The sequence below is a fragment of the Anaerosacchariphilus hominis genome (assembly GCF_014290175.1).
In the GTDB taxonomy this organism is placed as follows: Bacteria; Bacillota; Clostridia; order Lachnospirales; family Lachnospiraceae; genus Laedolimicola; species Laedolimicola hominis.
Genome location: NZ_JACOOR010000007.1, coordinates 115,344 through 172,158 on the forward strand (window position 1 = coordinate 115,344; position 56,815 = coordinate 172,158).

56 protein-coding genes, 1 tRNA gene, 1 pseudogene, 1 riboswitch and 1 other annotated feature (2 of these 60 only partly in view) are annotated in these 56,815 nt (G+C 52.1%); of the genes and pseudogenes, 46 read left to right on the forward strand and 12 right to left on the reverse strand.

Annotation, left to right across the window (positions count from 1 at the left end; all coding sequences use genetic code 11):
- The 5 genes from cytX to H8S44_RS12515 form a co-directional block, all read left to right on the forward strand.
- Positions 1-901 carry the 3' portion of a putative hydroxymethylpyrimidine transporter CytX gene (gene cytX / locus H8S44_RS12495; RefSeq protein ID WP_186873756.1) on the forward strand. It extends 269 nt beyond the left edge of the window, so only the last 901 of its 1,170 coding nucleotides appear in the window; the start codon falls outside the window, past its left edge; the stop codon is at positions 899-901.
- A gap of 156 nt (positions 902-1,057) precedes the next feature.
- The gene (locus H8S44_RS12500) at positions 1,058-1,528 is read left to right on the forward strand and encodes a YbaK/EbsC family protein (RefSeq protein ID WP_186873757.1); all 471 of its coding nucleotides are present in this window, start codon (positions 1,058-1,060) and stop codon (positions 1,526-1,528) included.
- 118 nt (positions 1,529-1,646) lie between these two features.
- Entirely contained in the window at positions 1,647-2,354 is a 708-nt protein-coding gene (locus H8S44_RS12505) for a hypothetical protein (protein WP_186873758.1), read from the forward strand.
- 127 nt (positions 2,355-2,481) lie between these two features.
- Positions 2,482-2,763, forward strand: coding sequence for a nucleotidyltransferase family protein (locus H8S44_RS12510; RefSeq protein WP_186873759.1), 282 nt, complete (start codon positions 2,482-2,484; stop codon positions 2,761-2,763).
- Positions 2,744-3,151, forward strand: a complete 408-nt coding sequence (locus tag H8S44_RS12515) for an HI0074 family nucleotidyltransferase substrate-binding subunit (protein ID WP_186873760.1) — start codon at positions 2,744-2,746, stop codon at positions 3,149-3,151. The genes H8S44_RS12510 and H8S44_RS12515 overlap by 20 nt, the downstream gene beginning before the upstream one ends.
- Positions 3,152-3,253: 102 nt before the next feature.
- On the opposite strand, the gene H8S44_RS12520 is transcribed toward H8S44_RS12515, so the two are convergent.
- The 3 genes from H8S44_RS12520 to H8S44_RS12530 are packed head-to-tail and all read right to left on the reverse strand — an operon-like array spanning position 3,254 to position 7,128.
- Complete coding sequence (locus H8S44_RS12520) at positions 3,254-4,963, reverse strand: ABC transporter ATP-binding protein (RefSeq protein ID WP_186873761.1); 1,710 nt, start codon at positions 4,961-4,963, stop codon at positions 3,254-3,256.
- Positions 4,947-6,653, reverse strand: coding sequence for an ABC transporter ATP-binding protein (locus H8S44_RS12525; RefSeq protein ID WP_186873762.1), 1,707 nt, complete (start codon positions 6,651-6,653; stop codon positions 4,947-4,949). Before H8S44_RS12525 ends, H8S44_RS12520 begins: the two co-directional genes overlap by 17 nt.
- Positions 6,625-7,128 carry a MarR family winged helix-turn-helix transcriptional regulator gene (locus tag H8S44_RS12530; RefSeq protein ID WP_186873763.1) on the reverse strand — a complete coding sequence of 168 codons (504 nt, stop codon included), beginning with the start codon at positions 7,126-7,128 and terminating at the stop codon, positions 6,625-6,627. The genes H8S44_RS12525 and H8S44_RS12530 overlap by 29 nt, the downstream gene beginning before the upstream one ends.
- A 182-nt stretch (positions 7,129-7,310) precedes the next feature.
- On the opposite strand from H8S44_RS12530, the gene spoVT reads away from it, so the two are divergent.
- The 10 genes from spoVT to malQ all read left to right on the forward strand — a co-directional run bounded on the left by spoVT (position 7,311) and on the right by malQ (position 17,245).
- Positions 7,311-7,859 carry a stage V sporulation protein T gene (gene spoVT, locus H8S44_RS12535; protein ID WP_207724164.1) on the forward strand — a complete coding sequence of 183 codons (549 nt, stop codon included), beginning with the start codon at positions 7,311-7,313 and terminating at the stop codon, positions 7,857-7,859.
- Positions 7,860-8,055: 196 nt separating this feature from the next.
- Entirely contained in the window at positions 8,056-9,621 is a 1,566-nt protein-coding gene (hcp, locus tag H8S44_RS12540; RefSeq protein ID WP_186873764.1) for a hydroxylamine reductase, read from the forward strand.
- A gap of 81 nt (positions 9,622-9,702) precedes the next feature.
- Entirely contained in the window at positions 9,703-9,972 is a 270-nt protein-coding gene (locus H8S44_RS12545) for a hypothetical protein (RefSeq protein WP_186873765.1), read from the forward strand.
- 191 nt (positions 9,973-10,163) lie between these two features.
- Complete coding sequence (locus H8S44_RS12550; RefSeq protein WP_186873766.1) at positions 10,164-11,510, forward strand: ABC transporter substrate-binding protein; 1,347 nt, start codon at positions 10,164-10,166, stop codon at positions 11,508-11,510.
- Between the two features lie 87 nt (positions 11,511-11,597).
- Positions 11,598-12,449: a carbohydrate ABC transporter permease gene (locus H8S44_RS12555; RefSeq protein WP_158362550.1), complete on the forward strand. Its 852-nt coding sequence runs from the start codon at positions 11,598-11,600 to the stop codon at positions 12,447-12,449.
- A gap of 1 nt (position 12,450) precedes the next feature.
- Positions 12,451-13,293: a carbohydrate ABC transporter permease gene (locus H8S44_RS12560; RefSeq protein WP_186873767.1), complete on the forward strand. Its 843-nt coding sequence runs from the start codon at positions 12,451-12,453 to the stop codon at positions 13,291-13,293.
- A gap of 8 nt (positions 13,294-13,301) precedes the next feature.
- Positions 13,302-14,312: a LacI family DNA-binding transcriptional regulator gene (locus tag H8S44_RS12565; protein WP_186873768.1), complete on the forward strand. Its 1,011-nt coding sequence runs from the start codon at positions 13,302-13,304 to the stop codon at positions 14,310-14,312.
- A gap of 88 nt (positions 14,313-14,400) precedes the next feature.
- Positions 14,401-15,498 carry an ABC transporter ATP-binding protein gene (locus H8S44_RS12570; RefSeq protein WP_186873769.1) on the forward strand — a complete coding sequence of 366 codons (1,098 nt, stop codon included), beginning with the start codon at positions 14,401-14,403 and terminating at the stop codon, positions 15,496-15,498.
- A 34-nt stretch (positions 15,499-15,532) separates the two neighbouring features.
- Entirely contained in the window at positions 15,533-15,772 is a 240-nt protein-coding gene (locus H8S44_RS12575) for an HPr family phosphocarrier protein (protein ID WP_186873770.1), read from the forward strand.
- 6 nt (positions 15,773-15,778) lie between these two features.
- Positions 15,779-17,245 carry a 4-alpha-glucanotransferase gene (gene malQ / locus H8S44_RS12580; protein WP_186873771.1) on the forward strand — a complete coding sequence of 489 codons (1,467 nt, stop codon included), beginning with the start codon at positions 15,779-15,781 and terminating at the stop codon, positions 17,243-17,245.
- Between the two features lie 156 nt (positions 17,246-17,401).
- Here the strand turns inward: malQ and H8S44_RS12585 are convergent, their stop codons facing one another.
- Positions 17,402-18,775 carry a sodium-dependent transporter gene (locus tag H8S44_RS12585; RefSeq protein WP_186873772.1) on the reverse strand — a complete coding sequence of 458 codons (1,374 nt, stop codon included), beginning with the start codon at positions 18,773-18,775 and terminating at the stop codon, positions 17,402-17,404.
- A gap of 141 nt (positions 18,776-18,916) precedes the next feature.
- The gene (locus H8S44_RS12590) at positions 18,917-20,344 is read right to left on the reverse strand and encodes an aspartate ammonia-lyase (RefSeq protein WP_186873773.1); all 1,428 of its coding nucleotides are present in this window, start codon (positions 20,342-20,344) and stop codon (positions 18,917-18,919) included.
- Positions 20,345-20,495: 151 nt separating this feature from the next.
- On the opposite strand from H8S44_RS12590, the gene H8S44_RS12595 reads away from it, so the two are divergent.
- Positions 20,496-21,431 carry a LysR family transcriptional regulator gene (locus tag H8S44_RS12595; protein WP_186873774.1) on the forward strand — a complete coding sequence of 312 codons (936 nt, stop codon included), beginning with the start codon at positions 20,496-20,498 and terminating at the stop codon, positions 21,429-21,431.
- Positions 21,432-21,541: 110 nt separating this feature from the next.
- Here H8S44_RS12595 and H8S44_RS12600 read toward each other — a convergent pair whose 3' ends face one another.
- Entirely contained in the window at positions 21,542-22,996 is a 1,455-nt protein-coding gene (locus H8S44_RS12600; RefSeq protein WP_186873775.1) for a nicotinate phosphoribosyltransferase, read from the reverse strand.
- Between the two features lie 278 nt (positions 22,997-23,274).
- Between H8S44_RS12600 and H8S44_RS12605 the strand changes: the two genes are divergently transcribed.
- Both H8S44_RS12605 and H8S44_RS12610 read left to right on the forward strand, forming a co-directional pair.
- On the forward strand, positions 23,275-24,453 hold the full coding sequence (locus H8S44_RS12605; RefSeq protein WP_186873776.1) for a cation diffusion facilitator family transporter: 1,179 nt from the start codon (positions 23,275-23,277) through the stop codon (positions 24,451-24,453).
- Between the two features lie 155 nt (positions 24,454-24,608).
- Positions 24,609-24,680, forward strand: a tRNA-Gln gene (locus tag H8S44_RS12610).
- A 157-nt stretch (positions 24,681-24,837) separates the two neighbouring features.
- Here the strand turns inward: H8S44_RS12610 and H8S44_RS12615 are convergent.
- The gene (locus tag H8S44_RS12615) at positions 24,838-25,035 is read right to left on the reverse strand and encodes a hypothetical protein (RefSeq protein ID WP_186873777.1); all 198 of its coding nucleotides are present in this window, start codon (positions 25,033-25,035) and stop codon (positions 24,838-24,840) included.
- Positions 25,036-25,128: 93 nt separating this feature from the next.
- Positions 25,129-26,295 (reverse strand): flagellin lysine-N-methylase, encoded by a 1,167-nt coding sequence (gene fliB / locus H8S44_RS12620; RefSeq protein WP_186873778.1) that lies wholly within the window; start codon positions 26,293-26,295, stop codon positions 25,129-25,131.
- 158 nt (positions 26,296-26,453) lie between these two features.
- Between fliB and H8S44_RS16895 the strand changes: the two are divergent.
- Positions 26,454-26,660, forward strand: a pseudogene (locus H8S44_RS16895) (beta-aspartyl-peptidase); the annotation flags it as partial.
- A gap of 25 nt (positions 26,661-26,685) precedes the next feature.
- On the opposite strand, the gene H8S44_RS12625 reads toward H8S44_RS16895, so the two are convergent.
- The gene (locus tag H8S44_RS12625) at positions 26,686-27,027 is read right to left on the reverse strand and encodes a DegT/DnrJ/EryC1/StrS family aminotransferase (RefSeq protein ID WP_243167605.1); all 342 of its coding nucleotides are present in this window, start codon (positions 27,025-27,027) and stop codon (positions 26,686-26,688) included.
- Positions 27,028-27,033: 6 nt separating this feature from the next.
- On the opposite strand from H8S44_RS12625, the gene H8S44_RS12630 reads away from it, so the two are divergent.
- The 7 genes from H8S44_RS12630 (at position 27,034) to H8S44_RS12660 (ending at position 34,248) form a co-directional block, all read left to right on the forward strand.
- On the forward strand, positions 27,034-27,735 hold the full coding sequence (locus tag H8S44_RS12630) for a sodium:solute symporter family transporter (protein WP_243167606.1): 702 nt from the start codon (positions 27,034-27,036) through the stop codon (positions 27,733-27,735).
- Between the two features lie 21 nt (positions 27,736-27,756).
- Positions 27,757-28,071 carry a creatininase family protein gene (locus tag H8S44_RS12635; protein WP_186873780.1) on the forward strand — a complete coding sequence of 105 codons (315 nt, stop codon included), beginning with the start codon at positions 27,757-27,759 and terminating at the stop codon, positions 28,069-28,071.
- 105 nt (positions 28,072-28,176) lie between these two features.
- Entirely contained in the window at positions 28,177-28,422 is a 246-nt protein-coding gene (locus tag H8S44_RS12640; RefSeq protein WP_186873781.1) for a hypothetical protein, read from the forward strand.
- 192 nt (positions 28,423-28,614) lie between these two features.
- A complete protein-coding gene (gene mgtE / locus H8S44_RS12645; RefSeq protein WP_186873782.1) occupies positions 28,615-29,988 on the forward strand; it encodes a magnesium transporter in 1,374 nt (457 codons plus the stop codon).
- A gap of 51 nt (positions 29,989-30,039) precedes the next feature.
- A complete protein-coding gene (locus H8S44_RS12650) occupies positions 30,040-31,038 on the forward strand; it encodes an asparaginase (RefSeq protein ID WP_186873783.1) in 999 nt (332 codons plus the stop codon).
- A gap of 125 nt (positions 31,039-31,163) precedes the next feature.
- Positions 31,164-31,335, forward strand: a riboswitch (Lysine riboswitch).
- 90 nt (positions 31,336-31,425) lie between these two features.
- Positions 31,426-32,937: a Na+/H+ antiporter NhaC family protein gene (locus H8S44_RS12655; protein ID WP_186873784.1), complete on the forward strand. Its 1,512-nt coding sequence runs from the start codon at positions 31,426-31,428 to the stop codon at positions 32,935-32,937.
- Positions 32,938-32,946: 9 nt separating this feature from the next.
- Entirely contained in the window at positions 32,947-34,248 is a 1,302-nt protein-coding gene (locus tag H8S44_RS12660; RefSeq protein ID WP_186873785.1) for a type II restriction enzyme, read from the forward strand.
- A 22-nt stretch (positions 34,249-34,270) separates the two neighbouring features.
- On the opposite strand, the gene H8S44_RS12665 is transcribed toward H8S44_RS12660, so the two are convergent.
- The gene (locus H8S44_RS12665) at positions 34,271-34,990 is read right to left on the reverse strand and encodes a potassium channel family protein (protein ID WP_334297574.1); all 720 of its coding nucleotides are present in this window, start codon (positions 34,988-34,990) and stop codon (positions 34,271-34,273) included.
- An 8-nt stretch (positions 34,991-34,998) separates the two neighbouring features.
- On the reverse strand, positions 34,999-36,303 hold the full coding sequence (locus H8S44_RS12670) for a TrkH family potassium uptake protein (RefSeq protein ID WP_186873787.1): 1,305 nt from the start codon (positions 36,301-36,303) through the stop codon (positions 34,999-35,001).
- 212 nt (positions 36,304-36,515) lie between these two features.
- Between H8S44_RS12670 and H8S44_RS12675 the strand changes: the two genes are divergently transcribed.
- The 12 genes from H8S44_RS12675 to H8S44_RS12730 all read left to right on the forward strand — a co-directional run bounded on the left by H8S44_RS12675 (position 36,516) and on the right by H8S44_RS12730 (position 48,518).
- The gene (locus H8S44_RS12675; RefSeq protein WP_186873788.1) at positions 36,516-37,202 is read left to right on the forward strand and encodes an MBL fold metallo-hydrolase; all 687 of its coding nucleotides are present in this window, start codon (positions 36,516-36,518) and stop codon (positions 37,200-37,202) included.
- Complete coding sequence (locus H8S44_RS12680) at positions 37,199-37,555, forward strand: VOC family protein (protein ID WP_186873789.1); 357 nt, start codon at positions 37,199-37,201, stop codon at positions 37,553-37,555. Before H8S44_RS12675 ends, H8S44_RS12680 begins: the two co-directional genes overlap by 4 nt.
- A gap of 198 nt (positions 37,556-37,753) precedes the next feature.
- Complete coding sequence (gene galE / locus H8S44_RS12685; protein WP_186873790.1) at positions 37,754-38,776, forward strand: UDP-glucose 4-epimerase GalE; 1,023 nt, start codon at positions 37,754-37,756, stop codon at positions 38,774-38,776.
- 306 nt (positions 38,777-39,082) lie between these two features.
- The gene (locus H8S44_RS12690; RefSeq protein WP_186873791.1) at positions 39,083-40,537 is read left to right on the forward strand and encodes a DUF1846 domain-containing protein; all 1,455 of its coding nucleotides are present in this window, start codon (positions 39,083-39,085) and stop codon (positions 40,535-40,537) included.
- A gap of 40 nt (positions 40,538-40,577) precedes the next feature.
- Complete coding sequence (gene rsmH, locus H8S44_RS12695) at positions 40,578-41,636, forward strand: 16S rRNA (cytosine(1402)-N(4))-methyltransferase RsmH (RefSeq protein WP_186873856.1); 1,059 nt, start codon at positions 40,578-40,580, stop codon at positions 41,634-41,636.
- Positions 41,637-41,787: 151 nt separating this feature from the next.
- Positions 41,788-42,633, forward strand: coding sequence for a NifB/NifX family molybdenum-iron cluster-binding protein (locus H8S44_RS12700; RefSeq protein WP_186873792.1), 846 nt, complete (start codon positions 41,788-41,790; stop codon positions 42,631-42,633).
- 120 nt (positions 42,634-42,753) lie between these two features.
- Positions 42,754-43,494 carry a nucleoside phosphorylase gene (locus H8S44_RS12705; RefSeq protein ID WP_186873793.1) on the forward strand — a complete coding sequence of 247 codons (741 nt, stop codon included), beginning with the start codon at positions 42,754-42,756 and terminating at the stop codon, positions 43,492-43,494.
- Positions 43,495-43,531: 37 nt separating this feature from the next.
- The gene (locus tag H8S44_RS12710) at positions 43,532-44,134 is read left to right on the forward strand and encodes an ECF transporter S component (protein ID WP_186873794.1); all 603 of its coding nucleotides are present in this window, start codon (positions 43,532-43,534) and stop codon (positions 44,132-44,134) included.
- 36 nt (positions 44,135-44,170) lie between these two features.
- Complete coding sequence (locus tag H8S44_RS12715; protein WP_186873795.1) at positions 44,171-44,938, forward strand: energy-coupling factor transporter transmembrane component T family protein; 768 nt, start codon at positions 44,171-44,173, stop codon at positions 44,936-44,938.
- Positions 44,935-46,626 carry an ABC transporter ATP-binding protein gene (locus tag H8S44_RS12720; protein WP_186873796.1) on the forward strand — a complete coding sequence of 564 codons (1,692 nt, stop codon included), beginning with the start codon at positions 44,935-44,937 and terminating at the stop codon, positions 46,624-46,626. Before H8S44_RS12715 ends, H8S44_RS12720 begins: the two co-directional genes overlap by 4 nt.
- Positions 46,623-47,144, forward strand: coding sequence for a cysteine hydrolase family protein (locus H8S44_RS12725; protein ID WP_186873797.1), 522 nt, complete (start codon positions 46,623-46,625; stop codon positions 47,142-47,144). The genes H8S44_RS12720 and H8S44_RS12725 overlap by 4 nt, the downstream gene beginning before the upstream one ends.
- Positions 47,145-47,288: 144 nt before the next feature.
- The gene (locus tag H8S44_RS12730) at positions 47,289-48,518 is read left to right on the forward strand and encodes a DUF2130 domain-containing protein (protein WP_186873798.1); all 1,230 of its coding nucleotides are present in this window, start codon (positions 47,289-47,291) and stop codon (positions 48,516-48,518) included.
- An 82-nt stretch (positions 48,519-48,600) separates the two neighbouring features.
- On the opposite strand, the gene H8S44_RS12735 is transcribed toward H8S44_RS12730, so the two are convergent.
- Positions 48,601-49,002 (reverse strand): metal-dependent transcriptional regulator, encoded by a 402-nt coding sequence (locus tag H8S44_RS12735; RefSeq protein ID WP_186873799.1) that lies wholly within the window; start codon positions 49,000-49,002, stop codon positions 48,601-48,603.
- A gap of 262 nt (positions 49,003-49,264) precedes the next feature.
- On the opposite strand from H8S44_RS12735, the gene rpmG reads away from it, so the two are divergent.
- The 8 genes from rpmG to rpoB all read left to right on the forward strand — a co-directional run.
- Entirely contained in the window at positions 49,265-49,414 is a 150-nt protein-coding gene (rpmG, locus tag H8S44_RS12740) for a 50S ribosomal protein L33 (protein ID WP_158361839.1), read from the forward strand.
- Positions 49,415-49,438: 24 nt separating this feature from the next.
- Positions 49,439-49,663, forward strand: coding sequence for a preprotein translocase subunit SecE (secE, locus tag H8S44_RS12745; protein ID WP_186873800.1), 225 nt, complete (start codon positions 49,439-49,441; stop codon positions 49,661-49,663).
- Between the two features lie 10 nt (positions 49,664-49,673).
- The gene (gene nusG / locus H8S44_RS12750; protein WP_186873801.1) at positions 49,674-50,189 is read left to right on the forward strand and encodes a transcription termination/antitermination protein NusG; all 516 of its coding nucleotides are present in this window, start codon (positions 49,674-49,676) and stop codon (positions 50,187-50,189) included.
- A gap of 96 nt (positions 50,190-50,285) precedes the next feature.
- The gene (rplK, locus tag H8S44_RS12755; protein WP_186873802.1) at positions 50,286-50,711 is read left to right on the forward strand and encodes a 50S ribosomal protein L11; all 426 of its coding nucleotides are present in this window, start codon (positions 50,286-50,288) and stop codon (positions 50,709-50,711) included.
- Between the two features lie 78 nt (positions 50,712-50,789).
- Positions 50,790-51,482 (forward strand): 50S ribosomal protein L1, encoded by a 693-nt coding sequence (rplA, locus tag H8S44_RS12760; protein WP_178039323.1) that lies wholly within the window; start codon positions 50,790-50,792, stop codon positions 51,480-51,482.
- Positions 51,483-51,526: 44 nt separating this feature from the next.
- Positions 51,527-51,668, forward strand: a sequence feature (ribosomal protein L10 leader region).
- 162 nt (positions 51,669-51,830) lie between these two features.
- Positions 51,831-52,322, forward strand: a complete 492-nt coding sequence (gene rplJ / locus H8S44_RS12765; protein WP_186873803.1) for a 50S ribosomal protein L10 — start codon at positions 51,831-51,833, stop codon at positions 52,320-52,322.
- Between the two features lie 86 nt (positions 52,323-52,408).
- Positions 52,409-52,783: a 50S ribosomal protein L7/L12 gene (rplL, locus tag H8S44_RS12770; RefSeq protein ID WP_186873804.1), complete on the forward strand. Its 375-nt coding sequence runs from the start codon at positions 52,409-52,411 to the stop codon at positions 52,781-52,783.
- Between the two features lie 291 nt (positions 52,784-53,074).
- Positions 53,075-56,815: the 5' portion of a DNA-directed RNA polymerase subunit beta gene (rpoB, locus tag H8S44_RS12775; RefSeq protein WP_186873805.1), read on the forward strand. It continues 183 nt past the right edge of the window; only the first 3,741 of its 3,924 coding nucleotides appear in the window; its start codon is at positions 53,075-53,077; its stop codon lies off the right edge, out of view.

A 56,815-nucleotide genomic window follows, 5' to 3' on the forward strand; every position in this document is an offset into this window, starting at 1 on the left:
TCAGCTGGTGGGCTGGACGGCTATTATGATTTATGACGGAGCCCTGGCGGCGGACGGTATCCTGGGCGTGGGCAACTGGGTCTGGTGTCTGCTGATTGGCGGCCTGATTATCGTGTGGATTCTCATCGGCATTGAGAACCTGGGCAAGGTAAATACGGTGGCCATGGCGGCGCTCTTTATTCTGACCATTCTGTTAAGCTTTGTAATCTTCGGCCACGGCGGCGCGGCCGTCACAGGAGGAGAAGGCATGACCTTTGGCGCAGCCGTAGAGCTTTCCGTAGCCATGCCGCTGTCCTGGCTGCCTCTGATCAGCGATTATACCAGAGAGGCGGAAAAACCGGTGCAGGCGACAGCGGTCAGCGCAGTCGTTTACGGCCTGGTAAGCTGCTGGATGTATGTGATTGGTATGGGAGCCGCGATTTTTACCGGAGAGTCGGATATTGCGCAGATTATGGTAAAGGCCGGGCTGGGGATCGCAGGCCTTCTGATCATTGTATTCTCCACCGTGACCACCACCTTCCTGGATGCGTACTCCGCAGGCATTTCCAGCGAGTCTCTGGGAGAGAAGATCCATGGAAAATGGGTAGCAGTTGTGGTGACTGTGATCGGTATTGCAGGAGCCATCCTGTTCCCCATGGACGATATCACGGACTTCCTGTATTTCATCGGATCTGTTTTTGCGCCGATGATTGCCATTCAGATTGCGGATTTCTTTATCCTGAAAAAGTCAGAGAGCAAAAGAGCCTTCGAGTGGAAGACGCTGGTAGTGTGGCTTCTGGGCTTTGTCATTTACCGGTGGCTGATGAATGTGGACATGGTCGTAGGCAATACTCTGCCGGATATGGTGGTTACCATTGCGCTCTACGTGGTTGCAGAGAAGCTGGCGGGAGAGAAGAGGTAGGCGTTACATAAAAGAATGGAAAGAGGGGCAACACCTGATAAAAAGCGGAATCGGAGAAAGGAATCTTCGATTCCGCTTTTTATTTGCCTGTCAGCATGGTAGAATAAAACAAAATGCGCGAAGGAAGCAAAAGAGAAGACAGGAGGAAGAAACATCATGTCGCAGAAAAAAGCAGAAAATTACTTGGAGCAGAAAGGGTTCTTAGATCACGTAATCCGTCTGGAGGCATCTACGGCCACCGTGGCGGAGGCAGCGGACGCATTGGGTGTGGAGCCGGGCATGATAGCCAAGACCATGTCCTTTCTGCTGGATGACCAGCCGATACTGATACTGACGGAAGGAACGGCCAGAGTAGAGAATCGAAAATACAAGGATACTTTTCATATAAAAGCGAAAATGATTCCCTTTGAAGAGGTGGAGCAATGGATCGGCCATGCGCCGGGCGGGGTCTGTCCCTTCGGCATCAACGATGGTGTGAAGGTCTATCTGGATGAGAGCCTGCGCCGCTTCGAGACCGTGTATCCGGCAGCAGGGGACGCTCACAGCGCGGTGAGGCTTACCATTCCGGAACTGGAAGAGGTGGCGGGAGCCGTTGGGTGGGTAGACGTCTGCAAGGAACTTCAGTAACGATATTTGTCCCTATTATCATGAACTGTAAATCTGCGGGATAAAATTCTGCTTTTCTGTAGTAAACCTGAAAAAGAAGCGTTTATATAAGTAAAGGGAAGAGAAGGAGGATTATCCTATGAAAAAAAGACTTAGTCTGTTACTGATAACAGCCGCCGCAGCCACATTTCTGACAGCCTGCGCCAGAAGCGCGCAGACTCAGGACACCGTCGGAGCCGAGCCCCAGGTACAGACCGGCGATGCAGTGTCTGAGGAGGAGAGCACAGATGGTTCCGGTGACGCAGCCACACTGCCCGATCTCACGGAATCCCGCCCGGTGGCTTATGCGCCCTGTGTCCGGGTGAACGGCGTCATTTACCAGGATACCGGGTTCTTAAGCAGCATGGTTGGCTGCGGTAATATGGACGGAAAGATTACCACTTCAGTGGAAAGCACCCAGCTGCCTGTCAAAGACGATGAAGCCAATTTCGGAAAAGGGTATGGCTACCAGTTCGGCGCGGACGACACCCTGCTTGTGTACTGGGACGACGAACCCCATATCTTCCGGAATGTGGATTCTGTGGACACGTCGATCCCGGCGGAGGTACTGCATTTTACGGCTGAGGTAAAGGAAGTAAACGAGGGGAATCTTCTGGTGACCTACATCGCTGTGGCCGACGGCTTTCAGGAAATGTCCGCAGGCGACTATGTGGTTTCCGCAGATAATCTGATGGACGAGGTACAGACCGGCGACACCGTGGAGATCTGGTTTAGCGGTTACATCCAGGAGACCGACCCGGCTCAGATCGGACTGGCATACCGGATTGAAAAAGTGAATGAAAAATAGAAAAGTCGTCAAAATGTCGATGATACACAAAGAAAAGTCGTCAAACAGAAATAGAAAATGTAGTGAAACTTGCGGAAACAGGGTAAGCGTGATAAACTGGTAAAAACGATACAAGGTGAGATAGAAAATGAATGTAATGTCCATTGATACGTTAATTGAACAGGTATCAGCCATTTGCAAAAAGAATCATGTGCAGCATCTGGAGCTTTTCGGTTCCTTTGCGACGGGGACGGCGACGCCGACCAGCGATATTGATTTTGTGGTATATGGCTGCAAAGATATTTCCCGGCTGGAAGCGGATCTGGAGCAGATAGAAACCCTTCGGAAAATCGATGTGTTTGATTATGACAGCATTCGAAATCCTTACTTGCTGGAGGATATAAAAAAATATGGAAAACAAATATATTAACCGGTATCATACGTTTTGTAAAAGTCTGGAGAACCTAAAGAAGAGCCAGACTGCAGATCCCCATGCAGATTTTGTTCTGGAGGGTACGGTGTTGAATTTCAGCCTGACCTTTGATATCGCCTGGAAGGTTCTGAAGGACATTCTGGTGAAGAAGCTGGAGATTCTGGATTTTGCCATCGGTTCCCCCAGAGAAACCCTGCAGCAGGCATTTACCAATGGCCTGATAGATGATGATCGGTGGATGCAGATGCTAAAGACCCGGAACTATCTGGCCCATGATTACGACGGAACCTTTGCGGAAAAGAAATTTCAGGATATCATAGAGATTTACTGCCCTTTGTTTGAAAAGATGAAGCAGCAGGTAAAAAAATATTATGATGAAATGTAGAATTTAGAAGGTAATGTATAGAAAAAGTCAGCCATTCTCAGGCTGACTTTTTCTATAGGAAATCTATTTTTATGGAATTTCTGCGCATCGCGAAGTGCGTTTCTATGAACGAAGTGAATAGGAACGGCCGAATTCCGCGGAAGTCCGGTGGGAAATGGAAAGCACGGTACGGTTCTTGGAAACGCGGCGCAGGGCCCGCAGCACATGCTGCTCGGTTTCCGCATCCAGATTGGCTGTGATCTCATCAAGCAGCAGAAGCTCCGGATCGGAGGCGGCCGCCCGGGCGATGGACAGGAGCTGCCACTGGCCCTGGGAGAAAAGCTCCGGAGAGCAGGGAGTGTCATATCCCAGATCCAGCCGGGATATGGTATCGGCCAGCTCCGTCAGTTCCGCGACCTTTTGAACGGCATCGTCTGAGATGGACGGGTCGAACAGCGTAATCTGCTCACGCACGGTTCCGGGAACCGGATGGAAGGACTGCTCCACGTAGCCGAAGAGCTTTCGTCTGGCATCCTCGGGAATGGAATCCGCCGGGACGCCGTGGATCAGCATCTGCCCGGAATCGGGACGGTACAGGCCCAGAAGAAGTTTGAAAACGGTACTTTTTCCGACTCCAGTGCGGCCAAGCAGGGTGAGCTGGTCGCCGGATTCCACAGTCAAATTCAGATGGCTCAGAACCAGCTTGTCATCGTCGTAAGAGAAGGTGACGTCGCGGAATTCCACGAAGGGGGCGTCCGAAGGAGTCTGCGTGCCAGCACAGGAATCCATTGTTCCGGACTCAGCAAAAGCGCCAGAATCGGGAGTAGTCGATGGGGACGGTTCTTTCTCCTGCAGCCCGAAAAACTCCTGAATCCGGTGAATGCCCGCCACCGCCGACTGAATAGTCTGAATCTCCATGCCCAGACTCTCCACCGGAGAGAAGATCTGGGAAATATAGTTCATGACTGCCACAGCCGTTCCGGCGGACATGCCGAACAAGGTCAGCGCCCGGGGATTTCCTGAAGCAGACAGGAGCATGACCAGAGCCACCACCACGGCGTTCAGAATCAGAATCACCGGCGAATAGACCGCATCGTAAAAGTTCGTCCGTTCCATGGCCCGGTAGCTGTCGCCGATATAGCGGTCGTATTGCTGCTCCATGTAGCGCTCCTTGCCCAGAGTATGGATGGTGCGGATGTTGTGCAGGGTCTCCGGTACGTGGGCGGAGGCACGGCTCACAGCCTTCCGGTTCTCGATCTGGGCGGAGAGCATGTTTTTCTGTACATGGCGTGTAAAGAAAAATAACAGGGGCAGCAGGAGCAGGAAAATCAGCGCCAGGCCCTTGTTCCGAAACCAGATGAGCGTCAGGATACTTAAGATTTTGCAGGCGTCCGCGAACATACTGATGATGCCGGAAGTGAACAGATTCTCCACCGTATCCACATCGCCCACAAAGCGGGACACCACGGCGCCGGGCTCCTGGCGGTTCAGTTCTTCCGCGGAAAGCCGCACGAATTTGGCCATCAGGCGGCTCCGGAGTGAGTGGGTGATCTGCTGTCCGCAGATGGTTAGCAGCCCCTCGCGGGCGGATTCCAGCAGTCCGGTCAGGGCCAGCATGGCAAAATAGAGCAGAACCAGGAACAAAGAAGGCATGGTTCCCAGAGTCAGGGTATCGATAATGCGTCCCAGCACCAGGGGCGGCACCAGGGCCGTCAGTACGGCTCCACAGACCGAGAGCAGGATGCAAAAGACAAGAAGCCGGTGCTGTGCCAGGGTGGAGGGGATGATCTGGCGGACGGAGGTGGTTTCGTTAGGGTTATTTGTATGTCGCATACTCCGGCACCGTTTCTTTCACTTCTTCGTGGCTTCCCATGACCGCCTGCCCATCCTTCAGCCAGATCACCTGCTCCATTTCCGGAAAAAGATACAGACGATGGAAAATCAGCAGCACCACCGAATCCGCTGCGTAAGTCTTCAGATTTTCAAAAATTTTCCGCTCGGTGTTTCGGTCCAGCGCGGAAAAGGGGTCGTCCAGAATCAGCAGAGGCTTTTTATGGCAGAGAGTACGCGCCAGCGCCAGCCGCTGGGCCTGGCCGCCTGACAGTCGGACGCCGCCATTTCCCACAAGAGTATGGATGCCCTCCGGCATTTTCTTAATTTCCTCATCCAGGCATACCAGCCGCAGGTACTTCCAGGCGTCACCTTTATCGCCCATGAGTACATTATGTTCAATGGTATCGTTAAAAAGCTCCGGATCGTGTCCCAGGTAGCCGATCTCCCCGAGCCGCGTCCGCTCATCCATTTCCGAAAGCTCCCGGTCTCCCAGACGGATACAGCCCTCATAGGGATATTCGCAGAGAAAGGCCCTGCCGAGAGAAGACTTTCCACAGGCCACCGGGCCGGTGACGCCGATGAACTGTCCCGGTTTGGCATCAAATGAGACCTGAGAAAAGAGCGTTTCATTTCCCGGATAGGCGAAGCCAAGTCCCTGCACGGTAAGGCTGGCAGGTGCGCCCGTCTCCGGTGTGCCCGGAGTCTCCGGCGCGTACATGAGGGGTCTGATCCGCTGCCAGGAGACCTGGGCCTTATGTACGGCGTTGAAGAGCTTGGCTGCGCTGGAGGACTTCACCGCAAGCCTGGTAAAGCAGGAGACAAAGGTGGTGAAGGCCGCGATATCCCAGGCCGTCCAGCCCTGGCCCAGTACATTGCGCCCGCCGAAATACAGGATGAAGACCAATGCCGCCATGGAAATAATCCGGTAAATGGGTGGCAGGGAGGCGTTCCATATATTGGCCCGGACAGCGGAGCGCTCGTAGGCGGATAGGTTCTCTTCGTAGGCGGCGGAGCGTTCCTGTTCACAGCCGAAGACCCGGTAGGTGACGGCGTTGGTGGCCCGGTCAAGGGTGGCGGCGCTTAGAACTCCCGACTGTTCCTTGAAAGCTGCACCGGTCCGCTGCACGATGCCTTTCATTTTCTCGGCGATTGCATAAGAAACCGGCGGGAAAATCATGCTGATGAGAGCCAGCCGCCAGTCGTAGAAGAGCAGCATGGCCGCATAGGCCAGCAAGGCCACGCCCGTATCGAAGATTTCCGTGGTAAACTTCCGCATGCACTCGGCGCAGTCATCCACGTCCAGGATGGCCTTGGTCATTACATTTCCGGCTCCCTCCTCTGAGAGCGTCCGGCGGCTCTTCTGGACCAGACTGCCGTAGAGGATATGCTTCATCCGCCGGTTCACATTGTTGGCGAAGCGGCGCACGTAAAATCGTTTGATATATCGGGAGAACTGCACCACGCCGATGGCGCACACATAGGCTAGCACCAGGGCCAGCATATCGGAAAAGAACCGGTCCCCGTTCAGAATATCGATGAGACAGGCCGCCATTTCGCCCTCAAACCAGGGTCCGGCCAGCAGTCCCAGATTGTAAATGAGGCCCGACAGGGTGACGGCCAGCAGAACCTTCCATTCCGTCTGAAAGTAACACAGCACCCGGTCAGAGCGGAAACGTTTTTTCATATTCATGGCTTTCCGCCCCTTTCTCTGCATGAATCCTCCGGGTTAGGTTTTCGAAATCCGCCTGCCGTTCCCGTTTGGATTTCCGGTAGAGCATATCTAAAGTAGAGCAGAAGGCCGTTCGTTCTGCCTCCGGCAGATCCTCAAGGAGCCATTCATAAAAAAAGGTCTCGATCTCCGCCTTGGAGTTCTTTAGATGCTCCGCCTTTTCCGTGGCGTACAGCAGCCGGCTGCGCCCATCCGCAGGGTTGGGCCTGCGAACCAGATAGCCCTTTTCTTCCAGCCGGGCCGCCCGTCTGGCCGCCGCGCCCTTGTCGATCTGCAGCGCCTCCCGCACCGCCGTCTGGGTAATCCCCGGTCGATGCCGCACCAGATGGATAAAGTCAAACTCGGCCGTGCCGATGCCCTCCTCCTTCATGGTCTGTACGGTGAACTTGCTGACCTCTCTGGCGATCTTTGTGATTTTTCTCTGGGTATGGTCCATGGGTAAATCCTCTCCGGTATCTGAAAATAAAAACCTGATTTTAAAATAGTTGTAGATACATCTAAATGGATGGTAGTACAACTAAATTATGAAGTCAAGGGAAAATTTGGAATAGTATAAAATCCCTCCATTTACAGATACTACTTCCAGAAACGGATAGTGCAGTAAATGGAGGAATATTTATGAAAGCTACAGGAATCGTGCGGCGGATCGATGATCTGGGGAGAGTGGTGATTCCCAAGGAGATACGCAGGACTCTCCGCATCCGCGAGGGAGATCCGCTGGAGATTTTTACGGACCGGGAGGGAGAAATTATTCTGAAGAAATATTCCCTTATCGGAGAACTGGGAACCTTTGCGAAGGAGTATGCGGACAGTCTGGGACAGGTATCGGGTATGATGGTGTGTATCGCTGACCGGGACGCGGTCATCGCGGCTGCAGGCGGCGCGAAGAAGGAGTATATGGGGAAGCCCATCAGTCCGGGGCTGGAGCGGCTGATTCAGGAGCGTGAAAATCAGCAGGCAGATACGGACGGGAAAAACTATGTGCAGATCATCGCGGATGAGACGGAGGAAATTTACAGTGAAACCATCTGTCCCATCATTGCCCAGGGGGACGCCATCGGCGCCGTGGTGCTCTTTGCCCGGGAACCCGGAGTGAAGATGGGGGAGACGGAGATGAAGCTGGCTTTGGCAGCGGCTAACTTTCTGGGTCGTCAAATGGAGCAGTAGGAGGTAAAAACTTCCGGAAGAAAAAGAAGATTTCGTGGTTATAACCACATACAGAAACGAAAAGAAGATTTATACTGACCCTGGGCTTAAGAAAAAAGCGAAAAGCGATTTCCGGCGGCCCGGGGTTCTATTTTTACTCAGACCATTTTATGAATGAAACTTCATGTTTTACAGAAAATAAAAGGAGGAGCTTTTTATGGATACGAAAATGTTTTGCTTTCAATGTGAACAGACCGCCGGATGCAGAGGTTGTACCGGAAATGCGGGAGTCTGCGGCAAGACCGCAGATGTGGCGGATCTGCAGGATAAGCTGACGGGAGCCCTGATCGGGATGGCCCGGGCTGCAAAGGGAAAGCGGACAGAAAACTCGGATCAGCTGATTCTCGAGGGCCTGTTTACCGCCGTGACCAATGTAAACTTTTATGATAAGACGGTTCAGGAACTGACAGATCGGGTTCACGGGGAGACTGCCCGGCTGGGAAGCGCCGTGCAGGACTATAATATGAAACATCTCTGGGACGCCCAGGAAGATATTCGTTCCCTGAAAGCCCTGCTTCTCTTCGGCATCCGCGGCATGGCGGCCTACACTTACCACGCGGCTGTGCTGGGCTACCGCAGCGAGGAGGTCCAGAGCTTTTTCTACCGGGCTCTGATCGCCCTGGGAAATGATAGTCTGGACAGGAACGACCTGCTTCCACTGGTCATGGAAACCGGAAAGGTGAACCTGACCTGTATGGAGCTGCTGGATAAGGCAAATACAGAGACTTTCGGCACACCGGTTCCCACGGAGGTTTCCCTGACTGTGGAAAAAGGCCCCTTTATCGTAATTACCGGTCATGAGCTCTATGACCTGAAGCTGTTGCTGGAACAGACGGCGGGAAAGGGCATCAACATCTATACCCATGGCGAGATGCTTCCGGCCCATGCTTATCCGGAGCTGAAGAAATATCCCCACCTGAAGGGCAATTTTGGAACCGCATGGCAGAACCAGCAAAAGGAATTCGCGGACATTCCCGCGCCAATCCTCTACACCACAAACTGTCTGATGCCGGTGAAAGACAGCTACCGGGATCGGGTATTTACCACGGAAGTGGTTTCCTATCCGGAAATGGTGCATATCGGCGGGGACAAGGACTTTACGCCGGTCATTGAGAAGGCCCTGGAGCTGGGAGGCTATGAGAGCGATCAGCACTTCACGGGAATCAACGGCGGCCATCAGGTGATGACAGGTTTTGGCCATGGTACGGTGCTTGGCGTGGCGGATAAGATCATCGATGGCGTGAAGAGCGGAGCCATCCGCCATTTTTTCCTGGTGGGCGGCTGCGACGGCGCGCGTCCGGGCCGGAACTACTACACGGATTTCGTGAAGCAGACGCCGAAGGATACCCTGATTCTGACCCTGGCCTGCGGAAAATACCGGTTCAACGATCTGGATCTGGGCACCATTGACGGCCTGCCCCGGATTCTGGACATGGGTCAGTGCAATGATGCCTACAGTGCCATCCGTGTGGCGGTGGCCCTGGCAGATGCCTTCGGCTGTGGCGTCAACGACCTGCCCCTGTCCATGGTTCTGTCCTGGTACGAGCAGAAGGCGGTCTGCATCCTGCTGACCCTTCTGCATCTGGGTATCAGAGACATCCGCCTGGGCCCGACCCTGCCGGCCTTCGTATCCCCGAATGTGCTGCAGTATCTGGTAGAACAATTCGGAATCAAGCCCATTACCACACCGGAAGAGGATTTAAAGGCGATTCTGGGAGAGTAAAAGGATTCCTTCGGAAATAAATTGACGGAAAGAAGCTTCCCGATTAAAATAGAAGCAGTAAAAGAAAGGGAGGCGGATACCATGTACTATGTACCCGAAGGAACCCGGGAGTGCGGCTTCTATGAATGTAAAAAATGCGGCAACCGTTTTTTATCCCTGCAGACCATGCAGCGGATCCCATGCCCGGACTGCGCGATGGATATCGATTATGAGATCGGGCCGGACGAATCCATGGAGGATGTGACGGATACGGCGGAGCTCATCGAGAAGCTGGAGGGCGAGGAAGAGATCGAAAAAATGGACGGACTCTTAAGCCTAGCAGTCATCGGCGGCGATTGCGAGTGGATCTAGTGAAAAATTGCACAAAAAATAGAATTGAAAATTTGCAAAACTGACGAAAAAAGCAAGGAGCGACAAAAACTCCTTGCTTTTCTTTGTCAGAAGGACTATGATAGAAACATAAGAACTGGAAACGTTTCCAATGAAACGTTTCCAAAACGGATTCCAACAAGGAATTCAACCATGAACGGGAGGAAATCATTATGAACAAGAAACTCTTAGCCCTGACACTGAGCGGCGCTCTGGCAGCTTCCATGCTGGCAGGCTGCGGCGGATCTTCCAACGGAGGAGACACGTCTACATCTACAGACACGAAGGCAGATACCACAGAAGCAAGCGGAGCAGAAGGCTCTGTATACTATCTGAATTTTAAACCGGAGCAGGATCAGCAGTGGCAGGATCTGGCAAAGGCTTATACCGAGGAGACCGGCGTACCGGTAACCGTTGTGACAGCGGCATCCGGTAACTATGAGACCACTTTGATGAGTGAGATGGGCAAGAGCGGCGCTCCGACCCTGTTCCAGGTAAACGGACCGGTGGGTCTGGCGAACTGGAAGGATTACTGCTATGACCTGGCAGGATCCGATATCTACGGACAGCTGACCAGCGATAACTACGCGCTGAAGGAAGATGACACCGTATACGGCATCGCATATGTAATCGAGTCCTACGGACTGATTGTAAATAAGACACTGCTGGAGAAGGCAGGTTACACTATCGACGATATCCAGTCCTTCGCGGATCTGAAAAATGTAGCCGAGGATATCACAGCACGCTCCTCTGAGCTTGGCTTTGCGGCATTTACCTCTGCAGGTATGGACGGCTCCTCTGACTGGAGATTCAAGACCCATCTGGCAAACCTGCCGATTTACTTTGAGTATCAGACCGATGGTATCAGCAGCACAGACGCCATCAAGGGAACCTACCTGGACAACTACCGCGATATGTGGGATCTGTACATCAACAACAGCACCTGCGATCCGAAGGAGCTTTCCGCTAAGACCGGCGACGACTCCAGAAACGAGTTCCTGGCAGGCGACGCAGTCTTCTTCCAGAATGGTTCCTGGGAGTACGCGAACCTGACAGGCGACGGCGGTTATACCGATGACGACCTGGCTATGATTCCGATTTATATCGGCGTTGGCGACGAGGCAAATCAGGGTCTCTGCACCGGTACAGAGAACTATTGGTGTGTGAACAACCAGGCAGACGAGGCAGATATCCAGGCAACTCTGGACTTCATGAACTGGTGTGTAACCTCTGAGCTGGGAACCAAGACTATGGCTGATGAGATGGGCTTCGTTATTCCGTTCAAGGGCGCGCAGGAATCCAAGAACCTGTTTGTAAAGCAGGACGCAGAGTACACCGCAGAAGGCAAGACTCCGGTATCCTGGAACTTCACCACCATGCCCTCTGAGGAGTGGAAGAACGGCGTAGGCCAGGCTCTGACCGCATACGCAGCAGACCAGACCGACGCAAACTGGGCAGGCGTTGTATCCGCATTCGTTGACGGATGGGCAACTGAGTACCAGATGGCAAACGGCCAGTAAAAGAAAGAGACTATTTTAAGGGGCGGGCAGTTCATACTTGCCTGCCCCTTTTCTACTCAATTTTAACTCAGAAAGGAGTGCAGAATCATGGAAAAAGCGATCAAACGTTGGTCGCCCCTTTTTGTACTGCCCACGCTTCTGGCTTTTACGATTGGATTTATCATTCCCTTCTTTGAGGGACTGTATCTGTCCTTCTGCCAGTTCACGACAGTAAAAAACGCGAAATTTACAGGCTTTGGAAATTATAAAAAAATCTTTTCCGACCTTACATTTTTAAGCTCCTTTAAGTTTACGGTGCTCTTCGCGGTGGCCTCCATTGTGCTGATTAACGTCATTGCCTTTGCACTGGCGCTGCTTCTGACACGGAAGCTTAAGGGTACCAATATTTTCCGTACGATCTTCTTTATGCCGAACCTGATCGGCGGTATCGTGCTGGGATATATCTGGCAGATTCTGATCAACTGTGTGCTTTCCATCGTAGGACAGCCGCTTTTGGCATTGAACAGCTCCGCAGGCTACTGGGGACTGATTATTCTCATGTGCTGGCAGCAGATTGGTTACATGATGATCATCTATATCGCGGGACTGCAGAATGTCTCCGATGACCTGCTGGAGGCAGCTCAGATCGACGGAGCGACGCCCTGGCAGACTTTATGGAAGGTGAAGCTTCCTATGGTTATGCCGTCCATTACCATCTGTGTATTCCTGACACTGACCAACTCCTTCAAGCTCTTTGACCAGAACCTGGCACTGACCGGAGGAGATCCGAACCATATGACAGAGATGCTGGCGCTGAATATCTATCAGACCTTCTACGCAAGGGCAGGCGCCCAGTGGAAGGGTCTCGGCCAGGCCAAGGCCGTACTGTTCTGCCTGCTGGTTATCGTAATTTCCGTGCTCCAGCTGCGGGCTACACGTAAGAGGGAGGTGCAGCAGTAAGATGAGAAAGAAAAAACAGATACAGGATACCGTCATGGTAGTGTTCCTGAGCATTCTGGCGCTGTTGTACGTCTATCCGATCGTCATGATTCTCTTTAACTCTGTAAAGAGGGAGACGGCGATTACCACCTCCGGCGCGTTCACCCTGCCGACGGCGGACACCTTCGCAGGTCTGGCGAACTACGCCAACGCGATTGCCTCCAAGGGCTTTTTACAGAGCTTAGGCTACAGCCTTCTGATTACCATCACCTCTGTGGCGGCGATTCTTATCTGCTGCTCCATGTGCGCCTGGTACATCACTCGGGTAAAGGGAAAGCTGTCAAAGATTCTGTATTACCTGTTTGTATTTTCCATGGTCGTACCCTTCCAGATGGTGATGTTCACCCTGTCCCAGACAGCGGATTCCTTAAACCTTAACAAGCCCTGGAATATCTGGATTATCTACCTGGGCTTCGGAGCGGGCCTGGCAGTTTTCATGTTCGCGGGCTTTATGAAATCCATTCCCCTGGAAGTAGAGGAAGCGTCCATGATCGACGGCTGCAATCCGCTGCAGACCTTCTTCCTGATTGTACTTCCCATGCTGAAGCCGACCCTGGTATCCGTAGGAATCCTGGAGGCCATGTGGGTATGGAACGATTACCTTCTGCCGACCCTGGTACTGGATATTAAGAATTATAAGACCATTCCTATGTTGATCCAGTATTTCCGCGGAAGTTATGGTAAAGTAGAGATGGGCCCCATGATGGCAAGTATTATGTTAACTGTAATACCCATTGTTATCGTATATCTGCTGGGCCAGAAACACATTATCAAAGGAGTGGCTGCGGGAGCAGTTAAGGGATAAACATACAGATGACAATCAAAGACATTGCGAAGGAGTCCGGATACGCGGTGGGTACGGTGTCCCGTGTGCTCAATAATCATCCGGATGTATCGGAAAAAGCGCGAAAGACCATTATGGCGGTGGTGGAAAAGCACCATTTTAAATTAAACAGCAACGCCAAGCACCTGAAGCAGCAGGCCAGCAGCGGAATCGCGATTATCGTAAAGGGTTCCCAGAATATGCTGTTTGCTTCCATCGTGGAGCGGCTGCAGCGGCTTATGAGCGAGAAAAAGTATGCTTCCTTCATCTACTATATCGGTGAGGAGGAAAACGAGGTGGAGCGGGCCGAAAGGGTATGTCTGGAGCGGCATCCCTTGGGGATTCTCTTTCTGGGAAGCGACCTGGAGTTCTTTAAAGAGCGGTTTGACCGGCTGGAGATTCCCTGCGTGCTGGTTACCAACTCGGCGGCGGAGCTGGGCTTTGACAATCTCTCCAGTGTCAGTACAGACGACGAGTCAGGCGCGCAGGCAGCGGTGGAACATCTTTTGAAGCTGGGCCACCGGAACATCGGTATCCTGGGCGGTTATATGGAAAAGTCCCATGCGGCCCATACTCGATATAAGGGCTGCGAAAAGGCCTTCGCGGAGCAGGGCATGAAGCTGGAGCCCGGTCGGCAGTATCGGTCGGCGTTCTTTTCCATGGAGGAGGGCTATCACGCCATGGAGCAGCTGTTTGAGCAGATGCCGGATCTGACGGCGGTATTTGCCATGGCAGACGTGCTGGCAGTGGGCGCTATCCGCGCCGTCCGGGACCGGGGACTGCGGGTTCCGGAGGACGTTTCCGTGATGGGCTTTGATGGAATTGAACTGGGAAATTATCTTTCTCCGCGGCTCACTACGGTGCGCCAGGCCAGAGAAAGGATAGCTGACCGGAGCCTGGAAATTCTGCTCTCGGATATTGCGGGAGAGCGTCCGGCGGTGCATGAGCTTCTTCCCTTTGATATCGTGGAGGGAGAGAGCGCGGCGAAAATCGCCCGTTAAGACGGAACAGAAGATAAGATGGGTAACGGTGAAGATATGGAATAATTACGGTGTACGCTTCAGGCGGACACGGTAAGGAGGAAGAAAAATGGCAGATATTACATTTAAGCATGTGGTGAAAACCTATGACAATAAAAATACAGTGGTTCCGGATTTGAATCTGGAAATTCATGACAAGGAATTTATCGTGCTGGTCGGTCCGTCTGGCTGCGGAAAGTCCACGACTCTCCGCATGATTGCGGGTCTGGAGGAGATCAGTGAAGGCGACCTGTACATCGGCGATAGAAGAGTGAACGATGTGGCGCCCAAGGATCGGGATATCGCGATGGTATTCCAGAGCTATGCCCTGTATCCCCATATGACCGTATACAAAAATATGTCCTTTGCCCTGGAGCTTCACGGCACGCCCAAGGACGAGATCGACAAAAAGGTGCGCGAGGCAGCCGAGATTCTGGGTCTGACGGAGTATCTGGACCGGAAGCCCAAGGCGTTGTCCGGCGGACAGAGACAGCGTGTGGCACTGGGCCGCGCCATGGTGCGGAACCCTGCGGTATTTCTTCTTGATGAGCCCCTGTCCAACCTGGACGCCAAGCTCCGTACCGAGATGAGAAGCCAGATTGCCGCGTTACATAAGCGCCTGCAGACCACTTTCGTATATGTAACCCACGATCAGACCGAGGCTATGACCATGGGCGACCGTATCGTAGTCATGAAGGACGGTATTATCCAGCAGGTAGACACGCCCCAGAACCTGTACAATTATCCCTGCAACAAATTTGTGGCAGGCTTTATCGGTTCTCCCCAGATGAATTTTGTGAACGTGAAGGTGGAGAAGGATACCGCCGGAACCGTACTGGTATTTGGTGATTACCGGATTCCGGTGAACAAGCCGGAGCTGGAGGCTTATGTGGGCAAAGAGGTTATCATGGGCATCCGCCCGGAGGACATTCATGCGGAGGAATCCTTCCTGGCTATCTCCGACGCTTCCAATATTGAGGCGAAGGTAGACCTGGCGGAAATGATGGGATCTGAGATTTATCTGTATTTGACCTGCTTCGGACAGAAGCTGGTAGCCAGAGTGCCGTCCCGCACCGGAATCCGCGCGGAGGATGTGGCGAAGCTGGCTCTGGATGTGAACAAAATTCATGTCTTTGACGCGGAGACAGAAGCCATCATTTGTCATTAGGATTAAAAATCAGACAGTCAGGAGGAAAATCACGATGACGAAATATACCGTTTTATTGAACAGCATTGAAAAAATAAAAGACTTTGTAAATACCATTACCCGCTATCCCTATGATTTTGATCTGGTGTCGGGACGCTATACCATTGACGCCAAATCCATTATGGGTATCTTTTCCCTGGATTTGACTCACCCGCTGGATCTCTGCGCCTATACGGACGGAGATGAAAAACTTCAGGAGGATCTGAAACCCTATCTTGTGGAAGAAGGAGCGTGATGGCCGGTGAGAAGCAGTGGAGTTTTGATGCACCTCTCTTCCCTTTCGAGTCCCTACGGAATCGGCAGCATGGGAAAACCGGCGAGGGATTTCATTGATTTCCTGAAGGCGGCAGGTCAGGGCTACTGGCAGCTGCTTCCCATCTGTCCCACCAGCTACGGGGATTCTCCCTACCAGTCTTTTTCTACCTATGCGGGCAATCCTTACTTTATCGATCTGGAGCTGCTTGAGGCAGACGGACTTCTGGAATGGCAGGAGTATGGAGAGGTGGATTGGGAGAGCGCGCCGGATAGGGTCAATTATGGAGCCCTGTACGAGAAACGGTACCCGATTCTGCGTAAGGCCGCAGAGCGGTTCCTTACGCGGATTCCTTCGGATTATCCGGAATTCTGTGCGAACAATGATTACTGGCTGGGAGATTACGCCCGGTTTATGGCCATGAAGCACGCCCATGGGGGAGCGTCCTGGCAGGATTGGGAAACCCTTTCGACAGAGGAAATCGAGCTTCGGTATGCGGAGGAGATCCGTTTCTGGAAGGTGCTTCAGTACCTGTTCTTCCGGCAGTGGGAGGAACTTCGCACTTATGCCAATGAGCAGGGCGTCCGCCTGATTGGTGATCTGCCCATCTATGTGTCCCTGGACAGCGTGGATGTGTGGGCACATCCGGAGCTATTCCAACTGGACGAGAACCGGAACCCGAGGGAAGTGGCCGGCTGTCCGCCGGACGGCTTTTCCACAGACGGACAGCTCTGGGGAAATCCTCTATTTGACTGGGGATATATGGAAAAGAACGATTATGACTGGTGGGTCAGACGGATTCAGTATCTCTGCAAGGTCTACGATATCCTGCGGATCGATCATTTCCGGGGCTTTGATTCCTACTATGCGATTCCCTATGGAAACACAACCGCCCGGGGCGGGCGTTGGAAGCAGGGACCGGGAATCGCGCTGTTCCGGGCAGTGGAGGAACAGATTGGAACACAACAGATCATTGCGGAGAATCTGGGTTATCTGACCGAGTCAGTCCATCAGCTCCTGAAGGACAGCGGCTTTCCGGGAATGAAGGTACTGGAATTTGCCTTCGACAGTCGGGACGGAGGCGGCAGCGTCTATCTGCCGGAGAATTATCCGGAGCATTGTGTGGCCTATGTGGGAACTCATGACAACGACACAGCCCTGGGCTGGATGAAGACGGCCCCGGCGGAGGATGTGGCCTACGCCAGGGAATATCTCCATGAGACAGAGGATGAGGCGGCAGCCCGGGCTATGCTCACTGCCATCTGGAACAGCCGGGCAGAGCTTGCTATCGTACAGGCGCAGGATATCCTGGGACTGGGAAGCGAAGCCCGCATGAACACGCCATCCACCGTAGGCGAAAACTGGCGCTGGAGAGCGAAAGAGGGAAGCTTTACGTCAGAGCTGGCTGCAGAACTTCGGGAAAAAATGGAAGCCTGTGGACGGCTGGAAAAATAAAAAAATACAGATGATACGGATGAAAAAACAGGACATGGCAAATGCTGTGTCCTGTTTTTATTTACAAAAGATAGACGAAATTTGCCTGTGCAAATAGAAAAAGAGGTGTCGCAACTAGCCTGTTTTCGACTATTTGCAACACCTCTTCTAAGAGGACTACATCGAGATCCATCCAAAGGCGTTCGCCACGGAGCTGAGCAGGATAATGACTGCGAAGACCGGGCCGAGATACTGGATCATCATGCGGAAAATCTTCTTTCTCTTAAAAGACTGTTCCCCGTGGAGCACCTCGTCCTCGATACCCTTTACCCCGATGACTCTGGACACCAGGAGGCAGGTGGCAATCGCCGCGATGGGCATCATCACGGAGTTAGTCAGGAAATCAAAGAAATCCAGGAACTGCATGCCGATGATTTCCACAGCTGCCAGAGGACCGTAGCCTAAGGAGGACAGGGTTCCGAGGGCAAGCATGATAATGCCGATCATGACGGTCGCTTTCTTTCTGCCCCAGCCCAGCTCGTCCTCGAAGGTAGACACGGCGCTTTCAGTCAGGGCGATGGAACTGGTCATGGCTGCGAAGAGCACCAGCAGGAAGAACAGAATCCCCACGACTGTTCCCATGCCCATACTGTCAAAGACCTTGGGAATGGTGATAAACATCAGAGCCGGTCCGGCCTGGAGCGTATCCGGGTCGCCGCCGGAGAAGGCGAATACAGCCGGAATAATCATCAGGCCCGCCATAATGGCGATGGCCGTATCGAAAATCTCCACATTTTTCGTGGATTCTTCAATCGAAACATCTTTCTTCATATAAGAGCCGAAGGTCACCAGAATACCCATGGCGATGGACAGAGAATAGAACATCTGCCCCATGGCCGCCACCACGGTCATCCAGGAAAAATTCTCCGGATTTGGTACCAGGAAATACTTCACGCCAGCCAGAGCCCCGGGCCGGGTCACGGAATAAACCGCGATAACGACAGACAGCACCACCAGAATGGGCATCATGATCTTGGATACCCGCTCAATTCCATTGCGGACGCCTGCGTAGATAATCAGCAGGGTACACAGAGAAAATACGATGAAGCAAAGCTCGGTGGAGACGCCATTGGAAATAAAGGCGGAAAAATAACCGTCCGTGGCCAGGGCATGTCCGTGCCCGGTGAGATATTCCACCAGGTACTTGATTACCCAGCCGCCGATGACAGAATAGTAAGGAACGATCAGAATCGGAATAATCGCGTTGATCCAGCCGCCGAAGGACAGCCATTTGGATTTGCCAAAAGTGTGATAAGCGCCCACGGGACTTTTCTTGGTCATACGGCCGATGGCGGTCTCCGCCACGATCATGGTATAACCGAAGGTCAGGGCCAGAATGATGTAGACCAGAAGAAAAATGCCGCCGCCGTATTTGGCCGCCAGATACGGGAAGCGCCAGATATTACCCAGGCCCACCGAAGCGCCTGCAGCGGACAGGACAAATCCCAGTTTTCCCGAAAAAGAGCTTCTTTTGTGATTGTGTGAATTCATTGATAAATCCCCCATTTATTGATATGACATATAAACATAAGTATACCATAGAAGGGCTGAGAAAACAATAAAAGAACCGCCGCCCGCGAAAGATGGCAGTAAACGCGGGCGGCGGTGGTCTGTATCAGACAGGTATGTGGATCAGTCTTTTTTCAAAAGCTCCTTGCCGGAGATACCCGGCTCGGTCATCTGTACCGGATTCAGGATCTGGTCCAGTTCGGCTTCCGTCATCAGCTTTTCTTTCAGAATCAGCTCCCGGACGGAGTCACCGGATTTCATGGCTCGCTTGGCGATATCCGCGGCCTTCTGGTAGCCCACATGGGGGCAGATGGCAGTAATGATTCCCACGCTGTTCTCCACCAGATACCGGCAGCGCTCCTCATTGGCGGTGATGCCGGTGACGCAGTTGTCCACGAAGGTCCGTACCGCATAGGCCAGGGTGTCGATGGACTGGAACAGGCAGTAGAAAATGATGGGCTCAAAGGCGTTCAGCTCCAGCTGTCCGGCCTCGGCGGCCATGGTGATGGTCATGTCGTTGCCAATAATATTGAATGCCACCTGATTTACCACTTCAGGGATAACCGGGTTTACCTTGCCCGGCATGATGGAAGAACCATTCTGCTTTGCCGGAAGGTTAATCTCATGGAAGCCTGCTCGGGGACCGGAGGACATGAGCCGCAGGTCATTGGCGATCTTGGACAGGGTCACGGCGCAGGCCTTGATGGAACCGGATACGGATACGAAGGGATCCAGGTTCTGGGTGGAATCAATCAGGTCGAAGGCCTGGATAAAGTCCATGCCGGAGACCTCGGACAGATTCGGCACGATGCGTTTCAGATAAGCCTCGTCCGCGTTGATGCCGGTGCCGATGGCAGTGCCGCCCATGTTCAGGGAGCGCATTTCATCCATGGCGATATCCATGCGGCGGATATCACGCATGACAGCCACGGCGTAGGCCTTAAATTCCTGGCCCAGGCGGATGGGAACCGCGTCCTGCATCTGGGTACGGCCCATTTTAATCACATGGTCAAACTCCTCCGCCTTGGCAGAAAATGCGGCATGGAGACGCAGAAGCTCCTTCTTCAGGTTCTGCAGCAGCCGCAGAGAAGTCATCTTGCCTGCGGTGGGAATAACGTCGTTGGTGGACTGGCCGCAGTTCACATGGTCGTTGGGGTGTACGATGGAGTAATCGCCCTTCTGGCCGCCCAGAAGCTCAATGGCACGATTGGCGATGACTTCGTTTGCATTCATATTGATGGAGGTTCCCGCGCCGCCCTGGATGGGGTCCACGATGAAATCCTCGTGATGCTGTCCGGCCAGAATCTCGTCGCAGGCCTTTACGATTGCGTCGGCGATCTTCTTGTCCAGCAGGTTAATCTCGCAGTTTGTGATGGCAGCGGCCTTTTTAATGTAGGCCAGACTGTTGATGATCTCCGGATGCATATTCAGCCCGGTGATATGGAAATTCTCTGCAGCACGCAGGGACTGTACGCCGTAATAGACGTCTTCCGGCACATCCTTTGCGCCGATGGAATCTTTTTCTACTCTGTATTCAGCTTTTTCACTCATGTCTTTTCTCCTCCGTCGGAAATCTGTTTGCGCGCTGTCTGATTTCCTGTTGAGTTTATTATAGTCAACTGTTATAATATAATCAAATACATATATTTTTATAATTTATATAATTTTAAAACTATAATGCGGATAAGAAAGGAGAAAATTCATGTTTCGGGGAATGGAATATGTTTATACAGTTTATCAGGAAAAAAGCATCTCCCGGGCGGCGGAGCGCCTGTGCATTTCCCAGCCCTCCTTGAGCGCCAATATCAAACGGATCGAAGCAAAGGTGGGATACCCCCTCTTTGATCGGAGTACAAAACCCCTCTCCCTGACGGAATGTGGAGAAAAATATATTCGCTCTGTGGAAAAGATTATGACAGTGGAGAGGGAGTTCTCCGATTATGTGAACGACTGGGGAGAGCTGAAGACGGGAAGCCTGGTGCTGGGAGGCAGCAGTCTCTACGCTTCCTGGGTGCTGCCGGGACTCATCGGAGCTTTTTCCATCCGCTACCCCGGCGTTCGGGTGGAACTGGTGGAGGAGAGTACCGCGGAGCTGGCCAGACTGCTGCAGCAGGGCCGTATTGACATGATGCTGGACAACTGCCAGCTGGATCCGAAGCTCTTCGATCATACGGTATACCGGGAAGAGACCCTGTTCCTGGCCGTGCCCAGACAGTTCCCGTCCGTAAAAAAAGCAGCAATCCACATCCTATCCAAAGAACAGATCGAAACCGGGCACTGGAAAGACGATGAGCTCTGCCCGGTTCCCCTGACTTTGTTCGCAAAGGAACCGTTCGTCATGCTGAAACCGGAGAATGACACCAGAAAAAGAGCCGAAGAAATCCTCCGGCAGGCCGGAATCACCCCGGAGATCACCCTGGAGTTGGATCAGCAGCTGACCTCCTACCACGTAGCCTGCTCCGGCCTGGGAATCGCCTTCGTCAGTGATACTCTTATCCGCGAAGTCCCCGCCCGCAGCGACGTGGTCTACTTTAAACTCCCTGCGCCCCGCAGCTGCCGTCCCTTAAGTTTTTCCTGGAAAACCGGCCGCTACCGCACAAGAGCCATGCAGGAATTCCTGAACCTCACCATGGCATAATCAGATAACCTCCAGCAGATCCCACCCTCCGATACAAATCAAAAACGTAAATCACGGCCGGTGGAAGCTTTTTTCCACCGGCCGTGTTCACAACCTGGATTCTATGCAATTTATTTCCCCTGACTCATCTGATCCAGCAGCCCCGTCTTAATCCGAAACAGCTTATCAGACAGATCCACATAAACCTGATGGGGATTCGTCAGTCTCCGTGTCTCGTCCCACAGTGTCTCCTGCTCCCGCTTACAGTATTCCCGGATATCCATCACACTGGGAGAAGTATAGATACACGCTCCATTCTTAAATACCGGAACCAGAAGTTCCCGCACATGGTAAGTGCCGCCTTTCAGAGTAGTCTTCTTCCAGGTCTCCACCGAATCAAAGATCAGCAGATCCTTATCGGAATCAAAGGACTCATCTGCCAGGGAAATCAGATCCGCCCGGATCTTACCTGTCTCATTATCATAGAGACGGAACACCGTCTTATTGCCCGGGTTTGTGATCTTCTCAGAATTCTCGGAAAGCTTAATCTTCGGAATAAACTCCCCATTCTCATCCTGTACTGCTGCCAGCTTGTACACGCCGCCGAATGCCGGGCAGTCGCTGGAGGTGATCATATTCGTACCCACGCCCCAGGAAGTGATGGCAGCGCCCTGATCCTTCAGGCTGGTGATCAGATACTCGTCCAGATCACTGGAAGCGGAGATAACTGCGTCTTCAAAACCGGCTTTGTCCAGCATCTTGCGGGCCTGTTTGGACATATAAGCCAGGTCGCCGCTGTCCAGGCGGATGCCGTAGAAGGTCAGCGGAATACCGGCCTCGCGCATTTCCTTGAATACACGGATAGCATTGGGCACACCGGATTTCAGGGTATCATAAGTATCCACCAGCAGAATGCATGCATTGGGATACAGCTCAGAATACTTCTTGAATGCGGTATACTCGTCCGGAAAACTCATGATCCAGCTGTGGGCATGGGTACCCTTTACCGGAACATCGAAGAGCTGGCCGGTCAGTACATTGGAGGTACCGATGCAGCCGCCGATCATGGCGGCGCGGGCGCCGTAGATACCGGCGTCAGGACCCTGGGCCCGGCGCAGGCCGAACTCCATGATACCGTCGCCCTTGGCCGCGTACACCACACGGGCCGTCTTGGTGGCGATCAGGCTCTGATGGTTGATGATATTCAGGATAGCGGTCTCCACCAGCTGCGCCTCCATGATAGGCGCGATGACCTTTACCAGAGGCTCTCTGGGGAATACGACAGTTCCCTCGGGAATGGCGTAAATATCACCGGAGAAATGAAAATTACTCAGATAATCCAGAAAATCCTCGTCGAATAAGTTCAGGCTCCTTAAATAGTCCACATCCTTCTGATCAAAGGTCAGATTCTTGATGTAATCCACTACCTGGTCGAGACCTGCCGCAATGGCGAAGCCATTTCCGGAAGGATTCTTTCTATAAAAAGCATCGAAAATAACAGTTTCATTGGTGTGGTTCTTGAAATAGCCCTGCATCATGGTGAGCTCATAGAGATCTGTCAGCAGAGTCAGCTTCATTGTACTCATAATAATTTCTGCGCTCCTTCGCACTCACAGACAGCGTCGATTCCCTCCCTGATCCGACAGCTGTCTTGACATTAGATGCTACAAAGATAGCACATTTAAAAAAAAATAACAAGATCCTCTTCCATTTTTCATAGAAATAATGTATGATGAATAGAATTCATAATAACAGCGAAAGCATATCGGCATCAGAATGCGGGTTCTACCGTGTTCTGGTGCTGTTTCCGTATATGGGGAGTTAGTAACAGGCAACGGCCGTCGGAACAGAAGGGGGAAGCAGGATGACAGAATTTCTGGTAAAAACATTTGTAAAGGATTATGAGCATACGGAGGAAGCAACGGTGAGGACGGCCTATGGCGTACTGGCCAGCATGGTGGGAATCCTCTGCAATCTGCTCCTGTTCGGGGGCAAGCTCTTGGTGGGGCTGCTGCTTCGCAGTGTGTCTGTCATGGCGGACGCTTTTAATAATCTGTCCGATGCCGCTTCGTCAGTCATAGGTTTCATCGGCGTAAAGATGGCGGAAAAACCGGCGGATCGGGAGCATCCCTTCGGCCATGGGCGGCTGGAGTATATTGCGGCCCTGATCGTGTCTTTCCTGGTTATCGAAGTGGGATTTACCTTCTTTAAAAATGCCATCGCAAAAATCCGTACGCCGGAGGATTTAAGCTTCAGCCTGCTTTCCATGTTGATTCTGCTGGCCTCCGTGGCTGTGAAGCTGTGGCTCAGCTTTTTTAATAAAAATCTGGGGAATCGGGTGAATTCCACAGTTATGCAGGCCACGGCCGCGGACGCACTGGGAGATGTGGTGACTACATTGGCTACTATGGGTTCTATTTTGTTCTTCCGCTTTACGGGGATCAATATCGATGGCTATGTGGGTCTGGTGGTCTCTCTGCTTGTCATGTGGGCGGGCGTGGGGATCGCGAGGGATACCCTGGAACCGCTCATCGGACAGTCGGTGGATCCGAAGCTGTACCGGGAGATCACGGACTTTGTGGAGGGCTATGATGGCATCCTGGGAAGTCATGACCTGATTGTCCATAATTACGGTCCCACCCGGAGCCTGGCTTCCATCCACGCCGAGGTCCCCAATAACGTGGATATCGAGACTTCCCATGAAATCATCGACCGCATTGAGCGGGACGCGGTGAAGAAGCTGGGAATCTTCCTGGTCATTCACATGGATCCGGTGGAGACCGAGGATAAACGGGTGGCGGATCTGAAGAGCCGGGTACTGGCAGCCATCCGGGAACTGGATCCCAGCCTGACCCTCCACGACTTCCGGATAGTGGACGGAGAGCAGCAGATTAACCTGATCTTTGACGTGGTCGTTCCATTCACCTACGGAGAACAGGAGCGTCCGAAGCTTCGCAGCGCCATCGAAGAAAGAGTCCGCGCCCTGGACGAACGGTTCCATTGCGTCATCACCTTTGATAACGCGTTCGTGGCGGAGGACTGACCTTCCGCCTGCCTCGTTCCCTGCCCGATTCTGGCAGCCCGAAAGATGCGTCCCCTATTTAAACTAAAAAACAAGCTAAAAAATTTGAAAAAAATGAAAAAAACACTTGCAATCTGTAAAATACTATGATATTATAACATTCGTCGCTAAGACATAGGGCTATCGCCAAACGGTAAGGCAACGGACTCTGACTCCGTCATTTCAAGGTTCGAATCCTTGTAGCCCTGTTGGGGAATCTTGTGAAAGGTTCCCTTTTTTGTTATGCAAAGCTTGAAGTGGTAAAAAAACAGCGCTGATGTATTTGGAAGATTATTCCCAAGCATCAGCGCTGTTTTAAGTAGAAACTTTTTGGATATCGTTGATAATCTGCTGGATATAAAGTAATCAGGCGGTTTTCCGTACGCCGTCTATGCGGCGGCTGATCACAGCGCCGATGACACCTGCAGCTGCCAGAAATACGCCTGCCAGGAACAGGGGATGCAGGGCGACGGTTCCGTACAGAGTGGAAGCAATATTGGCGATGATAACGCCTGCGAAAATGATCAGGTAAAACAGATTATGGATGGTTAACATCTTTTTCATAAACAAACACCTCTCTTTACTTTGCAGTATAGGAGGTGTTTGTTAGGTTTCGGGCAGATTCCGGTAAAGCTTTTGTAAAGTCCGGGAAAAGATTTATCGACCCAGAATCAGGGCGAAGTAGCCCCAGTCCCAGAGGGGATCCTCAAAGCTGTTTTCCAGATATTCCAGGATATCTTCTTCGTTGTATCCGGTCATGCGGTTCAGGATAACCAGATAGTTCCGGACTGCTTCGTAGGAAAGCGGCGCTTCCCGGTTTCCGAGCCATACCAGAAAGAGGCTGTGGCGGATGACCGCATAGGTCAGGGAGATCCATTCCAGATGGAGCAGCAGAGTCTCAAGGTCCGGGTGGCTGCCGGGAAGCAGGAGGCCGGAGTAGAGCTCATTCTCCAGATAGGCGTACAGGAGCGGCCGCCAGGTGGTAAAGTCTTTTTGAAAGCCGGCCCACTGTCCGGAAAGCACCACCGGGTCATAGCCTTCCGACAGGGCTTCTGCCCGGGCAATTACCGGATCCAGATAAGTGGGGTACAGGCCTTCCTTCCGGTAATTCACGGCCAGATCCTGCAAAAGCTCATTGCACTCCTCCAGAGTATCCAGGGGCGGCAGTTCGATATCCGCCATGGCCCGGCGAAGCTGCGTCCGGGAAGCAGGAGCAAAATATTCGGTGACGCGGGTATCCTCCGGAGAGTCTGCCCGGTTCAGCTCCTGAAGAATATAGGAAAGCTCCAAAAGGGCCTCTTCCAAAGGCCGCTGCGCCTGGCGGCTGTCCTCCAGAAGCCGGATGCTTTCAGAGCGTAGCCGGAACAGGATCCGGATGCGCTCCGAGGACAGGTCCGACTGTGCAGGCTCCGGGAAAGTAAGAGTTCCCAGCTTCTGCCAGAGATCCACCACCGCCGGACAGGCGGCCATCAGAGAAGCTTCTTCATGGGTGCGGAACCGAAGAAATTCTCTGGGAAAGTCCTGACAGGTGGCTGAAAGAACAGTGTCGCCGTAAGCGCGTACCAGTTTACATAACTTGTTTCTGCTCAGGAAGGGACATTTGTGATCCGGTGTCAGTCCTATGACCCGTTCGCCGTCCTTTCGGATGGTATAGGCATTCAGATTCTTTTTCTGTACCTCCACATCCTCCGGCGGCGCCAGCTTCTTCCAGTGCCGGGCCGTGTCGTCGTCCACAGAGATCTTCCATTCCTGGCAGCAGGTGATGGGGCAGTCCCCGGCGATGCAGGTAAAGGTATCATAATAATCCGGTTGGAGTCGATTCATAAAAACTCTCCTTTTCTAGCTGATTCTCTCTGAACACCAGTGTAACACCTTTTCCCGGACGGGCAAAGAGAATTTTACAGAAGTGCGGAAGTACGATAGATAAACCAAAAAGAATCATATATACTTGGAAATGAAATAAAAGGGAAAAAGAGGAACACACCGGCGGAGGCGGCGAGGGAAGCTTCCACACACGGACGCCGGAGCTGCAGCTGTCCGAGCTGGTGAAGAACGGCATTACTACAGTGGTCGGTCTGCTGGGAACAGACGGGATCACCAGAAGCGTGGAGAATCTCTACGCAAAGACAAGAGCCCTCTGTGAGGAAGGCGTCAGCGCTTATATGCTCACCGGAGCCTACGGATACCCCGGCCTGTCGTCTGTCCTACGTTATCTTATTTCCGAAACTCTTCAAAAGCTTCCACAATCTTCTGCATATCCTCCGCTGTAAACCGTTCGTCACAGCTCACAGACATAATATGAGAGTAAACATATTTTGCTCCCGGATATGCTTCCACATCCACAAAAGGCGGCACCGGCCAATACACCTTCGGCGGAATCTGCCTCTCGGCCAGATGCTTCATCAGCGCCTCCCGATTTTCCGTCAGAAACGGGAAAAACATGGGGCACACATCTTCCGGAAGCTCCGGGAACACCGGCCGCGCTCCCGGTTTCTCCGGCAAATGCTCCAGCAGATACCGGTAATTCTCCCGTCGTCTCTCGATAGCTTCCTTCATGGGAAAATGCGAAATCGTTTCCCAGGATCTGGGATCCCCTTCCTGTATATCAAAGATCTCCCGCAGCATAAATTCTGCCTTCCAGAAAGCGTCCGCTCCGCGACACTGATTGAGTGGGCCGGCGTCAACGGTATCGCTTCTATCCAGAATATCGAGAAGGCAGACCAGATCGTACCGTTGATTCTGCAGAGAGGACTGAATCCATTCCTGGCATCCATCTTTATCGCAGGTATCGTAGCGGCAGGTATGTCTACCATCGACGGTATCCTGGTAACGACCACCGGTGCGGTTACCCGTGATATCTATCAGAAGATCATCAACAAGAATGCCACAGACGAGAGCGTTATGAAGCTGTCTAAGGTAGTAACTGTTCTCATCGGTATCATCGTTATCTGCTTCGGCGTATTCCAGCCGGGCAGCATCTTCGAGATTAACCTGTTCGCATTCTCCGGAATGGCGATTTTCGTAGTGCCGATTCTGTTCGGTATCTATTGGAAGAAAGCAACCGCGAAGGGAGCCGTCGCAGCGGTGGTGGCAGGCCTTATTACTCTGCTGCTCTTCACCCTGAATCCGTCTGAGAAGGCGCTGGCTATGGGCTTCCATGCACTGTTCCCGACCACCATCGTTGCTTCTATTGTAATGATTGTCGTAAGTAAGCTTACAAAAACTCCGCCGCAGGAGACCATCGATCGTCATTTCGCGGCATAAAAATCAGGAGGCGTATTTAACATGTATCTTGCAAAAATGACTACAGCACAGGCAAAAGAAGCCTTTGAAAAAGATCCGATTATTGTGATTCCCGTGGGAAGCACGGAGCAGCATGGAACACAGGGAGCTCTGGGGACCGACTTTATGGTTCCGTCCTATCTGGCAGACCATGTGGAGGATGTGGACAATGTAATCGTAGCCCCCACGGTACCCTACGGCGTATGTGCCAGCGTAGACTGGTGGAGCCTGGTGGCTCAGCTGGGACAGGAGGCACTGGATGTGGCAGTAGCATATATCCGGGAGTTCCTGGAAGAAATGAAGCAGATGAAACTGTAACAGACATTTGAAAAAGGGGGTTGTCCGCCCCCCTTTTCTTATGTTATACTCACAGCGGATAGGGGAAACCCGGAAGATAAAAATAAAATTCAGGAGGTGAATTTCATGGACAGTTGCGATAGTACGGGACGAAGTAGAAAGTACGGTGCGAATATGGCAGGCAAAAATGTGCAGCTGTGTGTGAAGATTCCCTTGCGAATTTGGAAATGGCTGGTAACTATTCAGGACAGCCCGAAGCACAAGCTGCTGAGGGCGTATGACAGTGATTTGGGAGTGCAAAATCCCATCGGCGAAGCCGATTTTCATGGATTTTGCTATTGTAACTGTGAAGGTACTGAACAGTTACAATAGCTGCATGCTTTTGCGTGTCATGGCTGGCTTATATTGGCGTTTGATTCACACCGTATTCAGAAAGGTCCGGACTTCACAGCGTGTAACTGTTGAGTCTGCTTTGGAGAAATCTGAAGCGGTGTTTTTTGCTGGCATTTTTCGGAAAATTCCGGTGGAAGGTTCTGAAAAATGCGGCTCAAATGGAGGTAGGCTATGACAAAGTATGTAGAGGAACTGATTGCGATTATCCGGGGAAATCTGTCCCGTGAGGAGCTGATTGACCGGCTCTTCGATTACCATGATAATGATATTGCGGAAGCCCTGGAGCTTCTGACGGCGGAAGAAAGAAAACGTCTGTATTCGGCTCTGGGCGCGGAGCGGGTGGCGGAAATTTTCGCTTATCTGGATGACGGCGATATTTATCTGAGGGAGCTGTCCTTAAAACAGCAGGCAAAGGTCATTTCCGAGATGGATTCCGACGACGCGGTGGATATCCTGGAGGAAATGGACGACGACAGTAAATGTAAAATTCTGGGAATGCTGGACAAAGAGGCCAGCGAGGATGTAAAGCTGCTGCTGTCCTACGATGAAGATGAGATCGGTAGTTATATGACTACCAATTTCATTCTGATTCACAATGACCTGACCGTTCGGGAGGCCATGCGGGAGCTGGTGCGTCAGGCCGGGGAAAATGACAATATTTCCACAATCTATGTGGTGGATCAGCAGGAGCAGTACTATGGAGCCATCGAGCTGCAGGATCTGATCATTGCCAGGGAGCATATTGAGCTGGAGGACTTAATCAGCCGTTCTTATCCCTACGTTATGGATCATGAGAAGATCAGCGAGTGCATCGAGAAGATCAAAGACTATGCTGAGGATTCCATTCCGGTGCTGCTGGAGGATCGGAGCATCGGCGGTATCATCACAGCCCAGGATATTGTAGAGGTCGTGGACGACGAGATGGGCGACGACTACGCGAAGCTGGCTGGTCTGACCGCCGAGGAGGATCTGAACGAGACCACGGGCGAGAGTATCCGTAAAAGACTGCCCTGGCTGGTGATTCTGCTGTTCTTAGGTATGGTGGTATCCGCGGTAGTGGGCGTCTTTGAATCCGTGGTGGCGGTGCTTCCCATCGTCATGTGCTTCCAGTCCCTGATTCTGGATATGGCCGGCAATGTGGGAACCCAGTCTCTGGCGGTGACTATCCGTGTGCTGATGGACGAGAACCTGACCACAGGCCAGAAGGTGAAGCTCATGCTCAAAGAAATGAAGATCGGTTTCTTCAATGGCGTGATCCTGGCAGTCATGGCGCTGGTATTCCTGGGAGCGTATATCCACCTGTTTAAGGGCTTTGACTTGGGCTATTCCCTGATGATTTCCGCCTGCGTGGGCGTGTCCCTGGTGGGTGCCATGGTGGTGTCCAGTCTGGTAGGAACCCTGACTCCTATCTTTTTTAAGAAGGTGGGCGTGGATCCGGCAGTAGCTTCCGGCCCGCTGATCACCACCATCAACGATCTGGTGGCCATCGTGGTATATTACGGCCTGGTGGCGGTGGTGCTGATTGATATGTTTCATCTGGCATAAAAGAAAGACATATTATTGAAGGCCCGGGATGTGGAGCAGTAAGGAGGAAAAATGCAGAAGAAAAAGGTATTGTTGCTGGCGACAGGCGGGACCATTGCCTGCACCCATTCGCAGGAAGGCCTGGCTCCGGGATTGAGTGGAGCAGGAATCCTGAAGCTGCTGCCGGAATTGCAGGAAGACTTTACGATTGAAAGCCGGGATATTCTGAACCTGGACAGCTCCAATATCCAGCCGGAGGAATGGCAGTTTATGGCGGAACGGGTGACGGAGGCTTTGCCGGATTACGATGGGATTATTATTACACATGGAACGGATACCATGGCGTATACGGCTTCCGCCCTCAGCTATATGCTGCAGAATCTGTCGAAGCCGGTGGTGCTGACCGGGGCGCAGATCCCTATCGGACAGATGTTTACGGACGCCAAGCGGAACCTGCAGACGGCCTTCGCGGCGGTGAACGCAGGCCTGAGCGGGGTGATGGTGGCCTTTGACGATAAGATTATGGGCGGCTGCAGAGCCGTAAAAGTAAGAACGATGGGCTTTGACGCCTTTGAGAGTATTTCTGCGCCCTACATCGGAAAAATCTATGCGGACGGCGTACACCTGGAGCACAGCCGGGCGGGAGAAGAGGCGGCGGCCCCCTTTGAGCTGAAAAATAAGCTCTGTACGGATGTGTTTCTGCTGAAGCTGATTCCGGGCACGAAGCCGGAGATTTTTGACAGTCTGCTGGCTCTGGGGTATCGCGGCATCGTCATCGAAGCCTTTGGCGCAGGCGGCACCCATTTTGAACGGCGGAACCTCCTTCCCAAGCTGAAAAAGCTGACGGATCATGGGGTCAGTATCGCGGTGTGCAGCCAGTGCCTCTATGAGAAGAGCGATCTGTCCCTCTATGAGGTGGGCCGCAAGCTTCTGGACTGCGGCGTTATTCCGGGCCGGGATATGACCACGGAAGCCATTGTGACGAAAATGATGTGGGCGCTGGGACAGACAGAGGACCCGGCGGAGGTAAAGGAAATCTTTGCGCGGAATTACTGCGGGGAAGTGTCATAAGCCTGCAGAACAACAGAATATAAGAAAATAAAAGAGCGTATCAATCAGGGCAAGCTGGAAAAAGAACAGTAAAACACTTGCCCTTCCTACGATTTCGTGGTAGGATAGCCACATAGGAAATTTTAGAAAATGATAGAGGTGCGGGGCTTCAGGAGTATCGGTTGACATAAGGTCGGAACCAGTCAGCCGGGAAAGGGAAGACCGCCGAAGGGATTCATCCGTTCCGAAGGATGAGTTTCTGGGCTGCCGCAGAATATGCGTCAGACTGTCACAGGACTGTGGAGAGCTATCATAGGTCGAAGGGAAAGTTCAGACCGTGAGTACAGTCGGGAAGTATGTGCTCACGGTCTTTTTTTCGACTGTTTTCGAGGGAAGGAGATTTTAAAAATGGATTATGTACCTGCGATGTATGCTACCTTCTGGGCGCTGGTGCCGCCTGTAGTAGCGATTGTTCTGGCTCTGATTACCAAGGAGGTGTATTCCTCGCTGTTCCTGGGTATCCTGGTGGGAGGCCTGTTCTACTCGGGCTTCAGCTTCGAGGGAACTGTGCTTCACATCTTTGAGGATGGAATCGTAGGCGTTCTGTCTGACAGCTATAATGTGGGAATTCTGGTGTTTCTGGTGATCCTGGGAGCCATCGTGTCCCTGATGAACCGGGCCGGAGGCTCGGCGGCCTTCGGACGGTGGGCCAGCGAGCACATCAAGACCCGCACCGGCGCACAGCTGGCGACCGTAGCCCTGGGCGTGCTGATTTTTATCGATGATTATTTTAACTGTCTGACCGTAGGAAGTGTGATGCGTCCCGTGACCGACAAGCACAATATTTCCCGTGCCAAGCTGGCGTACCTCATCGATGCCACGGCGGCTCCGGTCTGTATCATTGCCCCCATTTCATCCTGGGCGGCGGCTGTGACCGGCTTCGTGGAGGGAGAGGACGGACTGGCTCTCTTTGTCAGTGCCATTCCCTACAACTTTTATGCGATTCTGACCATTATTATGATGATTACGATTGCGATTCTGAATATCGACTTCGGTTCCATGAAGGTTCATGAGGACAACGCGAAGAAAGGCGATCTGTTTACCACTCCGGATCGGCCCTATGGCAATGCGGACGCCCTGGACAATGTGGGAAATGGTTCCGTGAAGGATCTGCTGATCCCGATCTTTTCTCTGATTGTCTGCTGTGTCATCGGTATGATTTACACCGGCGGCTTCTTCGACGGAGCGGACTTCGTGACTGCTTTCTCCAACAGCGACGCCTCCATCGGTCTGGCCATCGGAAGCGCCTTCGCTCTGGTGATTACCATTCTGCTGTATGTGAGCCGCAAGGTTCTTGACTTCAAGGAGTGCATGAACTGCATCCCCGAGGGCTTCAAGGCCATGGTTCCGGCTATCATGATTCTGACCTTCGCCTGGACCCTGAAGGCCATGACAGACAGCCTGGGCGCTGCGGAGTTCGTGGCAAATATGATCAAGAGCAGTTCTCAGGGCATGGTCGCTCTGCTTCCGGCTATCATTTTCCTGGTTGGATGCTTCCTGGCTTTTGCCACCGGAACCTCCTGGGGAACCTTCGGTATCCTGATTCCGATTGTAGTAGACGCGTTCCAGACCACCCATCCGGCGTTGATGACCGTGGCTATTTCTGCCTGCATGGCAGGCGCTGTCTGCGGCGATCACTGCTCCCCCATTTCCGACACCACCATCATGGCGTCTGCGGGAGCCCAGTGTAATCATGTGAATCATGTATCCACCCAGCTGCCCTACGCGGTGAGTGTGGCGGTGATCTCGTTTATCACCTACATTGTGGCCGGATTTACCCAGTCCGCGCTGATTTCCCTGCCGGTGGGTATCGTGCTGCTGCAGGCGTACCTGTTTATGATGAAGAAGCTTGCAAAATAAGTGAAAGTCATGGAAAAAAAGACTGCTCTTTCCGCAAATGAGGCATGGAAAGCCCTTTTGGAGCGATACCCCATCGAGGAAACCGTAAGGAAACAGGGCGTGTACCGGATTACAGCGGACCAGATCCGGGAATACCGGGAGCCCAGACTTATGGCCAAGTGGGATAGCTCCGACGCCCTGCCGGAGGCCCTTCGGAAGCGGAAGCTGAATCTGCTGCCGGACAGTCGGACGTCCTATGTGATGGGAGACTTCCTGCTGTATGAACCGATCCCGGAGCTTCGGGAGCATGTGTTACGGATGACCCATGTAGAGATGCCGGAGTATGAATCCATCGATGTGAACAACATCAGTTCTGAGGCCAATGCCATCCATGTCCTGACCCTGTCGGGGATCCTGGATGATTTTCTGGGAGACGGACCAAGCGCAGCCACCTTCAACGGACGCATGGGTACGGGAGTTTTTGATTTCCGGGTAAATACGGTACGGGGCGCCGCCCGGGAGATTCATGTGGAGAATGCCCAGTGCGAGATCGACGGCGGTTTTGAGAATGCCCGGTCAGTGGTCATCATGGAGGCTAAAAATGTAGTACATTCGGATTTCCATGTGCGGCAGCTCTATTATCCATACCGGCTGTGGCGAACCCGGGTGAAGAAGCCCATCCGGCTGGTCTTTTCTGTGTATTCTAATATGATTTATCGGCTGTTTGAGTACCGGTTTGCGGATCCGGAGGATTATTCGTCCATTGAGCTGGTGCAGGCGAAGAATTATTCCCTGCAGGATACGCGGATTAGCCTCAGGGAGCTGCGGGAGGTACGGGAGAGGACGGCTATCCGGACGGATGATGATATGGATGCTACGTCGGTTCCGTTTATCCAGGCCAACTCCATGGAACGGATCATTTCCCTGCTGGAGAATCTGTACGGCAATCCCATGACGCCGGGGCAGATTGCGGAGTTGATGGATTTTGACCCGCGGCAGTCGGATTATTATTACAACGCTGGGCGGTATCTGGGGCTCTTTGAGAAGAAAAACGCGGACGGTCAGGTACTGGTGGGGTTGACCGGGCTGGGCGAGAAGGTCTTCCGGATGAATTATAAACCCCGGCAGCTGAAGCTGGTGGAGCTGATGCTGGAGCATCGGATTTTCGCGGAATTCTTTGACGCAGGGGCGGAGACGGGCCGGTATCCGGATAAGAAGGTTATCGGCCAGCGGATGCGGGAACTGCATGTGTGCAACGAGGGGCAGATCGCCCGGCGGGCCAGTTCCGTGGAACGGTGGCTGGAGTGGATTTTTAATCTGACCAGGTTATAAGAAAGAAAAAGGGATTTGGCAGTTACGCCAAATCCCTTTCCAATTTCCGGATATTCTGAACTTTTCCGATGACGACGATGATATCCTCCGACTGCAGCTTATAGTCGGGGGAGAGCTCGATGATGGTATTCTGATCGTGCTCAATGGCAATGATATTCAGGCCGTATTTTTTACGGATATTAATTTCCTGGATGGTTTTTCCTTTGATAAAGCTGCTGACCGGTACCTGTTGGATCTCGATATCATTGTCCAGGAAAATGAAATCTAGGAAGTTTCCGGACAGGAGTTTCTTGCCCAGACGGATGGCCATATCCCGCTCCGGATAGACCACCTCCGCGCCGATTTTCTCCAGAACAGCGCCCTGATCCTGACTGGTGGCCTTGGAAATCACATGGGGCACACCCAGAGAAACCACGTTCAGGGTGGTCAGGATACTGGTATCGATACGGCTTCCAATGCAGACGATAACGGTATCGCAGTTCTGGATTCCCACCTCTGACAGGGTAGCCTTGGAGAGGTTGTCACAGACAAAGGCGTATTCGGTGTGCTGCCGCATGGCCTTGACCTTTTCTTCATTCTGATCGACGACAATGACCTCTTTTCCGGCCTCTGCCAGAGTGATGGCAAGGGCAGTTCCGAAACGACCCAGGCCGATGATTCCAAAGGTAGAATTTGCATTTTTCTTCATTTTTTTCGCTTCCTCGTTTCTGTAATGATAGCAGGCAAAAGGGCCTGATAAAATATATGATGTCAACCAATGGTGATGGATTCTTCCGTGTACCGGGCGTTCTGCTCGGGCCGCTCAATCCACATGGTGATAATCGTAAATGCGCCCAGTCTTCCGATAAACATCAGGAAAATCAGAATCAGCTTGCTGGCTGCATGCAGATCGGCCGTGATTCCCGTGGACAGTCCTGCGGTGCCGAAGGCGGATACAACCTCGAAAAGCAGCTGTCTCATTTCAAAGGAAGGCTCCAGGAGACAGAGCAGAAAGGTTCCGATGAGAACGACGCTGAGGGACAACTGGGTAATCAGAAAGGCCCGGGAGGTATTTTCCGGTGAAATGCTCCGGTGAAAGGCTCCCATGTGCCGTTTATTCAGGGCGCTCCGCATGGCTTGCATCAGGATAAAGAAGGTGCTGGTCTTGATACCGCCTCCGGTGGATCCGGGGGACGCGCCGATAAACATCAGCAGAATCATCACAAAGAGCCCCGCATTGGAAAAATCATTTATAGGGTAAGTGGCAAAGCCGGCAGTCCGGGGGGTGACGCTGTTGAAAAACGCGCCAATCCAGGGCATATGCTCCGTAAAACGAAAGACCAGGGTACCTGCAATCAGAAGCGTCAGGGTGGTGCTTATGACCACCTTAGAGTGGAGGGTCAGCTTCCGGAAGGAACGGTTTCTCAGGACGTCCAGAATCACCAGGAAGCCCAGGCCGCCGAAGATAATCAGACCGCCGGTAACCAGGTTCAGCAGGATATCGTTCTGGTAAGGAATGAGGCTCTGGCCACCGCCCAGAATGTCGAAGCCGGCATTATTAAAGGAAGAAACGGAATGAAAGATACTGATTCCAAGCGCCTTCAGGGGCGAATAGTCCCGGACAAAGACCGGAAAGCTCAGAAGCGCGCCCACTGTTTCGAAAATTAAGGTGGTAAGTAAGATAGCCTTTAACAGCCGGACGATACCCCTGAAGTTGTCCACATTGAGGGCTTCCTTTAAAAGAAGCCGGCTCTTAAAGCCTACCCGCTGTCTGGCAGCCAGCATAAGGCCCGCGCCCATGGAGGTGAAGCCCAGGCCACCGGTCTGGATAAGCAGCGCCAGAACCACCCGGCCGAAGACCGTATAGGTATCGCCGGGGTCTACGGTCACCAGGCCTGTGACACAGGTGGCGCTGGTGGCGGTAAAAAGCGCGTCCAGAAAGCTGGTATGGACGCCGGGGCGTAAGGATATCGGTAGCATGAGAAAACAGGCTCCGGTCAGGATAATCAGGAAAAAGCCCGCGGCAATCAGTCTTGCGGGCGGCTGGTTTTTAATAAAGCGCAAAATATGTTTCATAGGATCTCCCTTGATTTTTTAACGACATGTCTCTATTATACGAGGATTTTTCCAAAGGGACAAGGGATTCCGAGGAAATTAAGAATATTTTAGAAACTTATAAAAAGCTTCAACACTAACAATCAACAGAGTTGACATGTTAACGTAATAACGTATAAAATAAGGTTGTAAAATTATACAGAGGCTATCCATTACAAAATGCAGGTGATGTCATGAAAATAACGTATATCAACCACAGCGGTTTTTTGGTTGAATCCGGTGACTGCTACTATATTTTTGACTATTACAGGGGCGAATTACCCTTTCTCGACAGAAAAAAAGAGGTGATTGTCTTTTGCAGTCACTTCCATGAGGATCATTTTAATCCCAAAATCTTTGAAATGCTTGACCATATGGGGATGACGTATCAGGCGGTTTTGGCGAAAGATATACGCAGCAGGAATCACCTGTCGAATATAAAAATCACATACGCTTATCACGATCAGAGCTATGAACTGGATCATGGTCCCCGGGTCGATACATTACTTTCTAATGATAGTGGCGTCGCATTTATCGTTCAAACGAAAGAAGGAACGATTTACCATGCCGGCGACTTAAACGACTGGTATTGGGAGGGAGAGCCGGAAGCAGATAACCGGCGGCTCACTGCGGCGTATCGAGCGGAAATCAGAAAAATTAAGGGCATGCACTTTGACGCGGCATTCGTTCCCCTTGATCCAAGGCAGGAAGCCCACTATGCCGATGGGATCCTGTACTTCCTGGAAAACGTAGATTGCAATGCGGTTTTTCCCATGCATTATTGGGAGGACGCCAGTGTAATAAAGCGGTTTATCACAGAATATCCGCAATATAAATCACGTATAAAAAACACAGAATGTGCAAAGGGAGAAGTGCTATGAAATTTAAGATGATTCACGAAAACTATAATGTATCCGATCTGGATCGTTCCATAAAATTCTACAACGAAGCTCTCGATCTGCGCGAAGTGAGACGAAAGACGACCAATGATTTTATCATTGTATATCTGAGCAATGAGGTAAGTGATTTTGAACTGGAGCTTACCTGGCTGAAAGAGCATCCGCAGCCCTATAATCTGGGAGAATGTGAATTTCACCTGGCATTCCGGGCGGACGATTACGAAGCGGCGCACAAAAAGCATAAAGAGATGGGCTGCATTTGCTTCGAAAATGAAAAGATGGGGATCTATTTTATCGAAGATCCGGATGGCTACTGGCTTGAAATTGTGCCGTAAAGCTTTCTTTTATGAAACCGTTGCAATTTTACGCAGCGGTTTTTATATCGTATTTTATTTAAATGGAGCAAGTTTTAAACTTTATTTTGAAGGAAATGGCACTTGCACCTCCTACAAAACCATGTTATGATTTAGCGGTGAAGAATAGCGGAACAAACGTTAGCAAAGGCTAACCTTTGAAAACAGGAGGACAGTCAAATGTCAATTTTGGTAACAGGCGGTGCAGGCTTTATCGGAAGCCACACCTGCGTAGAGTTATTGAATGCAGGCTATGACGTAGTTGTTGTAGATAACCTGTATAATGCCAGCAAGAAAGCTCTGGATCGTGTGGAGCAGATTACAGGAAAGAAAGTTACCTTTTATGAGGCGGATATTCTGGATCGGGATGCGCTGAACGCCATCTTTGATAAGGAGCAGATCGATTCCGTCATCCATTTCGCAGGCTATAAGGCCGTGGGCGAGTCGGTACGCAAGCCCATCGAGTATTACTATAATAATATCACCGGAACCCTGATTCTTTGCGATGCCATGCGGAATCATGGCGTGAAGAACATTGTATTCAGTTCTTCTGCTACCGTATACGGCGATCCGGCATTTATTCCCATTACCGAGGAATGCCCCAAGGGTAAGATTACCAATCCCTATGGACAGACCAAGGGTATGCTGGAGCAGGTGCTGACGGATATCTTTGTATCCGATCCGGAGTGGAAGGTGGTGTTGCTTCGTTACTTTAACCCCATCGGAGCCCACAAGAGCGGCCTCATCGGCGAGGATCCGAAGGGCATCCCGAATAACCTGGTTCCCTATGTGGCGCAGGTAGCCATCGGCAAACTGAAGTGTCTGGGCGTCTTCGGAAATGATTACGATACCCCGGACGGAACCGGTGTGCGGGATTATATCCATGTGGTAGACCTGGCGAAGGGTCATGTGGCAGCCATTAAAAAGGTAGAGGACACAGAGCCCGGCGTCCTGATTTACAACCTGGGTACCGGAAAGGGCTACAGCGTTCTGGATGTGGTCCATGCCTTTGAGAAGGCCTGCGGCAAAGAGATTCCCTATGAGATCAAGCCCCGCCGGGCAGGCGATATTGCCACCTGTTACGCAGATCCCACCAAGGCAAAAAATGAGCTGGGCTGGGTAGCGGAGTACGGCATTGAGGAAATGTGTGAGGATTCCTGGAGATGGCAGACCATGAACCCGAACGGTTATGCAGATAATTAATTCGGAATAAAGAGACTGATTCGGGGATACTGCTGCCTTTGGGCGGCAGTGTCCCTTTTTTTATGGAACAGGAAATTCCGATAGAATTCCCTATTCCATAAAAGCAAGCAGAGCTTGCAAAGATGCGCACTCGGCGCAGTGGTAGATGGTTGCCAAGGCAACCGCGCCTCGGCGCGAGAATGCGCCAACGGCACATTCTTTTTTACGTGTGCATGGAGCCGGAGCCACAACGGTGTCTGTCCGGCTCAGGCCGGACGGAAAGGCCGATGCAGCGGTAACAGAAGAACATACAGAGGGAGAGAAAATATGAGAAAAGGATTTGACAATGACAAATATCTGGCCATGCAGTCAGAGCACATTCGGGAGCGTATCGCCAAGTTTGACAATAAGCTGTATCTGGAATTCGGCGGAAAGCTCTACGACGATTACCATGCGTCCCGGGTTCTGCCGGGCTTTGAGCCGGACAGCAAGCTGCGGATGCTGATGCAGCTGGCGGATCAGGTGGAGATCGTCATCGTAATCAGCGCGGAGGATATCGAAAAAAATAAGGTGCGCGGCGATCTGGGAATCACCTACGATTCCGATCTGCTTCGTCTGAAGGCTATCTTCGAGTCTAAGAACCTCTATGTGGGCAGCGTCTGCATTACTCATTTTGCAGGCCAGTACAGCGCCCAGATGTTCCAGAGCCGACTGGAAAAAATGGGTGTAAAGGTATATCGCCACTACCTGATTCCGGGTTACCCGAATAACATTCCGCTCATTGTAAGCGAACAGGGCTACGGCCACAATGAGTACATCGAGACAACCAAGCCCCTGGTGGTGGTGACAGCTCCCGGACCGGGAAGCGGAAAGATGGCCACCTGCCTGTCCCAGCTCTATCATGAGCACAAACGGGGCGTCCGGGCAGGCTACGCCAAGTACGAGACCTTCCCCATCTGGAATCTGCCCCTGAGTCATCCGGTGAACCTGGCTTACGAGGCTGCCACCGCAGATCTGAACGACGTGAACATGATCGATCCGTACCATTTGGAAGCCTACGGCGAGACCACGGTAAACTATAACCGGGACGTGGAGATTTTCCCGGTACTGCGGGCCATGTTCATGGAGATTTACGGCGACTGCCCCTATAAGTCTCCCACCGACATGGGCGTCAATATGGCCGGCAAATGCATCGTGGATGATGAGGCCTGCCGCGAAGCGTCCGGACAGGAGATTATCCGCCGTTATTACCAGACTCTGGTTAATATTGCCAGGGGCAAATCGAAAGAGGAAGAGGCTTATAAGATCGAGCTTCTGATGAACAATGCAGGCGTGACGGTCAAAGACCGCAAGGTGGTACCCGCAGCCCTGACCCGGGCTGAGGCGACCGGCCATACCGCAGCAGCCATGGAGCTGCCCGACGGCACCCTGATCACCGGTAAGACCAGCGAGCTTCTGGGAGCCTGCTCCGCTCTGCTTATCAAGGCTCTGAAGCATCTGGCAGGCATCGACGAAGATGTGCTTCTGATTACACCCAATGTCATCAGGCCTATCCAGAAACTGAAGGTAGATTACCTGGGCAGCCGGAACCCTCGTCTCCACATGGAAGAGGTGCTCATCGCTCTGTCCTCCAGCTCTGAGAGCAACCCCCTGGCTGATCTGGCCCTGCGCCAGCTCCCGAATCTCCGTGGCAGCCAGGTCCACACATCCCGCATGCTGAGTGCGGCCGATGAGAAGATCTTCCAGAAACTGGGTGTAATGCTGACTTCTGAGGCGAAATAGGGACGGGTTTGTAAAAATCAGACGAAAACAGGAGACAAAAATCATGGAAGAGCAACAGACCCCACACAAGCGCCGGGTGCGCTACAAGGGCAAATATCCCAAAAAATTCGAGGAAAAATATAAAGAACTCCAACCGGAAAAATATCAGGATACGGTGGAACATGTTATCCGGAAGGGGAACACCCCCGCCGGCATGCACATCTCCATCATGGTGGATGAAATTCTGGATTTTCTGAAAATCCAGCCGGGCGAGACAGGCTTTGATGCCACTCTGGGCTACGGCGGCCATACCAAGGCCATGATGCAGTGCCTGCAGGGCCGGGGCCACATGTACGCCACCGACGTGGATCCGGAGGAGTCGGCCAAGACCGGAAAGCGGCTGGCAGAGCAGGGCTTTGGAGAGGATATTCTGACCATTAAGCTGCAGAACTTTTGTACCATCGACGAGATTGCGAAAGAGGTGGGCGGCTTTGATTTTGTATTGGCGGATTTGGGAGTCTCTTCCATGCAGATCGATAACCCGAAGCGGGGATTCTCCTTCAAGGTGGACGGCCCGCTGGATCTGCGCCTGAACCAGCAGAAGGGCATCAGCGCCGCGGAACGGCTGGATACCATCGGACGGGAGGAGCTGGCAGGTATGCTCTATGAGAATTCCGACGAGCCCTACTGCGAGGAGCTTGCGAAGGCTATCATCGATGAAATCCGCCGGGGTAATCGTGTGGATACTACCACGAAACTCAGGCAAATCATTGAGAAGACTTTGGATTTCCTGCCGGAAAAGGAGAAAAAGGAAACAGTGAAAAAGACCTGTCAGAGGGTATTCCAGGCCCTTCGCATTGATGTGAATCAGGAGTTTGAGGTGCTCTATGAGTTCATGGAGAAGCTGCCGGGGGCCCTGAAGCCGGGCGGACGGGCGGCCATCCTGACATTCCACTCCGGCGAGGATAAGCTGGTGAAGGCGGCCATGAAGGAAGGGTACCGTTCGGGAGTCTACAGCAGCTATTCCAAAGATGTGGTGCGTCCCTCCGCAGAGGAATGTGTGCGGAATCCGCGGGCCCGCTCCACGAAGATGCGCTGGGCCATTCGGGCGGAAGGATAACTCTGACAAAACATATCTACTATAGGGGTTATAGGTGTTGAAGAAACCGGCAGAAGTTGCTATACTGGGAAAAGTAGAACAGTAGCCGTCAGGCATTGCCTGAGAGACTGATGTTTTGTCTGTAAGATATAAGAAAATGGAGGATTTTGCAATGAAAATCGCAGTAACCTACGACAATGGCAATGTATTTCAGCATTTCGGAAAGACCGAGTCTTTCAAGGTATATGAGGTAGAGGACAACCGGGTAGTAAAAAGTGAAATCATCGGCTCCAACGGAACCGGCCACGGGGCCCTGGCGGGCCTGCTGGCAGAGCAGGGCATTGACGTGCTGATCTGCGGCGGTATCGGCGGCGGAGCCCAGGCTGCCCTGGCGGAGGCGGGCGTGGAGCTCTGCTCCGGCGCGGAGGGCGACACAGATGCTGCAGTAGAAGCTTACCTGAAGGGTGAACTTACCAGCGCAGGCGCCACCTGTGACCATCACGATCATGAAGAGGGACATTCCTGCGGCGATCATGAGGATGGCGGTTGCGGCGGTTCCTGCGGAGGTGGCTGCGGCGAGCCCCAGATTACCGGACGCAATGTGGGAAAGACCTGCAGAACCCATTACAAGGGAACCTTCAACGACGGCACTCAGTTCGACTCCTCCTACGATCGGGGCGAGCCCCTGGAGTTCATCTGCGGCGCAGGCCAGATGATCCGCGGTTTTGATGCGGCAGTGGCAGATATGGAGGTTGGCCAGGTGGTGGAGATTCACCTGATGCCCGAGGAGGCTTACGGCATGCCGAATCCGGATGCCATTTTCACACTGGAGCTCACCCAGCTTCCGGGTTCCGAGGAGCTGCAGGTGGGTCAGGGCGTATATCTGACCAATCAGTTTGGACAGCCCTTCCCGGTAAAGGTAACTGCCAAGGATGAAAAGACCATCACCTTTGATGCCAACCATGAGATGGCAGGCAAAGAGCTGAACTTCAAAATCGAGCTGGTGGAGGTAAAATAGTTCCGCTTAAAACTTTACAATAGCACTTTACGGTTGACAAGACACCTGTAAAGTGCTATTTTTATGCAAACAGTATTCGTGAGATACAGAAAGAACTGCGTGGAAAGAAGGAAACAGACGATGGAAATTATGCCGCATCTGAAGCTTCCGGTGGACTTGGGCATCCGGTACGCGATTCTGCCGGGGGATCCGGCCAGGGTGGATCGGATTGCGAAGTTTCTGGAGTCCCCCCGGGAGCTGGCTTTTAACCGGGAGTATAAAAGCGTTGGGGGAAGCTACAAGGGAGTTCCGATATTGGCTCTGTCCACGGGCATCGGCGGCCCGTCCACAGGCATCGCGGTGGAAGAGCTGGCACGCATGGGTGTGAAGGCGGCCATCCGGATTGGAAGCTGCGGAGCTCTGCAGAAAAATATACATCTGGGGGATTTGATTCTGGTACAGGGAGCCGTCAGGGATGAGGGAACCTCAAAGACCTATCTGGATCCCATCTACCCGGCGGTACCGGATTATGAGCTGCTGGCCGCCTGCGTGGAAGCGGCCCGGGAAAAGAAGTTTTCGGCCCATGTGGGACTGGCTCGCAGCCATGACAGCTTTTACACCGACCGGGAGGACGAAATCGATGCCTACTGGTCCGGTCAGGGCATATTGGGCGCAGATATGGAGACGGCTGCCCTCTTCGTGATCGGAAGACTCCGGGGTATGAAAACCGCTTCCATTCTGAATACCGTGGTGGAATATGAGGAAAACCTGGAAGAGAATATCAACAGCTATTCCGATGGCGCGTCCCTGACCATGCGGGGGGAGGAGCATGAGATTCTCACGGCGCTGGAAGCATGCTGTAAGATAGAACAGGCGGAATAGGTACTGCCTGTCACATAAAAAATGGAGGATAAGTGTTATGAAAAACGTATTTAAGACAAAACTTTCAACGGCAAGCCTGGTGTTGATCCCGGCCTGCATCGGTATCAATTATCTGGGAAAATTATTCGCGTCTGTGCTGAAGCTTCCCCTGTGGCTGGATTCCATCGGAACCTGCATCGGAGGAGCCCTGGGCGGCCCCGTCATCGGCGGGATCTGCGGCGCGGCCAATAACCTGATCTACGGCTTCACCACCGGAGATTCCATTACCCTGGTTTACGCGCTGACCAGCCTGGGCATCGGTATTGCTGTGGGCATCATGGCCAGACTGGGCCGCATGGAGAAGCTGGGCGGAGCTCTGCTGACTGCCGTGGTAGCCGGACTTGTGGCAGTCTGCATTTCCACGCCGCTGAACGTGCTGTTCTGGGGCGGTACCACCGGAAATGTGTGGGGCGACGCATTATTTGCGGCTACCCAGGCGGGCGGTATGCCGGTGGCACTGGGCTCCCTGCTTGACGAGGTAGTTGTGGATGTGCCGGATAAGATCATTACCATTCTGGTGGTATTTGCGATTCTGAAGGGACTTCCGAAGAAGCTGACAGCCCTGTACGATGTGAACGACAGCATTGAAAGCCTGGACTAGAGCAGCCGGGAAGATTCTGAAATATGGAGAGATAAGATGAAAAGCATGAGCCTGTATGTGGATCTGGATACCTGGCTGACCCGTATGCACCCCTTTACGAAGCTGTGCTACATCGCCACGGCCATTGCAGCCTCCCTGATAGGGGGAAAGCTGTGGGTATTCGGAGTTTTCATCGGAATCAGTCTCGGAATGCTGGTCAGCGGAAAAATCATCAAAAAGGTTTTTCCGCTGATTGCGTTTTCCTTTACGATTCTGATCACGATTTTCCTGATCCACGGATTATTCAATCACGAGAACGTGACCCTTTTGTTTGCGGCCGGGCCGCTTCGGTTTTACCGGGAAGGGATGCTGTACGCCCTGCGGATCAGCTGCAATGTGCTGAACATGCTGCTGGCCTTCGCGGTGTTTGTGTTGACCACCCGGCCTGCGGAGCTGGTGGAGGATCTGGAGCAGATTGGATTTTCTCCGAAGATTGGTTATGTGATTAGTTCGGTCTTTCAGATTGTACCCCAGATGAGCGGCACCATGAATACGATTCTGGATGCCCAGCGCAGCAGGGGAATGGAGACTGAGGGCAGCCTTCTGACCCGGGCAAAATCATTTCTGCCGCTGATTTCTCCGGTGGTTATGAGCTCCCTGACCAATACCAGGGAGCGGGCCATCGCCTTGGAGATCCGCGGTTTTGAGGCGGGAGAGAAAAAAACCTATCTGCGGGACAGCAGCATGAAGACAGTAGATCGGGCGCTCTGCGTCTGCATGGTGGTATTGCTGGCTGCGGCGGTGGCTGTGAGGGTGATGTTATGAGTTATATCAGTGTGGAGCATTTAAAATACCGTTATCCGAATACGGAGAGGCTGGCTCTGAATGATCTGAACTTTGAGATAGAAAAGGGCGAATTCATCGGCATTGCGGGGGAGAATGGTTCGGGAAGAAGTACCCTCTGTCAGGCTTTTATCGGCCTGGTTCCGGGCTTTTTCAAAGGCGCCTACGGAGGCAGGGTCCTGATTGACGGGACAGAGGCCGGAAAGACGCCTGTATCCCGGATGTGCCGGAAGGTGGGACTGGTATTCCAGAATCCTTTTAACCAGCTGTCCGGTGCCAAGGAGACAGTTTTCGAGGAGATTGCCTTCGGTCTGCAGAACTTCGGAGTACCCCGGGAGGAAATGACCGAGCGGGTGAATGAGGTTCTTGGCCTTTTGGATATCGAAGCCTGCCGGGATCAGAATCCCTTTGACCTGTCGGGAGGACAGATGCAGCGGGTGGCGCTGGCGGGCATCCTGGCCATGAAGCCGGATGTGATCGTTCTGGACGAGCCCACCTCCCAGCTGGATCCGGCCGGAAGCGAAGAAGTTTTTGCGGCGGTAGACAGGATGACAGAGGCCGGAATCACCATTATTATGGTGGAACAGAAGCTGGAAAAGCTGGCGGAATACTGCGATCGGATCCTGCTTTTGCACGAGGGAAGGCAAATCGCTTTCGATACGCCGGAACGGATCTTTTCCCGCCCGGATCTGGAAGACTACGGTGTGAAGCCGCCGATCTGCACGCGCCTTTGCAGGGCCCTTGGAGTGAAGCGGGCGGATGGCTGCTATCCGGCGTCCCATGAGGAGGTCCGGAAACTGAAGACACAGTTCCCGGAAGAGAGCCTTTTCCAGAAAAAATGTGTGCCGGACGGGAAAACGAAGGGTCAGGAAGCCTGCGGAGGAGAGGTCTTTCAGATCGGACACCTGAACTTCCGGTATCAAGAGGGAACGCCGGTGCTCCGGGATGTGACACTCAGCCTGGACAGCCGCTCCACGGCCATCGTGGGTCAGAACGGTGCGGGAAAGACGACGCTGGTGAAGCTACTGAAGGGTCTTTTGAAGCCCGTGGGCGGTTCTATCTGGTACGGCGGAGAGGATATGGCAGGAAAGACTGTGGCCATGCTGGCCGGAGAAGTGGGCTATGTGTTCCAGAACCCTGACGATCAGATTTTCAAGTACCATGTGCTGGACGAGGTTATGTTCGGACCGCTGAATATCGGAATGAAAAAGGAAGAAGCGGAGCGACATGCCAGGGAAGCGCTGAAGGAAGTGGGCCTGGAGAACCTGGCAGCGGAGAATCCCTATGATCTGGAGCTGTCCGAGCGGAAGCTGGTGGCCATCGCTTCGGTGCTGGCTATGGATACCAGGGTGCTGATTCTGGACGAACCCACCATTGCCCAGGACTGGAAGGGCAGACAAATCATCGGAGGCATCATTCAGAGACTGGAGAAGCAGGGCAGGACCGTAGTGGCCATTCTTCATGATATGGATTTCGTGTCGGAGTATTTCCGGCGGGTAATTGTGATGGCCCGGGGACAGGTGCTGGCTGACGGTACCAGGGAAGCGGTATTCAGCCGGAAAGAGGTTCTGGAAAAGGCCCGGATCGAGGAACCGTCATTGATGAAGCTCTGCAAAATGCTGGGCTATGAAAAGGCTTATTTTCAGCTGAAGGAAGGAGAAGAAGTATGAGAAAGATACTGGTTGTGATAGATATGCAGAAGGACTTTGTCGACGGTAGTCTGGGAACGCCGGAGGCAGCAGGCATCGTGGACGCGGTGGTAAATGAGATCGGAGAGTATGCGCCGGAGAACATATACGCCACCAGGGATACCCATCCGGAGAACTATCTGGAGACCCAGGAGGGCAGAATGCTTCCGGTGGTTCACTGCGTAAAGGGAACCCCGGGATGGGAAATCAATGAAAAGGTGGCAGCAGCCCTGCAGGGTGCGGAAGTGATTGACAAACCCACCTTCGGCTCCCGAATTCTGGCGGAGAAGCTGGCGGCCCTGGCGGAGAAAGAGAAGATCCAGGTGACCCTGGTGGGTCTCTGTACCGATATCTGCGTGGTATCCAACGCACTGCTGATCAAGGCCTATCTGCCGGAGATCCAGGTGCGGGTGAAAGCAGACTGCTGCGCGGGCGTGACGCCGGCCAGCCATGAAGCGGCCCTGACCACCATGAAAATGTGTCAGATAGAGGTTTTATAAAATACATGCGGGAAAACCGGGCGTGGCTTTTGAGGCCGCGCCCTTATATTTTTCAGGGAAAACATGGAAATGCGTTTGCCGGTGGCAGGAACGGAAAGAGTGTGCTACAATCTATATAATATAGAAAAAAAGGAGAAGGGCCAGATGCAGGAAATCAAATGCCCCAACTGCGGAGAGATCTTCGCGGTGGACGAATCCGGCTACGCGCAGATCGTGCAGCAGGTGCGGGACAAAGAATTTGAAAAAGAGCTGAAGCGCCGGGAAGGAGAACTGGCGGAGAAACGGGAGAGCGAGCTGCGTCTTCTGAAGCTGGAGCAGAGCCGGGAGTATGAGCGAGATCTGTCCCGGAAGGAGCAGGAGCTTCAGGAGAAGGCGCATACCATTGCGGAGCTTCGCGCACAGCTCTCCGGTACAGAGACGGAGAAAAAACTGGCTGTGGCCGAGATAGTCAGCAAGAAGGATCGAGAACTGTCGGAAAAAAATACGGAGATTACTACGCTGAAAAGCCAGCTGGCCGGTAAGGACACGGAGCGGGAACTCCAGGAGCAGGCCCTTCAGAAGCAGTATGAAGAAAAGCTGAAAATGAAGGATGAGCAGATCGAGTATTATAAGGATTTCAAGGCCCGGCAGTCTACGAAAATGATCGGCGAGAGTCTGGAACAGCATTGCCTGAATCAGTTCAACGCCCTGCGGATGACAGCCTTTCCCAATGCTTATTTTGAAAAGGATAATGACGCCCGCACAGGCAGCAAAGGCGACTTTATCTTCCGGGAATCCGCTGACGGCGTAGAATTTATTTCCATCATGTTTGAGATGAAAAACGAGATGGATGAGACGGCCACCAAGCATAAAAATGAGGACTTTTTAAAGGAGCTGGACAAGGACCGCCGGGAGAAGAAGTGCGAGTACGCAGTGTTGGTTTCCCTTCTGGAGATCGACAATGAGCTGTACAACAACGGTATTGTGGACGTGTCCTACCGTTATGAAAAAATGTATGTGATCCGTCCCCAGTTCTTCATTCCCATGATTACCCTGCTTCGGAACGCGGCCCTGAACTCCCTTCAGTACCGGCAGGAACTGGAGCTGGCCCGCCATCAGCAGGTGGACATTCTGCGGTTCGAGGAGAACATGAACACCTTCAAGGAGGGTTTTGCCCGAAACTACCGTATTGCCAGTGACAAATTTAAGACGGCCATCGACGAGATTGACAAGACCATTACCCATCTGCAGAAGACCAAGGAGGCTCTGCTTTCCTCAGAAAATAATCTGCGCCTGGCCAATAATAAAGCCGAGGATCTGAGCATCAAGCGCCTGACAAAGAACGCGCCCGCAGTGAAGGCCATGTTTGAGAAACTGAAAAAGGGAGAAACATAAAGCAAAACGAAAAGCCCGGCGGACGCTACATGGTCTGCCGGGCTTTGCTGCTGCTTAATCATTTTAATGATATGGAAACGGATTACAGATTCTTAGAACTGTCTGCGGAATCCTGCAGAAACTTCTTGATGGCGGAAAAGCTTTCCTCGCTGATATCGTGCTCCATCCGGCAGGCGTCTTCCACAGCCACCTCCTGGGAAACGCCCAGACTGATAAGCCAGTTGGAAATGACAGAATGGCGCTCGTAGATGGTGGCAGCCAGCTTCAGGCCTTCCTTGGTCAGGGAAAGATAGCCCTCGTCGGATACAACCACGTAATTTTTCTGGCGCAGATTTTTCATGGCTACGCTGACGCTGGGCTTGGAATAACCAAGCTCTGTGGCCACATCGATGGAACGAACCTGCGGCTTCTGTTTGCTTAGGATAAGGATAGTCTCCAGATAATCTTCCACAGACTCCTCGGACTTATGTCTCTGATAATTCATATATAGATATTCTCCTTTTCGCACGATTCAAGCTTATTATATAAAAGTTTAACATTTTAGCGGAAGAAAGGCAAGCGTTTAATATGGCGGCAAAAGATAGGATTTATCAAGAAAAAGCTTGACACACACGGCTCCGGCGTGCTATGATATCAGGGCGAATGGAAGTAGGCTTTTTTTTTATGCCTAAAAAACGACAGACAAGATATGCCGGCATGCGTATCGAAGCTGTCCAGCAAGTAAAAAATAAGCGGAGGTGGAAGTCGTGCGCGTAAAGATCACATTGGCATGTACGGAGTGCAAACAGCGTAACTACAACATGACAAAAGAGAAAAAGAATCATCCGGACCGGATGGAGACGAACAAGTACTGCAGATTCTGCAGAAAGCACACACTGCACAAAGAAACAAAATAAGATGCAGGAAAGGATAGTGGAACGATGAGCGAAGCAGCAGAGAAGGCCACTAAGAACACCGATAAACCTCAGAAAAAGAGCTGGTTCAAGGGTCTGAAGGCGGAGTACAGGAAGATTGTATGGCCGGACAGAAAGACCATTGTAAGACAGACGGTAGCCGTAGTGCTGACGTCCCTTGCCCTGGGAGTTGTAATCAAGCTTCTGGACATCATTCTGTCTTACGGAATCGATATGCTGATTAGTTTATAGGAGTGAGAAAATGGCAGAGGCAAACTGGTATGTAGTTCATACCTATTCCGGATACGAGAACAAGGTTAAGGCCAACATTGAGAAAACAATTGAAAACAGACACCTGGAGGAGCAGATTCTCGAAGTGAGAGTTCCGCTGCAGGACGTGGTTGAGATGAAGAACGGAGCCAGAAAGCAGGTTCAGAAGAAGATGTTTCCGGGCTATGTTCTGATTAACATGGTGATGAATGACGACACCTGGTACGTTGTGCGCAATACCCGTGGTGTGACCGGCTTTGTCGGACCGGGATCGAAACCGGTTCCTCTGACAGAGGCAGAGATGCGACCGCTCGGAATTCAGTCTGAAAACGTCGTAGTTGATTTCAAAGAAGGAGACACAGTTACGGTTACAGGCGGCGTATGGGCCGACACTGTGGGTGTGATTCAGTCCATGAATCAGGCAAAGCAGTGCGTAATCATTAACGTGGAACTGTTCGGCAGAGAGACGCCGGTAGAAATCAGTTTCTCAGAGATTAAGAAGATGTAACAGCTCGGACGGAAGAGAGACTTCTGACCGACACACACAAAGCATGTGGGAGGGAGAAACCCAAATGCCCGCAATTACCACAAGGAGGTGCCTAAAATGGCAAAGAAAGTAACAGGTTATATTAAATTGCAGATTCCTGCTGGAAAGGCAACACCGGCTCCGCCCGTTGGTCCGGCTCTTGGACAGCACGGTGTGAACATCGTAGAGTTCACCAAGCAGTTCAATGCAAGAACCGCAGATCAGGACGGAATGATTATTCCGGTTGTTATTACAGTTTACGCAGACAGATCTTTCAGCTTCATCACAAAGACTCCGCCTGCAGCAGTACTGCTGAAGAAGGCTTGCAAGATTCAGTCCGGTTCCGGAGTTCCGAACAAGACTAAGGTTGCTACCATCAGCAAGGCTGAGCTTCAGAAGATCGCAGAGCTCAAGATGCCGGACCTGAATGCAGCGAACATTGATTCCGCGATGAGCATGATCGCCGGAACTGCTCGCAGCATGGGTATCGTTGTTGAGGACTAATCGAAACTGTTATAACAAAAGTCAGACGTGGGAGGGAAAACCCTGAATCCCGCAATTACCACCAGGAGGTTATTTAATATGAAACATGGAAAGAAGTATGTTGAGGCTTCTAAGCTCTACGACAAACAGACTCAGTATGATAGAGATGAGGCAGTAGCTATCGTAAAGAAGCTTGCTACCGCAAAATTTGATGAGACCATCGAGGCTCACATCCGTACAGGTTGTGACGGACGTCATGCAGATCAGCAGATCCGTGGCGCTGTTGTACTTCCGCACGGAACCGGTAAGACTGCACGTGTGCTGGTATTCGCTAAGAACGCAAAGGCTGACGAGGCACAGGCAGCAGGCGCAGATTTCGTTGGAGCAGAGGAACTGATTCCGAAGATCCAGAACGAAGGATGGCTTGATTTCGACGTAGTAGTAGCTACCCCGGACATGATGGGCGTTGTAGGACGTCTGGGACGTGTACTTGGACCCAAGGGTCTGATGCCGAACCCGAAGGCCGGAACTGTAACTATGGACGTTACCAAGGCTATCCAGGAGATCAAAGCTGGTAAGATTGAGTATCGACTGGACAAGACTAACATTATCCACGTGCCGATTGGAAAGGCTTCCTTCACAGAGGAGCAGTTAGCGGACAACTTCCAGACGCTGATCGATGCAATCAATAAGGTTAAGCCGGCAGCTGTAAAGGGCCAGTACCTGAAGAGCGTAACCATCGCTCCGACCATGGGACCGGGCGTAAGACTGAACACAGCAAAGCTTGGTTAATCAAAAATATTGGTTGACATTCATAAAAAGATGTGCTATGCTTTCATAGCATGTAACACGACCCGAAGACAGCAGGTGCCGCAAGGCATAAGTTGAATACGCCTGCCGAGGACGATATGCATTCACTTTGAATGATTTTTCGAAACCTCTCTGTCTTCATGGACAGAGAGGTTTTTATGTAACAGGGAATTCCGGCGGAATCCCCTGCCACATAAAAATTCGATCGCACTGCGGCGGAGCGGAATGATGTCGCTTAGGTGACCCGCCGCAGGCGGAGAATTCTGCAAGCAGGATTCTTTCGTATATCGGGTTGGTGAACACATAGACTAATAAGGAGGTACACCACTCATGGCAAAAATCGAGCTGAAGAAACCGGTTGTAGAAGAGATTTCCGCAAATATCGAAGGTGCTCAGTCCGTTGTTCTTGTTCAGTACTGCGGTCTGACCGTAGAGCAGGACACAAGACTTCGTAAAGAGCTCAGAGATAACGGAATCGTCTACAAGGTTTACAAGAATACGATGATGAACTTCGCATTCAAGGGAACAGATTGTGAGAGCCTGGCTCCGCAGCTGGAGGGCCCGAACGCAATTGCTATCTCCAAGACAGATGCAACTGCTCCGGCACGTATCCTTGCAAAGTTCGGCAAAGAGGCACCGGCTCTTGAGATCAAGGGCGGTATCGTAGAGGGAACTTACTACGACGCAACTGGCATGGCTGAGATCGCAAAGGTTCCGTCCAGAGAAGAGCTTCTTGGCAAGCTGCTTGGCAGCATCCAGTCCCCGATTACAAACATGGCACGCGTTCTCAATCAGATCGCAGAGGCCAAGGCAGAGGCATAAGGTTCGCCTTACGGGACAAACATTGCGCATAAGCGCATAATATCAAAAAAACGAATTTTAAAATCAAAAATCAGGAGGAAAATAAAATGGCAAAGTTAACTACCGCTGAGTTTATCGACGCTATCAAAGAGTTATCCGTATTAGAGCTGAACGAGCTGGTAAAGGCTTGTGAGGAAGAGTTTGGTGTATCTGCAGCAGCAGGTGTTGTTGTAGCAGCAGCAGGTGCTGGCGAGGCAGCAGCTGAGGAGAAGGATTCCTTCGACGTAGAGCTGACAAGCGCTGGAGATTCCAAGGTTAAGGTTATCAAGGTTGTTCGTGAGGTAACTGGTCTGGGTCTGAAGGAAGCTAAGGACCTGGTAGACGGCGCACCGAAGGTACTGAAAGAGGGCGTTTCCAAGGCAGAGGCTGACGAGCTGAAGGCTAAGCTTGAGGAGCAGGGAGCTACTGTAACCCTGAAATAAGTTTAAATGAACTTATGGAGCCGGGCAGATTGATTCTGCCCGGCTTCTTTTAAAAAATCATTTGTAAATAAAAAATCATTTGAAAACCACAATTCAGCAATTTCCTGAAATTTCATTTTTAATTTCCCAGAATTTAAAAAAATCGAAAAAAGAATACTTGACTTTTAAAGGCTCTTATGATATCATGTAGGATGCACTATTGTGGTGAGCTAGGCTCTGAATTCATTTTGCATTTTGTGCAAAATCACGAAATAGTAGCTAACTTCCATATTAAATAAGGGGTGAACGTCAATGGAAAAGAACAGAATACGTCCGGTCTCAACCGGTAAGAACTTCAGAATGAGCTATTCCAGACAGAAAGAAGTCCTGGAAATGCCGAACCTCATTGAGGTCCAGAAGGATTCCTATGATTGGTTCCTTCGGGAAGGTCTTCGAGAAGTGTTCGATGACATCTCTCCCATCGCCGATTACAGCGGACATCTGAGTCTGGATTTTGTAGACTTCACGCTCTGCACCGGTGAGGATGATCTCAAATACACCATCGAAGAATGCAAGGAAAGAGATGCGACCTACGCAGCTCCCCTGAAGGTAAAAGTACGTCTTTATAATAAAGAGACAGATGAAATTAATGAACACGAGATTTTCATGGGTGACCTGCCGCTGATGACGGAGACAGGTACATTCGTGATCAACGGCGCAGAACGTGTTATCGTCAGCCAGCTCGTACGTTCCCCTGGAATTTACTATGCGATTGATCATGATAAATTAGGAAAAGGCCTTTACTCCTGTACAGTTATCCCGAACCGTGGCGCATGGCTGGAGTATGAGACAGATTCCAACGATGTATTTTATGTACGTGTAGACCGTACCAGAAAGGTGCCCGTTACCGTTCTGATTCGTGCCCTGGGTTACGGAACGAACCCGGAGATTATCGATCTGTTCGGCGAGGAGCCGAAGATCCTGGCGACCTTGGCAAAGGATACCGCGGAGAGCTATCAGGAAGGCCTTCTGGAGCTGTATAAGAAGATCCGTCCGGGCGAGCCGCTGGCAGTGGAGAGCGCTGAGAGCCTGATCATGAGCATGTTCTTCGATCCCAGAAGATATGATCTGGCAAAGGTAGGCCGTTATAAGTTCAATAAGAAGCTGATGCTCCGTAACCGTATCACCGGCCATGTGCTGGCTGAGGATGTGGTAGATACCCAGACCGGCGAGATCATTGCAGAGGCAGGCACCGAGGTAACCCGCGAGCTGGCTGATGAGATCCAGAATGCGGCAGTTCCCTTCGTAATGATCCGGACTGAGGAGCGCGATGTTCGTGTAATCTCCAGTATGATGGTAGATCTGCGTCACTACGTGGATGTGGATCCGGAGGAGCTTGGTGTTACAGAATTAGTATATTATCCGGCTCTGGAAAAGATACTGGAAGAAAATGAAAGCATCGAAGATATCAAAGAGGCTGTGAAGCGTGATATCCACGAGCTGATTCCGAAGCATATTACCAAGGAAGACATCATTGCTTCCATTAACTATAACCTGCACCTGGAGTACGGTATCGGTAATGAGGACGATATCGACCATCTGGGCAACCGTCGTATCCGTGCGGTAGGCGAGCTGCTTCAGAACCAGTACCGTATCGGTCTTTCAAGAATGGAGCGTACCGTTCGGGAGCGTATGACTACCCAGGATCAGGATAACATTACACCGCAGTCCCTGATTAATATCAAGCCGGTAACTGCAGCCGTGAAGGAGTTCTTCGGATCTTCCCAGCTGTCTCAGTTCATGGATCAGAACAACCCGCTGGGCGAGCTGACGCACAAGCGTCGTCTGTCCGCACTGGGACCGGGCGGTCTGTCCAGAGATCGTGCGGGATTCGAGGTACGAGACGTACATTACTCCCATTACGGAAGAATGTGCCCCATTGAGACCCCTGAGGGACCGAACATCGGTCTGATTAACTCTCTGGCATCCTATGCGAGAATTAACGAGTATGGTTTCATCGAGACACCGTACCGGAAGATTGATAAAGAGGATCCGAAGAATCCGCGTGTCACAGACGAAGTAGTCTACATGACCGCTGATGAAGAGGATAACTACCATGTAGCACAGGCAAATGAGCCTCTGGATGAAGAAGGACACTTCGTTCATAAGAATGTATCCGGTCGTTACCGTGAGGAGACCCAGGAGTACGAGCGTTCCATGTTCGATTACATGGACGTGTCTCCGCGAATGGTATTCTCCGTGGCTACCGCGCTGATTCCGTTCCTGCAGAACGACGACGCGAACCGTGCGCTGATGGGATCCAACATGCAGCGTCAGGCCGTACCGCTTCTGACCACAGAGGCACCGGTAGTCGGAACGGGAATCGAAGTAAAGACCGCAGTGGACTCCGGTGTGTGCGTAGTCGCAAAACATGCCGGCGTGGTAGAGCGTTCCGTATCCAATGAGATCGTAATCAAGTGTGAGGACGGCACCAGAGATACTTATCGCCTGACCAAGTTCTCACGAAGCAACCAGAGCAACTGCTACAACCAGAGACCCATCGTATTCAAAGGCGACAAGGTAGAAAAAGGAACTGTCATCGCAGACGGACCTTCCACATCCGGCGGAGAGCTGGCGCTGGGTAAGAACCCGCTGATCGGCTTCATGACCTGGGAAGGCTATAACTACGAGGACGCTGTTCTTCTTAGCGAGCGTTTGGTTGAGGATGATGTATATACCTCCATTCATATCGAGGAGTATGAGGCAGAGGCCCGTGATACCAAACTGGGACCGGAAGAGATCACAAGAGACGTTCCGGGTGTGGGCGACGACGCTCTGAAAGATCTGGACGAGCGGGGAATTATCCGTATCGGAGCAGAGGTTCGTGCCGGTGATATCCTGGTAGGTAAGGTAACTCCCAAGGGAGAGACTGAGCTGACCGCAGAGGAGAGACTGCTGAGAGCCATCTTCGGTGAGAAGGCCCGCGAGGTCCGTGACACTTCTCTGAAGGTGCCCCACGGCGAGTATGGTATTGTGGTAGACGCCAAGGTATTTACCAGAGAGAACGGCGATGAGCTGTCTCCGGGAGTAAATCAGGCGGTTCGTATTTATATTGCTCAGAAGCGTAAGATTTCCGTAGGTGACAAGATGGCAGGCCGTCACGGAAATAAGGGTGTCGTTTCCCGTGTACTTCCGGTAGAGGATATGCCCTTCCTGCCCAACGGCCGTCCCCTGGATATCGTTCTGAACCCCCTGGGCGTACCTTCCCGTATGAATATCGGACAGGTGCTGGAGATTCATCTGAGTCTGGCAGCGAAAGCTCTGGGATTCAATGTATCCACTCCGGTATTCTCCGGCGCGAACGAGAGCGATATCATGGATACCCTGGATCTGGCAAATGATTATGTGAACCTGCCTTTCGACGACGCAGAGGCTGCGGAGTGGAAGGAAAAGGGCGAGGAAACTACCGCGGACGGAAAGCCCTGGAACGGCGAGACCTTCACCGGTATCCACGGCGAGGAGCTGCTTCCCGAGGTTCTTCAGTATCTGGACGAGAACCGTGAGCATAGAAAGCTCTGGAAGGGTGTTCCCATTTCCAGAGACGGTAAGGTGCGGCTGCGTGACGGACGTACAGGCGAGTATTTTGACGGCGCCGTAACCATCGGTCACATGCACTACCTGAAGCTGCATCACCTGGTAGATGATAAGATTCATGCCCGTTCTACCGGACCGTACTCCCTGGTTACCCAGCAGCCGTTGGGTGGTAAGGCACAGTTCGGTGGACAGCGTTTCGGAGAGATGGAGGTGTGGGCTCTGGAGGCCTACGGCGCATCTTACACCCTGCAGGAGATCCTGACCATGAAGTCCGACGACGTTATCGGTCGTGTAAAGACTTACGAGGCTATTATCAAGGGTGATAATATCCCGAAACCGGGTATTCCCGAGTCATTCAAGGTACTTTTAAAAGAGCTTCAGTCCCTGGGTCTGGACGTGAGGGTACTGCGCGATGACAATACAGAAGTAGAGATTATGGAAACCAGCGACTACAACGGA

What these genes read in the sequence shown, in the direction of transcription:
- H8S44_RS12570 (WP_186873769.1), top strand. Translation starts at nt 14,401, where the DNA reads ATGGCAGATATTACATTTAAGCATGTGGTGAAAACCTATGACAATAAA.
- H8S44_RS12650 (WP_186873783.1), top strand. Translation starts at nt 30,040, where the DNA reads ATGCAGAAGAAAAAGGTATTGTTGCTGGCGACAGGCGGGACCATTGCC.
- H8S44_RS12625 (WP_243167605.1), bottom strand. Translation starts at nt 27,027, where the DNA reads ATGAAGGAAGCTATCGAGAGACGACGGGAGAATTACCGGTATCTGCTG.
- H8S44_RS12630 (WP_243167606.1), top strand. Translation starts at nt 27,034, where the DNA reads ATGCGAAATCGTTTCCCAGGATCTGGGATCCCCTTCCTGTATATCAAA.
- H8S44_RS12530 (WP_186873763.1), bottom strand. Translation starts at nt 7,128, where the DNA reads ATGGACCATACCCAGAGAAAAATCACAAAGATCGCCAGAGAGGTCAGC.
- H8S44_RS12520 (WP_186873761.1), bottom strand. Translation starts at nt 4,963, where the DNA reads ATGCGACATACAAATAACCCTAACGAAACCACCTCCGTCCGCCAGATC.
- H8S44_RS12635 (WP_186873780.1), top strand. Translation starts at nt 27,757, where the DNA reads ATGTATCTTGCAAAAATGACTACAGCACAGGCAAAAGAAGCCTTTGAA.
- galE (WP_186873790.1), top strand. Translation starts at nt 37,754, where the DNA reads ATGTCAATTTTGGTAACAGGCGGTGCAGGCTTTATCGGAAGCCACACC.
- secE (WP_186873800.1), top strand. Translation starts at nt 49,439, where the DNA reads ATGAGCGAAGCAGCAGAGAAGGCCACTAAGAACACCGATAAACCTCAG.
- H8S44_RS12640 (WP_186873781.1), top strand. Translation starts at nt 28,177, where the DNA reads ATGGACAGTTGCGATAGTACGGGACGAAGTAGAAAGTACGGTGCGAAT.
- H8S44_RS12525 (WP_186873762.1), bottom strand. Translation starts at nt 6,653, where the DNA reads ATGAATATGAAAAAACGTTTCCGCTCTGACCGGGTGCTGTGTTACTTT.
- spoVT (WP_207724164.1), top strand. Translation starts at nt 7,311, where the DNA reads ATGAAAGCTACAGGAATCGTGCGGCGGATCGATGATCTGGGGAGAGTG.
- H8S44_RS12725 (WP_186873797.1), top strand. Translation starts at nt 46,623, where the DNA reads ATGAGAAAGATACTGGTTGTGATAGATATGCAGAAGGACTTTGTCGAC.
- H8S44_RS12705 (WP_186873793.1), top strand. Translation starts at nt 42,754, where the DNA reads ATGGAAATTATGCCGCATCTGAAGCTTCCGGTGGACTTGGGCATCCGG.
- H8S44_RS12605 (WP_186873776.1), top strand. Translation starts at nt 23,275, where the DNA reads ATGACAGAATTTCTGGTAAAAACATTTGTAAAGGATTATGAGCATACG.
- fliB (WP_186873778.1), bottom strand. Translation starts at nt 26,295, where the DNA reads ATGAATCGACTCCAACCGGATTATTATGATACCTTTACCTGCATCGCC.
- H8S44_RS12720 (WP_186873796.1), top strand. Translation starts at nt 44,935, where the DNA reads ATGAGTTATATCAGTGTGGAGCATTTAAAATACCGTTATCCGAATACG.
- rplA (WP_178039323.1), top strand. Translation starts at nt 50,790, where the DNA reads ATGAAACATGGAAAGAAGTATGTTGAGGCTTCTAAGCTCTACGACAAA.
- H8S44_RS12560 (WP_186873767.1), top strand. Translation starts at nt 12,451, where the DNA reads ATGAGAAAGAAAAAACAGATACAGGATACCGTCATGGTAGTGTTCCTG.
- H8S44_RS12500 (WP_186873757.1), top strand. Translation starts at nt 1,058, where the DNA reads ATGTCGCAGAAAAAAGCAGAAAATTACTTGGAGCAGAAAGGGTTCTTA.
- H8S44_RS12735 (WP_186873799.1), bottom strand. Translation starts at nt 49,002, where the DNA reads ATGAATTATCAGAGACATAAGTCCGAGGAGTCTGTGGAAGATTATCTG.
- H8S44_RS12575 (WP_186873770.1), top strand. Translation starts at nt 15,533, where the DNA reads ATGACGAAATATACCGTTTTATTGAACAGCATTGAAAAAATAAAAGAC.
- H8S44_RS12600 (WP_186873775.1), bottom strand. Translation starts at nt 22,996, where the DNA reads ATGAGTACAATGAAGCTGACTCTGCTGACAGATCTCTATGAGCTCACC.
- H8S44_RS12730 (WP_186873798.1), top strand. Translation starts at nt 47,289, where the DNA reads ATGCAGGAAATCAAATGCCCCAACTGCGGAGAGATCTTCGCGGTGGAC.
- rplJ (WP_186873803.1), top strand. Translation starts at nt 51,831, where the DNA reads ATGGCAAAAATCGAGCTGAAGAAACCGGTTGTAGAAGAGATTTCCGCA.
- H8S44_RS12565 (WP_186873768.1), top strand. Translation starts at nt 13,302, where the DNA reads ATGACAATCAAAGACATTGCGAAGGAGTCCGGATACGCGGTGGGTACG.
- H8S44_RS12670 (WP_186873787.1), bottom strand. Translation starts at nt 36,303, where the DNA reads ATGAAACATATTTTGCGCTTTATTAAAAACCAGCCGCCCGCAAGACTG.
- H8S44_RS12510 (WP_186873759.1), top strand. Translation starts at nt 2,482, where the DNA reads ATGAATGTAATGTCCATTGATACGTTAATTGAACAGGTATCAGCCATT.
- rplL (WP_186873804.1), top strand. Translation starts at nt 52,409, where the DNA reads ATGGCAAAGTTAACTACCGCTGAGTTTATCGACGCTATCAAAGAGTTA.
- H8S44_RS12680 (WP_186873789.1), top strand. Translation starts at nt 37,199, where the DNA reads ATGAAATTTAAGATGATTCACGAAAACTATAATGTATCCGATCTGGAT.
- H8S44_RS12700 (WP_186873792.1), top strand. Translation starts at nt 41,788, where the DNA reads ATGAAAATCGCAGTAACCTACGACAATGGCAATGTATTTCAGCATTTC.
- H8S44_RS12660 (WP_186873785.1), top strand. Translation starts at nt 32,947, where the DNA reads ATGGAAAAAAAGACTGCTCTTTCCGCAAATGAGGCATGGAAAGCCCTT.
- mgtE (WP_186873782.1), top strand. Translation starts at nt 28,615, where the DNA reads ATGACAAAGTATGTAGAGGAACTGATTGCGATTATCCGGGGAAATCTG.
- H8S44_RS12555 (WP_158362550.1), top strand. Translation starts at nt 11,598, where the DNA reads ATGGAAAAAGCGATCAAACGTTGGTCGCCCCTTTTTGTACTGCCCACG.
- H8S44_RS12715 (WP_186873795.1), top strand. Translation starts at nt 44,171, where the DNA reads ATGAAAAGCATGAGCCTGTATGTGGATCTGGATACCTGGCTGACCCGT.
- H8S44_RS12585 (WP_186873772.1), bottom strand. Translation starts at nt 18,775, where the DNA reads ATGAATTCACACAATCACAAAAGAAGCTCTTTTTCGGGAAAACTGGGA.
- H8S44_RS12595 (WP_186873774.1), top strand. Translation starts at nt 20,496, where the DNA reads ATGTTTCGGGGAATGGAATATGTTTATACAGTTTATCAGGAAAAAAGC.
- rplK (WP_186873802.1), top strand. Translation starts at nt 50,286, where the DNA reads ATGGCAAAGAAAGTAACAGGTTATATTAAATTGCAGATTCCTGCTGGA.
- H8S44_RS12615 (WP_186873777.1), bottom strand. Translation starts at nt 25,035, where the DNA reads ATGAAAAAGATGTTAACCATCCATAATCTGTTTTACCTGATCATTTTC.
- H8S44_RS12590 (WP_186873773.1), bottom strand. Translation starts at nt 20,344, where the DNA reads ATGAGTGAAAAAGCTGAATACAGAGTAGAAAAAGATTCCATCGGCGCA.
- H8S44_RS12655 (WP_186873784.1), top strand. Translation starts at nt 31,426, where the DNA reads ATGGATTATGTACCTGCGATGTATGCTACCTTCTGGGCGCTGGTGCCG.
- nusG (WP_186873801.1), top strand. Translation starts at nt 49,674, where the DNA reads ATGGCAGAGGCAAACTGGTATGTAGTTCATACCTATTCCGGATACGAG.
- H8S44_RS12505 (WP_186873758.1), top strand. Translation starts at nt 1,647, where the DNA reads ATGAAAAAAAGACTTAGTCTGTTACTGATAACAGCCGCCGCAGCCACA.
- H8S44_RS12690 (WP_186873791.1), top strand. Translation starts at nt 39,083, where the DNA reads ATGAGAAAAGGATTTGACAATGACAAATATCTGGCCATGCAGTCAGAG.
- hcp (WP_186873764.1), top strand. Translation starts at nt 8,056, where the DNA reads ATGGATACGAAAATGTTTTGCTTTCAATGTGAACAGACCGCCGGATGC.
- H8S44_RS12550 (WP_186873766.1), top strand. Translation starts at nt 10,164, where the DNA reads ATGAACAAGAAACTCTTAGCCCTGACACTGAGCGGCGCTCTGGCAGCT.
- H8S44_RS12675 (WP_186873788.1), top strand. Translation starts at nt 36,516, where the DNA reads ATGAAAATAACGTATATCAACCACAGCGGTTTTTTGGTTGAATCCGGT.
- H8S44_RS12710 (WP_186873794.1), top strand. Translation starts at nt 43,532, where the DNA reads ATGAAAAACGTATTTAAGACAAAACTTTCAACGGCAAGCCTGGTGTTG.
- H8S44_RS12545 (WP_186873765.1), top strand. Translation starts at nt 9,703, where the DNA reads ATGTACTATGTACCCGAAGGAACCCGGGAGTGCGGCTTCTATGAATGT.
- H8S44_RS12515 (WP_186873760.1), top strand. Translation starts at nt 2,744, where the DNA reads ATGGAAAACAAATATATTAACCGGTATCATACGTTTTGTAAAAGTCTG.